Below are 55,001 nucleotides of genomic sequence, written 5' to 3' on the forward strand. Positions count from 1 at the left end.
TTGCTGAGGGTCAGCCAATGCGTAAAGGATGCGAGCATTGGCGAGAGTCTTGCCACAACCAGTGGAAGCCATGTTGACGATGAAGGCGCCATGTTCACGTGCCAACTCGCGTAATGCCGTAGCGGCATCAGCAGCTTTGTCCTGCCATTTGAAGCGGTCAATCTTGCTGCGCTTACGCAGGCCGCGGTGGTTGGCCAGTCTTGGTAAGTAGCGCTCGAAACCAGGCAGAGCCTTGGCCATCAAACCTGCCGTGTGCGTCACGCCAAGCAAGTGCTCGCTCAACGATTGATTCAGTACGGTAAAGTCATTCTGGTTTCGTGCAGTGTTGGCCATCAACGATGTCTCGGAATTCAAGAACCGCTTACGCTCCTCAACAGGCTTATCGTTTTTGTCAAAGCCCAGCCCTGAATAATAGTGATCAGCCAGCATGACGCTGAGCCGGGCCAGATGCATAACATATGAGTTACCAAGCCACTCATCATTGCGCCGCTGCTTCAATGCCAAAAGATGTTTGGCTAACCGCGCGGCCATCTCCTGCCATCTTGTTCCATTTAGCGGTAGCGGGCCGGCGAAGCGCCAGTAATGTTCCACCTGGGCACGTTCAGCAGGTTGTCGGGTTTCATTCCAATCGTGAGAAACCAGTGAAAGAGGCTCTTCCAACCAAAGCGGGTTGTAACTGAGCGAGCGCTTTCCAAGCCACTCTTGAGCCCCATCATCACTATAGACTGGTACTACCGGCAACCTGTGGTGGCTAACAATCAACCAAGCAACGGCGGCAGCCAGCGGAGGCAGGCCACGGAAAGGATACTTGTTTTCAGCATCTAGCCCATCGCATTGATAACGTCCAGGAGCGATCCATTCCCTCTCATCGAAACCTTTTCGATCTGCTAGCCGCTGCAACCAACCTTTGTCGTCGTCACTACCGACGAAGGCTACAAACAAGCGTAGCGAGACCCATTCATGGCGGTATAGATTGCGTCCTTCGAGCTTTCCTACCAAGCGTTTTTGGAAGGCCTCACTCGCCTTGCCCAAGTCATGCAGTAACGCAGCCAACTGTGCTAGCAGACGAATATCCTCGGCTGTATGCCAATCGTTTTCATCCTCGGCACGCAGGATATTACGCCGCGTGGTATTAGTAGGGGTGGCACCGCGCATATTAAACCGCGACGCATCCCCCACCACCCACATCAATTCGCTATGGTCGTGGCCACGAATCCAATGGCAGGCAACGGCGGTGTTCTTACGCGCTTTCTTACGCAGCAATTTGCGCAGCGTATCCAACCCGGCCTGGGTGATGGGTGTTTGCCAAGTGCGATCGCCCCGGCGTTCGGCAAACTGGTCGAGGATGCGACGCGTCTCTTTCAGGGCGTTTTTGTTGCACTGGGAAATCAGCAGCACGTTCATGCTTCGCCACTCCCCAGCGCTTGGGCGACGTCCTTGAGGGTATCAATCATAAAATCGAGGGATTCGGTGCGGGTTAAGCGCTCGATGCAGGCTTGGCGAAACTCCTGCTCTTCATCGCCGCGCATGGCGGATATAAACGCTTGGGGCAGAATCACTGCGTCTTTGACCAAGTCCGCCACGTCGAAGACTAGCCCGCCCCGGCGGGTTTTACCGTGGAGCACCGCAAGCCCATGGGGTATTCCCAACACCCAAGTGGCGGTCGCCGCCAGACCATAGGCAAGATAGTTGCCGTGATCGAGAAAGCGGTTGGCAGGGTCGGTGCCGGTACCGCGCTTGGCGCGGGTGAAGCCACCGTAATCAACGGCATTCACCGCCAGTTTGAACAGCGTTTTGGTTAAACGTGCTTCTAGGGTCAGCAGGTCGATGGTGCTGGGTGCCTTGCTGATCGCTTCGCGGTGGTGGTTGAGCGCGCTATGCAGGTGATCGGTGGAAATACTAAAGCCTGCGTCTTTCATCACGCGGCTGGTCCACAGCGCTTCGATACGGGCAAGTCGCGCCTGCTGAAACGCCCGGGCGGCATCCAGGCGCTTTACATCATCGAACCAAAAGCGCACCCAGTATTGCAGGTACTCCGTGGGCCGGTATTCGCTTTGCGGGGTCAGCCAGGCGACATCCACATCAACCTCATTGGCAGCAAATAACGGCGTACCGCCCCCACCACAAAACCCCACCAGCACCCCAGCTTTCGCCAATTCGCGCATAGCCGCTTGGGTAATCGAGGTGCCAGTACCCAACAGTATCGAGGTGGTGTTGGCAATGGGAATATTCCAGTATCGGGATTTACTGCCCTCATCGGTGACATACTCCACTCGGCCACCGTTCACCAACACCCGACAATGCTGCAGGTAATAGAGGTTGGCACGCTTGGAATGAAGAATGGTTTTTAGGTCACTGGGCGAAAAGTCATCCATGCGGTGCTCCTGATTATCGTCTTCCCCCATCTAACCATCCTTCACCCCGCAGCACCATTGACCTTAGTCATACTTCGCCACCCCTGAATCCCCCCACGTCTCATTTGTTTTGCGTGCTACGCTTAGCGCGACTGCTCCCCCTATATAGGCACTTCACCATGCATGCTTTTCGTCTTTTTGCCGCGCTGGTTACCACCTTGGTGATCACTCTGCCTGTCTCTTTACACGTCCAGGCTCAAACCGAGGGACAGTGGAGTGAGTACGATGATGTGTTTGAGGACGGCGCACGCCACGCTAATATTTGGCAGTGGGGTTGGACGGGCATTTACGCCACCAGCCTGGCGGTAAACGCTTACCAATCCAGCGAGGCGAGCGATCCGGATGACCGCTTTGATGCACGGGTGGGTGTGGTGAAATCAGCGCTGGCCTTGGGTGGTATGCTGACCGACCGCCAGCCGCACCCCGAGGCACTGGCCGAATATGAGCGTTTGAAAGCCAGTGGCGATTTAAGCGGCGTACAGGCGCTAGGCTTGCAGCTCGCCCAGGCAGAGCGTGAGCGGCGCGGCTGGGGTGCCCAGATAAGTTCGCTAGTGGTGAATGGCGTGGCGGGTGCAGTGATTGCCGCCGATGGCAGAAAAAGTGATGGTGCTATCAACTTTGCTACCGGCATGCTGGTCAATGAGCTACAAATTTGGACACAGCCGAATCAGGCGTCTTCTGCGATTAATCGCTTCCAACCCGCCAATCTCTCGCTGGGGCCGATCACTATCCCCGGTGAATACGCGCTGCATGTAGCGCCGCAGCAGTTGGGTGCTACCTGGCGCTATTGATACACCCTACGGTTATTCCTTTAAAGCGCTGGCGACGGTTTTCCGCTAGCGCTTTATCGTTGCTAGCGCGGCGTGAACGAGTAAAATACTCAGCAATTTTTTGGCTTTGCCAAACGTTATGTTATAACCTATTTGAAATTATACGAGGCCGCTTGATGAGTGAGCATACGCACCGCCATAACAAGGAGGGCCCTTGTCACTTCTCCTTGATGTCGCTATCGGCTGTTAAACGGCTGCTGTTTGTTGCCGTGCCGCTATTGGCGTTGTGGGGCTTGGTGGTTTGGGCTAGCGGGTGGTTAGGATGAATCAGCGCTCTTTGTCACGCTTACAGCTGCACAACCTGCACTTGGCCCAGGCACGCCGCACGGTGCTGGAACATATCGAGGGCGACTTTAAGCCGGGTGCGATTACCGCGCTGATCGGCGCTAACGGCGCCGGTAAAAGCACGCTGATTCAGGCCATTATGGGTGAACTTCGGCCTATTAGCGGCGAGGTGGTCTGCACCGTCGCGAAAGAGCGCCGGGCGTGGCTGCCACAGCAGTTGGCGCTGGATCTCACCTTCCCGATGAGCGTGGAAGAGTTAGTCATGACCGGCAGTTGGCCCAGCCACGGCGCGTTAACCGGCTACTGTGCGGGGCACTACCGTAAAGGCCGCGAGATTATGGCGCGGCTGGGTATTTCGCACTTGGCCCACCGCCCGCTGGGCGAACTTTCCGGAGGCCAGCGCCAGCGTGCACTGATTGGCCGTACGCTGATGCAGGAAGCCGAGCTACTGCTGCTCGATGAGCCATTTGCCAACGTGGATAGCGAAACCGTGGATATTTTGATCCGCATCCTGCGCCAAATGGCGGACGACGGCGCGACGATCATTGTCGTGCTGCACGATATGGATCACCTGCGCCGCCTGGCCGATGAAGTACTGATGCTAAACGGCGGCCATGGCCGTTGGGTGGCGCCCAGTGCGCTGACGCATCAACACGCACCCGCTCAGGTAGTGCCGTTTACCATGGGAGGACGCCATGCTGGATCTGCTTAATGCGTGGTTTGTCAGCCCGTTCGATTACGGCTTTATGCGCCGCGCGGTGGTGGGTGGTTTGGCGCTTTCGTTGGCTGCACCGCCGCTGGGAGTGTTTTTGGTGCTGCGCGGCATGAGCCTGATTGGCGATGCCATGGCCCACGCGATTCTGCCCGGCGTCGCGCTGGGGTTCCTGCTGGCAGGTTTTTCGCTGCCGATTATGAGTATTGGCGGGGTGTTGTTTGGGTTAATGGTGGCGCTGCTGGCGGGGGCGGTCTCGAAAATGGGCGGCCAGCGCGAAGATGCCGCCATGGCGAGCTTTTTTATTATCTCGCTGGCCGCAGGCGTGATGCTGATTTCGCTGGGCGGTAGCAGCGTTGACCTTACCCATGTGCTGTTCGGCTCGATTCTGGCGATCAACTCCACCGCGCTGTTGCTAATCGCGGGTATCAGTACGCTGATTGTGCTGACCCTGGCAGTGGTGTTTCGCGCCCTGGTAGTGGAGTGTTTGGACCCGCTGTTTTTACGTGGCCAAAGCCGCCGCAGCGGTTGGGTACACAGCGTTTTCCTGGGCCTGCTGGTGCTGAACCTAACCGCCGGCTTTCAAACCCTGGGTACGCTAATGGCGGTGGGACTGATGATGCTGCCCGCCACCTCGGCGCGCTTTTGGAGCAAACGCCTGGAGGGCTTGATCGGCATCGCGATTGTGCTGGCCATGGTAGCGAGCACCGGTGGCCTGCTGTTCTCTTTTCATCTGGATATCCCCTCTGGCCCGAGCATTATTCTGCTGGCGGGGTTCGGTTATCTCTTTTCGGCCCTGTTTGGTCGCTACCACAGCTTGGCAGCCAAGCTGCGGCGTAAAACAACGCCGCTTGAAGTGGAGCAAGGGGCTTAATTATCAGTCTTCATGCTTATCGTAAGGAGTGTTGTATGTCGCTTGCCTATTTATCATCTCGGCCTTCGCGCTGGTTAGTCGGTGTTTCCGCGCTGCTGGCTCTGCCTGCTGCCATGGCTAATGAGCGCGTGCAGGTGGTGACCAGTTTCTCTATCCTGGCGGATATGGTCGAAAACGTAGGCGGCGAGCATGTCGAGGTGACCCCGCTGGTGGCTGCCGATGGCGATGCCCACGTTTACTCCCCCAGCCCCGGCGATGCACGCTCCCTGGCCAATGCCGATTTAGTCGTTTTCAACGGCCTGCTGTTTGAGGGCTGGATGGAGCGCCTGATTAGCGCCAGCGACTACAACGGGCCGATGGTCACCGCGACCGATGGTATTGAACCGCTCTCTTTCGCTGCACATGAAGAGCACGGCCATGATGATCATGACGAGCACGACCATGGGCACGACGACCATGACCACGAAGAGCATGCCGATGAGCACGCGGGGCATGACCATGGCAATCGAGACCCTCACGCTTGGCAGGATATGCATCAAGCCGAGGTGTATATCGCCAATATCCGCGATGGCTTAATCGCCGCCGACGCCGATAACGCTGATGCCTACCGCACCAATGCGGAGCAGTATTTACAGGAAATGGCCGAAGTAGACGACGAGATTCGTGCGCTGATTGACGAGATCCCGGCCTCCACCAGCGTGATTACCGGCCACGACTCCTTTGGCTACTTCTCAAGCGCCTACGGGGTGACCTTCCTCTCTCCGGTAGGGCTTTCCACGGAAGCCGACCCCAGTGGCGCCAGCATGGCGGCGCTAGTGGATGTGATTGAGCAGGAGAACGTGAAGGCGCTGTTCCACGAGAACATGACCAACCAATCGATCATCACCCAGCTCGCCGAAGAGACCGGCCTGCCCATTGCGGGCACCCTCTACGCCGATGCGCTGGCAGCAGAGGGTGAAGCGAGCACTTATCTGGGTATGATGCGCCACAATGCCCATGTGCTGCACGACGCGTTGGCCCAACCGGGTCATAACGACCACGACCACGACCACGACCACGACCACGACCACGACCACGATGATCATGGTCACAGCCACTAAGCAGTTAACGTCAATAGTGCTGCTCAGGCATTAATGGCCGTGAGCAGCCATTCCCGGAAGGACGCCATGGCGTGGGTTTCGGGGCGTGTCTGCAGGCGAGTCAGCCAGTAACCGCCCAGACTGACAACGGTGTCGAAAGGCTGTACCAGTGCGCCGCTGTTTAGTTGGCGGGGAAACATCAGCGGTGGCGCCAGCGCCACGCCTGCCCCTTGTAGGGCTGCTTCCACCATGGCGATGGAAGAGTCAAACACAATGCTGTTGGTCATCGGAAAGCTGCGTGGTAGCCCTGCCGCCAATAGCCACTCTGTCCATTCATCGGCGCGATAAGAGCGCAGCCAGGTTTCCCCCAGCACATCGGCTGGGGTGTTAAGCCGCGCGGCGATATCGGGTATGCACATTACCGAGAGGGACGCCGGTAGTAGCGGCTGCGCCGCGGTGCCATGCCAGGCCCCTGTGCCAAAGCGGATCGCAAAATCCAGCCCTTCGCCGGCAATATCCGCGCGGTTGTTATGGGTGGAGAGCCGTAAATCGACGTAAGGGTACTGGCGCTGAAAATCTCCCAGCCTCGGCAGCAACCAGCCGACGGCAAAAGTCCCCACCACGCCGACGTTTAATACCTCCCGATAGCTGCTCTCGCCCACCCGCTCCAGCGTGTGGGCTATCTGGTCGAATGAACTCTTCAATACCGGCAGCAGCAGCTCGCCCTCCTGGGTAAGCATTAGCCCCCTGGGCAAACGCTTGAACAGCGGCACCTTCAACAGCGTTTCGAGCAGCTTTACCTGGTGGCTTACCGCCGCCTGGGTCACATGAAGCTCTTCTGCCGCGCGAGTAAAGCTTAAATGCCTGGCCGACGCCTCAAACGCGCGCAGCGCCTTCAACGGCAAGTAGGGACGCACCAACTTGACCCCCAAATTTTTCTAATGGCTTATGCAAAATATCGCTGTTTGTGAATTGCCGCAGCGCGCCGTAAGTTAACCCCTGTCACAGGCTTTGCGTCTGGAAATAACTCTCCGCCCTCTCTTGGTATTAATCACAACAGGATTTTGGTATGCGTAAGATGTTAGCAGCAAACTGCGGCCTTATCATGACAGGTTCGCTTCTACTCAACGGCACTGCATGGGCTTCCGGCACGCCTGAAAGCGCCGATATTGAGGCCCTGGTGAACGATACTATCGCGCCTTTGATGGCCAGCACCGTATCCCCGGCATGGCGATTGCGCTGAGCATTAACGGCCAGCAGCACTACTTTAATTATGGCCTCGCTAATCAAGAAGCGGGGATTCCGGTCACTGATGAGACGCTGTTCGAACTCGGCTCTATCAGCAAGATTTTCACGGCTGCACTCACTGGCTATGCCCAGGCTAGCGGCGCCCTCTCGCTTTCCGACCCGGCCAGCCACTACCTGACTGAACTTGAAGGCAGCGCCTTCGATGAGATCACGCTGCTGGAACTGGGCACTTACACGGCGGGCGAGCTGCCGCTACAGTTCCCTGAGTCGGTCCAAAGTGAAGAGACGATGATCGACTACTACCGCCAGTGGCAGCCTGAATCCGCCCCTGGCAGCCATCGGCTCTACTCCAACCCGAGCCTGGGCCTGTTCGGTTATCTCGCCGCACAAAGCCTTGGTCAGCCCTTCGAGATGGCGATGGAGGAGGCGCTGTTTCCCCCGTTAGGGCTTGAGCATAGCTACTTTCAGGTGCCTGAAGCGCAGCAGGCGAACTATGCCTACGGTTACTCTAAAGAGGATGAACCCATTCGGGTGAACCCAGGCATGCTGGATGCCCAAGCCTACGGATTGAAATCGACTGCCGCAGACGTACTAACGCTGGTGGAAGCCAATATGAGTGGTGCTGAGCTTAATGAGCCACTAAGCCAAGCCTTGGCCGCTACGCGCACGGGGTACTTTGAGGTCGGCGATATGACCCAAGGACTGGGGTGGGAAAGCTATGCCTACCCGGTGGCGCTCGATCAGTTACTGGCAGGCAACTCGCTTGAGATGATTTTGCAGCCCAACCCTGCCAACCGCTTAACCCCACCGCTAGCCCCCAGGCAGGAAGCGCTCTATAACAAAACCGGCGCTACCAACGGCTTTGGCGGCTACGTGGCTTTTGTACCCAGCGAGCAAATCGGCATTGTGCTGCTGGCTAACCGCAACTACCCCAATCAGGCGCGCATCGAAGCTGCACATCATATTCTTACCAAACTGACTGAAGCGCCCTAAGCAAGCAGCCAGACAACCTGATGCCGCCTTCGTGAACTGCACCCCAATCGTTGGATATTCGTCCAATGGTTGGGGTGTTTTTTATGGCGATATAACGAAGATCAAACAACCGAAAGTTGCATTTTTTGCTGTCGATAAGGAGACTAGCACCCTCCCCCGTCACTTACCTTCACTGCGAAGAGCCCTTTCCCATGCGTCTAAACGCCGATTTTAGCCACTTTGCCTGTGTTACCCCGGAAGAGTATCAGTGGGTCGATTCCCCCAGCGCGGGGGTAGAGCGCATGATGTTTGACCGGATTGGTGATGAAGTTGCTCGCGCTACCAGCCTTGTGCGCTACGCCCCCAATACAAAGTTTGAGCGGCATACCCACGGCGGCGGCGAAGAGATTCTGGTATTGGAAGGCGTGTTCGCCGATGAGCATGGGCGCTACGCGGCGGGCAGCTACTTAAGAAACCCCATTGGCACCGGCCATACCCCGCAAATTGGCGAGGAAGGCGCGCTGATATTTGTCAAACTGCACCAGTTTGACCCCAACGACACGCTACAGTTGGCAGTGCCAGCGCATCGGCTGCCCTGGCAGCCTGATCGACGCCCGCGCATTGCCTATAAAATGCTGCACACCTACAAGCAGGAGCGCACCAGCCTGGAGCGCTGGTCGGCGGGCACCTCCATTACCTACCCCACGCTGCTGGGCGGGCTGGAGTTTTTGATTCTGGAAGGCACACTGAGCGATAGCGAACAGAGTTACACGGCAGGCACCTGGTGCCGCTACCCCAGCGGTTCTGCTCCGGCACTTACCGCCGGTGATGATGGCGTCATGATGTACCTCAAACGCGGCCATCTGCCAGCCGCTTAGCTTCGCGACATACCCAGGAACGGCAGCAGCGTAAGGGCGGCAATAAGCCCCACTGCTAGCAGTACTAACACGACCTGCACCGGGTGAGCGGCCAAACGACGCCACAGCGTCTCCGCGTCACCCCGCTCAACCGCCGCCTGATGCTCGCGTTGGGCGCGCTCAAGGCGCTCCGCCTGGTAGGCCTCTAACGCCGCGATGGCAGCGTCGTGCTGATGTGGATTGCGCAGCCAAATCGCGTCAACGCCCAGGCGGAAAAAGCCCGCCTGGGTTTCATAGGTATCAAAGCCATGGGCAGCGAGCAGGTCACGCACCTCCATGGCCTCTTCGTCGGTCACATGGCGCAGCCGGAACAGTAGTTCAGCCATTGGCGTGCCTCAAGAGTCGCTCTTCCCCACCATCAGGTCTGCCTGAATCACTTCGATCCAGTAGCCATCCGGGTCTTTAACGAAGATAACATCTTTCATCTTACCCTGATCGGAGCGTTTGACGAAGGTGACGTCATGCTCGTCGAACCACGCCTGGGCCGCTGCCAAATCCGGTACGTTGAAGCAGATATGCCCAAAGCCCTGGGGTTCGGCATTGCCATCGTGATAGGCGAAATCTTCCTGGTCTTCAGTCCCCCAGTTGTGGGTCAGCTCCAGCAGCCCTTTCTGGCTAAACGTCCAGGCGGTACGCGCTTGTGCATCGTCCGGAACGCTGTCGCTGGGTTCCAGGTTGGCCAGGAAGTAGAGCGAGAACTGCATCTCTTCGAAATCCAGCCGCCGCATCACCTGCATACCAAACACTTTTGAGTAGAACGCCAATGCCTGCTCAGGGTCTTTCACCCGCAGCATGGTGTGGTTTAAACGAAACCCTTGAGTTTGGGGCGGCGTAGCCACGACGCCGGGATGCTGCTCGCCTTGAAAACTCATTTTGCTCTCCTATCGCTGATGTTGATCATTGAATCCATTGAGCTTCACGTACCGCTTACCATGGGGGCTTTATGACCATAATAACAGCCCTTACAAGCACGTAGGCAGTGTCGTATCGAGGTGCCGATAAGCGCACTGGCAATACTAAACAAAAACCCTACACTTATTCTTCATAAGCTTTACAAAAAGCAGTTCCCGCAACATGAGTGATGCCCCACCTTTGAGGCGTCCACAGGAGTTTTCCATGAGTGCGATCGATATGACGCTGGGTGACCACCTGACGCTAAAACAGCTTTCCAATGCGCTTCACAACGGTTTTTCGCCGATTGTTGAAGTCGAGTCGATGGATGGAATCTACAAAGTGCGTTTTCACCATGCTAACGGCGTGTCTGAGCTGAGCGATAACAAGGGCCACGTCAGTACTTTTCTGGGCACGGGCGAAATCCGCGATACCCTGGGCCAACTGGGCTTGACCCACGGCGTGCTAACCTTCGCCGACCAGTGTGGTGACGAGATGATTGGGGTCGAGGGTAAAGCGATGACACCTGATGAAATGCTTACCTACGGTACGCGTATTTCGTTTCGTTAGATTGCTATCGTCCGCATCCGGGGCTTTACAGGGCTACTTCAGGCAAGGATAGTAATCCCTCGACAGGGGCGCCCTCCGTTACGGTTGGGCTGAGAAGCACCCTTTGAACCTGAACCGGATAACACCGGCGTAGGGAGTCGTGGTAACGCTTACCACCTCCCTGCCGGGAGGATGCTATGACCCTACGCCCGCTTGGCGATTACCTTGAGACGCTGCGCTCATTGACACCGCTGGTTCACTGCATGACCAACTATGTGGCCATGAACAGCACTGCCAACCTGCTGTTAGCCACCGGCGCGTCGCTCGCCATGCTGCATGCGCCTGAAGAAGTGGCTGAATTCACGGCTATCTCCGCGGGGCTTTCGATTAATATCGGCACGATCTCTGCCCACTGGGCTGACGCTATGCTCACCGCCACAGCGACTGCCGATCAGCATGCCATTCCCTGGGTATTAGATCCCGTGGCCGTTGGCGCCACGCGCTATCGCCAAACGTTGTGCGCAAAGCTGCTAGCCGCTAAACCCAGCGTAATTCGTGGCAATGCGTCTGAAATTCTTGCCCTTAACGGTTTAGCCAGCCAAGGCCGCGGCGTGGACGCCACAGCCGCCACCGACCAAGCCGTGGACGCCGCGATAGCATTAGCGCAGCAGCACAGCTGTATTGTCGCGATGACCGGTGAAAGCGACTGGGTGACGGACGGCACACAGCACTACCGCATTAACGGTGGCCACTCTTTGATGCCCCGCGTAACAACGCTTGGCTGTGGGCTGAGCGCGCTAGTGGCAGGCTTTGTGGCTGCCAACCGCGATGCCCCACTGGGTGCAACGGTAGCCACACTGGCCTGCTTTGCGGTCACAGGGGAGCGTGCGGGAAGCCACGCCAACGGGCCTGGTAGTTTTCAAGTGGCGCTACTGGATGCGCTGTATCAACTCACCCCTGACGACCTCACTACTTATGCCCAACTGGAGGCAATCCATGCCGCTTGATCTATCGCTCTACTTGGTCACCGATGCCACGCTCTGCCGAGAGCATGGTTTGGAACAAACGGTTGAGGCAGCGGTAAAAGGCGGAGTCACCACCGTGCAGTTGCGTGACAAGCATGCCAGCGATGAACAGATGATTGCCCAAGCCAAACGGTTAAAAGCGCTTCTGGCAGGCACCGGAGTCCCGCTGATCATTAACGATCGTTTGCAGGTGGCACTAGAAAGCCAGGCAGATGGCCTGCATGTCGGTCAGAGCGACGCTGCCGTTCAGCAAGCGCGTCGGGTACTAGGTGAGCAAGCGATTATCGGCCTGTCGATCAATACTATCGCCCAGCTGCAAGTCTCTCCGTTTGAGCTACTCGATTATGTCGGGATTGGCCCCGTGTTTGCCACCGAGAGCAAACAGGATCACGCCCAGCCCATCGGCTTTGGTGGTTTAGCGGCGCTGGTCAAGGCGTGCCCACTGCCCAGCGTGGCCATTGGTGGGCTGAAAGCGGATCATGCGATTAGCGTACAGCGCGCGGGAGCGAACGGTTTAGCGGTGATATCGGCCATTTGTGGCCAACCCGACCCCTACCAGGCAGCACGGACATTTCAGGTTTTCCAAGCTGTTTCGGCGTCATGAACCAGTTAGAGCACATCGTCGCTTTTGTGCGGGTAGCCGAGCTGGGTAGCTATACCCGGGCTGCCGAAGCGCTGGATATTTCGCGCACCCGCGTATCCCGCCAGGTCATGGCGCTGGAAGAGACACTGGGTGCGCGACTGATACAACGCACTACGCGACGGCTGCATCTCACGGAAGCCGGGGAGCGCTATTTAGCCCGCGCCCAAGGGGTGCTGCAAGCGCTCGATGAAGCCGCCGCCGAAGTAGGCCAAGGCACCAGCGACGTGCGTGGACGGCTACGCGTGAATGGGCCAATGAGTTTTGGCACCCGCTACCTGGCGCCTCTCGTTGCCCAATTTATGCAGGCCCATCCAGCGCTTGAAGTGCGATTGGACCTGAACGACCGCCGCGTTGATCTGTTGGAAGAGGGGTATGATGTCGCCATTCGTATCGGCAGCTTGCCTGATTCAAGTTTAGTGGCACGCCGCCTAACCCGTTGCCGCCTGCTGTTTTGCGCATCACCTGAATACCTTGCCATCCACGGTGAACCCCGCAGCGTTAAGGCCCTTGCCGACCACCACTGCCTACGCTATCGCAGCGGCCAGCACAGCGCTGACTGGCAGATTGCCACACAGTCATTGACGGTCAGTGGCCCGCTGGAAAGCAATAACGGCGATGTACTCACCCACGCCGCAGAAGCAGGCTTAGGCATCGCTCAGCAGCCCAGCTTTCTGGTCACGGAGAGTATCGCCAGCGGGCGTTTAGTGCCCATTTTGACCCATGAGCCAACGGTGCGGCTCGATGTTCACGCGCTCTACCCCGCCCGGCGCTACCTGCCTGCCAAGGTGGAGCGCTTTATTGACCTGCTCACCGAGGCGTGGGGCGATCCACCGGTTTGGGAGCACAACATCGGATTGTCGCCAATTACGCAACAGTGATGTGCATAACACGCTGATTATCTCACCTTAGCCCGGCTGTAAAGTAGCGTCATCAATCACCCGATGGAAGCTACTCTTATGACAACCCTTACTCACTCCACTCCTTCTCTACAGCCCCATGCCATCTCGCTACTGCGTATTGCACTAGGAGTAATGGCCCTCGCTCACGGTTTGCTCAAGGTATTTGTGTTTACCCTGCCGGGCACCGTCGGCTATTTTGAATCACTGGGTTTACCTGGATTTCTGGCCTACTTGACCATTGCTGCCGAAGTCGGCGGCGGCATCGCCTTGCTGCTTGGCGTATATACCCGCTGGGTGAGCCTGGCGCTGGTGCCAGTGCTGCTTGGCGCTGCGTGGGTGCATCTTGGCAACGGCTGGATGTTTTCAAATGCCGGCGGCGGTTGGGAATTCCCGGTGTTCTGGGCGCTGGCGTTAATCGTGCAAGCGGGCCTGGGCAGCGGCCCCTGGGTGTTAAGCCGCCGCTTCGCCTAACACCTAACACCTAACACCTAACACCTAACACCTAACACCTAACACCCAATCCTATCGCCAGCGCTTGCCTCACCGCCAGCGCTGGCAATGCTGCTGAGGAGACTCACCCATGTTACCTAGCCTGTTTATTTCCCATGGTTCGCCCATGCTGGCCCTCAATAAAACCCCGGCTCATGCCTTTCTACGTGAACTGGGCAGGCAGCTTGCGCCCAAGGCGGTGGTAGTGGTCTCAGCGCACTGGGAGAGCCTGGCGCTCAAGGTCAGCATCAGCGCCAAGCCAGAAACCATTCACGACTTTGGCGGCTTCCCACAGGCGCTTTTCGAGTGCCAGTATCCTGCCCCGGGTGAGCCGGAACTGGCTGAACGGCTGGCCGTGTTACTGGGCGCAGAGCGGGTAGAGCGCGGCCTGGATCACGGCGCCTGGGTGCCCCTTTCACTGATGTTTCCTGACGCCAATGTGCCGGTTGTCTCGCTGTCGCTTCCGGTGCGCTGGAGCAATGCGGAGCTGGCCACGCTGGGCGAGCGCCTATCGGCTCTGCGGGAAGAGGGGATTTTGGTGATCGGCTCGGGCAGCCTGACCCATAACCTGTATGAAATCATGCCCCAGGAGAGCCCTGTGCCCGCCTGGGTTGATGAATTTGCCACTTGGGTAAGCGAGCGCCTTATCGCCAATGATCGTGAAGCGCTGCTTAGCTGGGAGCGCGCACCCTATGCGCAGGAGAACCACCCGACCCCTGAACACTTTCAGCCATTGCTGGTGGCCATGGGGGCAGGAGGCGACGCAAAACAGCTGCACCACAGCGTAGAGCACGGTGTGCTTGCGATGGACGTTTATGCGTTTAGCTGATCGCTACCCCTAACGATTCAGGTTGTGCTGCTCTGGAAGGCTTGAGATCACGCATTAACAGCGCAAACTCAAGCTGTTCAGGGGTAATGCTGACCTTGGGAACGGGGATTCGCACGCGATGCCCAGAACCAGGTGCTGCGCTCTGCGCTTCACCTCGCAAGTTCTCGATATGCTCAAGCACGAAGCGGTGATTACCACCTGGCAGCATCAGCTCCATGCCATCCCCCACTTCAAAGCGATTTTTAACCTCGACTTCCAACCTGCCACGAGCCGGATCGAAACCCAACACTTCACCGACGAACTGTTGGTGAACGCCGATCGAGTTCCCCTGCTCATAGCTTTGGAACTCACCGTGCACATGGCGTTGATAGAAACCTTCGGTGTACCCTCTATTCGCCAGGTTCTCAAGTTCATCCATTAGCCGTTTGTTAAAGGGGCGCCCAGCGACGGCGTCATCAATGGCTTGTCGATAAACTTGCGCTGTACGCGCGACGTAGTAATGGGACTTGGTGCGTCCTTCAATCTTTAGTGACGCCACGCCCATTTGCGTCAGTCGAGCCACGTGCTGCACCGCGCGCAGATCCTTGGAGTTCATGATGTAGGTGCCGTGTTCATCTTCATGCACAGGCATCAGCTTGCCAGGGCGGGAAACGTCTTCAATCAGCGCCGAAAGCTCGTCTGGGCTGCCGGCCGCAGCGCTACCACTTCCTTGGGCGGCTATTAAGTCGCCCGTGTCATCGTGGGTTGCCGCTATGGTGTTGTATTTCCAGCGACACGCGTTGGTGCAGGTGCCTTGATTAGGGTCGCGATGATTGAAATAACCCGACAGCAGGCAACGCCCTGAATAGGCGATACACAGTGCGCCGTGAACAAAGGTTTCGATCTCTAAGCCTGGGCACTGTTCGCGTATTTCGCCGATCTCTTCCAGTGATAGCTCCCTAGACAAAATGATGCGGCTGATACCCTGCCGCTGCCAGAATTGGGCGGCAGCCCAGTTGACGACGTTCGATTGCACTGAGAGGTGGATAGGTTGATCCGGCCAGCGGTCACGAACCATCATAATCAAACCGGGATCCGACATAATCAGCGCATCGGGCCCTGCCTCGATCACCGGCGCCATATCCTGAAGGTAGGTTTTCAGTTTGCTGTTGTGAGGGGCAATGTTGGAGGCAACGTAAAACTGCTTGCCTCGGGCATGGGCATACTCGATACCACGATGTAAGTTATCAATTTTAAAATCGTTGTTGCGCACTCTGAGAGAATAGCGTGGCTGCCCTGCGTAGACCGCATCGGCCCCATAGGCAAAGGCGTAACGCATGTTCTTGAAGGTGCCCGCAGGGGAAAGTAGTTCGGGAGCTTGCTTCAGTCGTTCGGGGGCTTGCATAGACAGTCACCGTGATCAGGACGATGGCTCGCAGCGGACTGCGATGAAAGGCCAGGATTATAACCAGCCCAAATCCGCCGTTTTGGCAAGCTCACCGCTTCCGTGACCTAGATCAAAAAGTGGCGGTAGAGTGACGTCAGTTAAGCGGTAGGACGACGTTTAAGGGTTGTCCTACGGTCGTGATACGCCACCGCTAACCCGCTGCCCATTATCAAGGCGCTGCCTACCCAGACCCAGAGATCCGGCATTTCACCCCAGAACCACCAGCCCAGCAGTACCGCCCAGAGCATAGCGGTGTAATCAAACGGCGCGGCGATGGCCGCAGGAGCAAACCGAAAGGCCAAGGTGATGAAAGCGGTGGCCGCAACGCCCAATACTCCCGAGGCGAAAAAGCCTACCCAGTGCCACGGCTGGGGTGTCTGCCACACCCAGGGCAGCGTTAGCGCGGTCACCACCAGCGGCACACAGGTCATGTAAAACAGCATTGCCCAGAGGTGTTCGCGGGCGCCGTAGCGCCGGGCGGTAATCATCATCAGCGCATAGAATAGCGCCGCCCCCACCAATACCAGCGCGCCCATCTGAAACGCATCGCCGTTGGGCCGCACCACGATCAGCACCCCCGCAAACCCCACCAAGGATGCGATCAGCACCGGTGGATCAATGCGCTCACCCAACAATGGCACCGAAAGCAGGGTCACAAATAGCGGCGCCACAAAGGCAATCGCCGTGGCCTCCGCCAGGGGGAGCAGCGTTAGCCCCCATACGAAACAGACCATGGTGGCGGTATAAATCAATCCGCGCAGCAAATGGACGCCCGGCCGTTTCGTACGCAGCTTACGTAACCCACCGGCAAAATGGGCAAGCAGCGCAATCAGCGGTAGCGATACCAAGGCACGGAAGAAAATAATCTGCAGTGGCGAGTGCACTTCACCTAACCACTTGGAAACAGCGTCGCCTAGGGCGAGGAAAAGAACGCCCAAACACATGCAGAGTATGCCTTTCAGCGAGGTTGTCACCGCGATCTCCCTGTTCACTGGTCAATACAAAGTGCCAAAAAAGAAAAACCCCGCCAATTAGCCATTGGCGGGGTGATGACGGCCCACCCCCTTACAAGCTGGCGTTAACGACCATACAGTCCATACCTTGGGAGTGCAGCTCACGGCACGCTTGGCGAGCTCGCTGCTCGTCCAATGCCATTAGCCGGGCGCGATAAACCGGGTTTTGGCCCTCTACCGTGTCTACAGCAATGCGTCCGCCTAAAGTCTGAGCAATCCGCTGAGCCGCCTGCTGCGCCAATTGCCGTGCCTGGGCTTCACGACTGAAAGCACCCACTTGCACCCCCCAGCCGCCGCCCGTTTCATTGACAGAAGCCATCTTGCGTTCACGCTCAATGAACGCTTGAAGTGGGTCGGGCTGTGGATCGTCGCTTGCCGGCGTTGGGCGCTGAATGGTGACGATATCGGCTAGCTGTTCTTCAAGATCGACCACCGGCGTTGAGGGGGTAGAGTTGGCTGATGGTGACAACGTTGACGTTTCGACCACCGCCAGCAGGGGTTGGCGTGGCGCTGGCTGCTGTGGTGCCACCGGCTGAGCAGGGGGGGCAAAGGCCATAAATTCCCGCGAGAAGCTGGTGTCACCCATCCAGCTTTGCTGGTCGCGTAGGGACGCACGCAAGAAGCTACGATCCAGCAGATTGGCCATATGGGTATCCCGGGACTGGGATGAAAAACCACCCATGACGACGCCCACCAGCCGCCGATCACCGCGCACTGCGGTAGTGGCCACGTTAAAGCCAGAGGCGCGAATGAACCCCGTTTTTAGGCCATCGGCACCTGGGTAGTCACGCACCAATCGATTGTGGCTGGTGTGCCGGGTGCCGCGGTAGGTAAACTCTTGCAGGCCGAAGTAGTGGTAGTACTGGGGGAAGTCCTGCATCACGCGTACCGAAAGCGTGAGCATATCCCGCGCGGTGGTGATTTGGCCGTCATCCGGCAAGCCAGAGGCATTGCGAAAGGTGGTGGCATGCATGCCCAGCTCGCGTGCCTTGGTGGTCATCATTTGGGCAAAGTGGGCTTCGCTACCGCCCAGGGCTTCGGCAACCACTGCGGCAACATCATTGGCAGAGCGAACCGCGAGTGCGCGAATAGCGGTATCCACCGGAATTGAGCTGCCCGCCGCCAGCCACAGTTTGACAGCAGGCTTGGCGGCAGCGTAATGGGAAACCGGCAAGGGTTGGTCCAAGCGCAGCGTACCCTCTTCTAACGCTTCAAAGGTTAGATAGAGCGTCATCATTTTGGTAAGCGACGCAGGATAGCGCTGATCGTCAATATTCTCGGCGTAAAGCACTTCGCCATTGTCCAGATCAACGACAATACCCGCATAGCGCGGGTTGTCGGCATGCGCAGTAGTGACCATCGCAAGTATGAGCAGCATTAGCATACTCAAAAACCCTATCGCCGACGCTCCCCCGGCAGCGCTTTTTATCCTCGCATACATACCTGCCCCTTGCTTGTTATCAATGCGCTAGTTCGAATCGCTGTTTAACCAACCTGCCGCTGCTTAACTACCATGCCACACTCAAGCTACAACACAAGGCTTGCCCAAGCGGCACGCGACGCTTACTCAATTTAATAATAGGCCGAGTATAGGGTATTAGTACGAAGAATAGACGACGTTAAGTGTAGAAAACAGAAGATAAATGCGCCCATAAAAAAACCGACCACTGAGGGTCGGTTTTCATTCGCTACCAAAGAGGCCTGGCGCAGAGGATTACTCTTCTGCAGCGGCTTCTTCAACAACCGGACGGTCAACTAGTTCAACGAACGCCATAGGCGCGTTGTCGCCGGTGCGGAAACCGCACTTGAGAATACGGACGTAACCGCCCGGACGCTCGGCATAACGCGGACCCAATTCGTTGAACAGTTTGCCGACGGCTTCTTTAGAGCGCGTGCGGGCAAACGCCAAACGACGGTTTGCAACGCTATCCTGCTTAGACAAGGTGATCAGCGGCTCGATTACGCGACGCAGCTCCTTGGCTTTCGGCAGGGTTGTCTTAATGACTTCATGTTCGACCAGCGAGACAGACATGTTCTTGAACATGGCCTGACGATGCGAGCTGGTGCGATTCAGATGACGACCACTCTTACGATGACGCATGGTTGTAATTCCTTACCAAACTGGGACTCAAGTCGACGCTCACGCGGAGGCTTTGTCGTCCTTCAGGCTTGCCGGTGGCCAATTTTCCAACCGCATGCCAAGGGACAAGCCGCGAGCCGCCAATACATCTTTGATTTCATTCAAAGACTTTTTACCGAGGTTCGGTGTCTTCAACAGCTCAACTTCTGTGCGCTGGATAAGATCACCGATGTAGTAAATATTCTCGGCTTTTAGGCAGTTCGCGCTACGAACGGTCAACTCAAGATCGTCTACGGGGCGCAATAGAATTGGATCGACATGATCCTCTTCCTCTTCGACTTCCTGTTCTTTATCAGCTTCCAGGTCGACGAAGGCGGCCAGCTGCTCTTGCAGGATGGTCGCACTGCGACGGATAGCCTCTTCCGGATCCAGGGTACCGTCGGTTTCCAGATCGATAATTAGCTTATCGAGGTCGGTGCGCTGCTCGACACGAGCGGCCTCAACCGAGTAGGAAACACGGCGGACAGGGCTGAAGGTGGCATCCAGCTGCAGGCGGCCAATGGCACGTGACTCTTCATCAGAGCCGCGCGCGTCAGCCGGTTCGTAGCCACGACCCAGCGCTACCTTAAGCTGAATTTTCAGCTCGGCACCTTCATTGACATGAGCAATGACGTGGTCCGGGTTGACGATTTCGACGCTATGATCAAGCGCAATGTCGCCAGCGGTGACGACGGCTGGGCCCTGCTTGTTCAGCGTGAGCACCGCCTCATCGCGGCTGTGCATCTTGATCGCAACATCTTTCAAGTTCAGGAGGATTTCAATGACATCTTCCTGCACCCCTTCAAGCGCACTGTATTCATGCTCGACGCCGGCGATTTCAGCCTCTACCACGGCACAGCCGGGCATGGACGAAAGCAGAATGCGACGTAGTGCATTCCCCAGGGTGTGACCAAAGCCACGCTCGAACGGTTCGAGCACGATTTTGGCGTGATGTGCGCTGATTTCTTCGACCTTGATGTCGCGAGGACGGAGAAACTCTGTCACTGAACGCTGCATATGAACACCTTTCAGGCTGCCAAACGGATACTTGGTACTCGGTAAGATCTGGCGCGGGCGTTAAACCGGCACCAGATTGACAAGAAACAGAAAACTGCTTACTTGGAGTACAGCTCGACGATCAGGTTTTCGTTGATGTCGGCAGACAGGTCACCGCGTTCAGGCAGAGCCTTGAAAGTGCCTTCCATCTTCTTGGCGTCGATTTCGATCCAAGCGATATCGCCACGGTTGGCCGCAATGGACAACGCGCTTTGAATACGTGCTTGGTTTTTCGCCTTTTCGCGAATGGAAACAACGTCACCCGGCTTCACTTGATAGGAAGCAACGTTAACGGTGCGGCCGTTCACGGAAATCGCTTTGTGGCTGACCAGCTGACGCGCTTCAGAGCGAGTCGAGCCGAAGCCCATGCGGTAGACGACATTATCCAGTCGGGATTCGAGCAACTGCAACAATACTTCACCGGTCGCACCTTTCAGGCGAGCGGCTTCTTTGTAGTAGTTACGGAACTGTTTTTCGAGTACGCCATACATGCGACGTACTTTTTGCTTCTCGCGAAGCTGCAAGCCGTAGTCTGAAAGACGCTGACGACGCTGGCCGTGTACACCCGGGATCTGCTCGGATTTACACTTTTTCTCGAAGGGAGTAACACCACTCTTCAAAAAGAGGTCGGTGCCTTCACGACGAGACAGTTTGCACTTCGGTCCAATATAACGAGCCATGAATCTGTCTCCTTAAACGCGGCGTTTCTTAGGCGGACGGCAGCCATTATGGGGAATGGGCGTCGCGTCTACGATGCTTTGCACGCGGAAGCCGGCGGCATTCAGTGCGCGCACGGCGGATTCACGACCGGGACCTGGGCCTTTAACCAGTACATCTACGTTTTTCACACCATACTCGGCTGCAGCAGTTGCTGCACGTTCGCTTGCCACTTGAGCAGCGAACGGGGTGCTCTTGCGAGAACCACGAAAACCCGAACCACCGGCAGTCGCCCAAGAAAGAGCGTTGCCCTGGCGGTCTGTGATCGTCACGATCGTGTTGTTAAAAGAGGCATGGATATGCGCAATCGCATCCACTACCTGCTTTTTAACCTTTTTACGGTTACTACGCGGGTTAGCCATGTTGATGTCTATTCCTGTCTTTACGCCAGAACGTGCGTGTTATTTGCGGATCGGCTTACGCGGGCCCTTACGGGTGCGCGCGTTAGTCTTAGTCCGCTGACCACGCAGCGGAAGACTACGACGATGACGCAGACCACGGTAGCAGCCTAAGTCCATGAGACGCTTAATGTTAAGCGTGACATCACGACGAAGGTCGCCTTCTACGGTGTACTTGCCAACTTCAGAACGCAGGGTGTCGACTTCTTCAGAAGACAGATCCTGGATCTTGGCAGTAGGCGCGATACCGGCTGCAGCACAGATGTGCTCAGCACGGGTACGGCCAATCCCGAAGATATAGGTCAGCGAGATCGCCGCATGCTTGTTGTCCGGGATATTGACGCCTGCAATACGGGCCATCAGCTTACTCCGAAATTTGAGCGGCTTGCTCGTTTATTCATCTACAAAAGGCGCAACAGCATACCCCATCATTTGCCCTAAGGCAAGGGGTATGCTGGCACCCGCTTAATACAACCCAGGCTATTAACCCTGGCGTTGTTTGTGCCGTGGCTCGCTGCAGATGACGCGGACAGCGCCATTGCGACGAATGATCTTGCAGTTACGGCACATTTTCTTTACGGAAGCTCGAACTTTCATCGATCTTTCTCCAAAAACCGGCTCGCGGCGCGCCCTCTCTAACTAAATAGGGGTGGACGGCGCCTCAGCGCATGATACCGCCGCTACCGTAGCCTTTCAGGTTGGACTTCTTCATCACTGAGTCATACTGATGCGACATGAGATGCGACTGCACCTGGGCCATGAAGTCCATGATGACCACGACTACGATTAACAACGAGGTACCGCCGAAGAAAAACGGCACGTTCCACGCCACAATCAAGAACTGGGGCATCAAGGAAACCGCAGTGATATACAAGGCACCGAACAGGGTCAAACGTGTCATGACCTTGTCGATATAGCGAGCGGTCTGCTCGCCGGGGCGAATGCCCGGCAGGAAAGCGCCTGACTTTTTAAGATTGTCAGCCACATCCTTGGGGTTGAAGACCAGCGCTGTGTAAAAGAAGCAGAAGAATACCACTGCCGCCGCGAAAAGCAAGATGTAAAGCGGTTGACCTGGGCCTAATGCCTGAGATGCACGCTGCAACCACTCCATACCTTCACCGGCACCCACCCACTGACCAATAGAGGCCGGGAAAAGCAGGATACTGGAGGCAAAAATCGCCGGAATAACACCGGCCATGTTGACCTTCAAAGGCAGGTAGCTACTTTGCCCTGCATACATCTTATTGCCCACTTGTCGCCGAGGGTAATTAACTTTGAGACGGCGTTGGCCGCGCTCAATGAAAACCACAAAGGCGACAGTCGCAATACCTAACACTGACAGCGCTAACAGCGGCAGAACATTCCAGGCCCCTTCATTACGGGCAAGCTCGAAGGCTTGGCCCACGGCACTGGGCAGTCCAGCGACAATACCGGCGAAGATCAGCAGCGAAATACCGTTGCCGATGCCCTTCTCGGTAATCTGCTCACCTAGCCACATCATAAACACCGCGCCCGATACAAACGTAATCACGGCGGTGAAATAGAAGCTGAAGTCAGCACTGTACGCGATGCCTTGGCTAGCCAGACCGACGGACATGCCGGTAGCCTGGACAAACGCCAGTATCACCGTGCCGTAGCGGGTGTACTGGCTAATCTTGCGGCGGCCAGCCTCACCCTCTTTCTTGAGCTGCTCAAGATGAGGGGAGACCGCAGTCATGAGCTGCATGATAATCGACGCCGATATATAGGGCATGATACCCAGGGCGAGAACACTCATGCGCTCCAGGGCGCCACCCGAGAACATGTTAAACATGCCCAGAATGGTGCCCTGTTGCTCCCTAAACAAGGCAGCAAGCTGGTCAGGATTGATACCGGGAACGGGAATGTGGGCACCAATACGGTACACCACGATGGCGAGGAGCACGAAGCGCAAACGCGCCCACAGTTCACTCAGACCGCTGCCCATCGCCGGCATTTTTCCTGACTTGGCCATTTAGTCCTCTACCTTGCCGCCAGCGGCTTCGATCGCTTCACGGGCACCTTTGGTGACCTTGATTCCGCGAACGGTAACCGCCGTTTTCAGTTCGCCAGAAAGGATGATCTTCGCGTGTAGCGTAGAGTCCTTTAGCACGTTGGCTTCTTTCAAAGATGCCAGGGTGACTTCGCCACCGGCAACTTTAGCAAGCTCAGCCAGGCGTACTTCTTCAGAGACCAGAGATTTTGCAGACGTAAAGCCGAATTTCGGCAAACGACGCTGCAAAGGCATCTGACCGCCTTCGAAACCGGGCTTAACACTGCCGCCACTACGTGACTTCTGACCTTTGTGACCACGGCCACCGGTCTTACCAAGACCGGAACCGATGCCACGACCAACGCGCTTTGCAGCGTGTTTGGAGCCCGGAGCCGGGCTTAGGTTATTGAGTTTCATGGATTACTCTCCCTCAACGCGCACAAGGTAGTTCACCTTGTGGATCATGCCGCGTACGGCAGGGGTGTCTTCCAGTTCAACCGTATGACCGATGCGACGCAGGCCCAAGCCTTTCATAGTAGCCTTGTGCTTGGGCATAATGCCGATGGTGCTGCGGATCTGGGTAACCTTGATCGTTGCTGCCATGGTGCCTTACCCCGTGATCGCTTCGACAGACAGACCGCGCTTGGCGGCCACGTCTTCCGGTGCTTGCATGGAGGAGAGACCTTTAACAGTCGCTCGTACCACGTTAACCGGGTTGGTGGAACCGTAGCACTTGGCCAGTACGTCGTGGACACCGGCGAGCTCTAATACAGAGCGCATGGCGCCACCGGCGATGATACCGGTACCTTCGGAAGCCGGCTGCATGTACACCTTGGAAGCACCGTGACGGGCTTTGACCGGGTACTGCAGCGTATGGCCAGCAAGGTTCACCTTGACCATGTTGCGACGAGCTTGATCCATCGCTTTCTGGATTGCGACAGGCACTTCACGCGCCTTGCCACGACCGAAACCGACACGACCTTTACCATCACCAACGACGGTCAGTGCGGTGAAGCCGAAAATACGACCACCCTTGACCACCTTGGCGACGCGGTTGACCTGCACTAACTTCTCTTGCAGATCACCGCTTTGCTGTTCGTTCTTCGCCATCGTAAAACCCTTTAGAATTCCAGGCCGCCTTCACGTGCGGCGTCGGCCAGCGCCTTGACGCGGCCGTGATACTTAAAGCCAGCACGGTCGAAGGCCACCTGGGTGATGCCTGCTTCTTTAGCGCGTTCAGCAATCAGAGCACCCACTTTAGAGGCCGCATCTGAGTTGCCGGTCGCACCCTCGCGCAGTACTTTGTCCAGCGTAGAAGCACTGGCCAGTACTTTGCCACCATCCGGCGAGATAATCTGCGCATAGATGTGACGCGGGGTACGGTTGACGCACAGGCGATACACGCCCAGCTCGCGGATCTTTGCGCGAGCGCGGCGGGCACGACGGAGACGAGATTCTTTCTTCGCGTTCATAACCCTGCCTTACTTCTTCTTGGCTTCTTTGCGACGCACCTGCTCGTCGGCGTACCGAACACCCTTGCCTTTATACGGCTCGGGGGGACGGAAGGCGCGGATTTCCGCGGCGCACTGGCCGAGCATCTGCTTATCCGCGCTTTTCAGCACGATAACGGTGTTCTTCGGCGTTTCCGCTGAGACACCTTTAGGCAGTTCATAGTCGACCGGGTGCGAGAAGCCCAGTGAAAGATTGAGCGTCTGGCCCTTAGCTTGGGCACGATAACCGACGCCAACAATTTCGAGAGTTCTTGTGAAACCCTCGGATACGCCCGTTACCAGGTTCTGAACTAAGGCGCGGGTAGTACCGGCCATGGCCCAGCTCTTGGCAGACTCACTCGGGGCGAAGGTCAGCTGGCCATCTTCTTGACCGACCACTACATCAGAGTGGATGGTCATAGATAGCGTGCCCTGGCCGCCTTTGGCGGTCAGCTGGTCAGCATTGATTTTAATCTCAACGCCGGCAGGCACTTTAACCGGATATTTCGCTATGCGGGACATTCCAGCCTCCTAGAATACGGTGCAGATGACTTCGCCACCGACACCCGCTTGGCGCGCGGCACGATCGGTCATGACACCATTGGATGTGGTGACAATCGCGATACCCAGGCCATCGGCAACCTTAGGCAAGTTATCCTTGCCCATGTAGCGGCGCAGGGACGGCTTGGAAACCCGCTGAATGTGCTCAATGACCGGCTTACCCTCAAAGTACTTGAGAGTTACGGTTAGCTCGGGCTTAGCGCCCTCCGCTACCGCAAAGTCGGCAATGTAGCCTTCTTCCTTTAGCACTCGGGCCACTTGCACTTTCAACTTGGAGGACGGCATGGTAGCCGTCTCCTTGGTGGCCATCTGCGCATTGCGGATACGTGTAAACATATCCGCCAGAGTGTCTTGCATGCTCATTTAATGTGCGCTCCTGATAATTCTACGTGGCGTTACCAACTGGATTTTTTCAACCCAGGAACGTCGCCACGCATGGCGGCTTCACGCAGCTTGTTACGGCCAAGGCCGAACTTGTTGTAAAAACCGTGCGGACGACCGGTGATACGGCAGCGGTTACGCTGACGCACCGGGCTTGAGTCGCGCGGCAGTTGCTGCAGCTTCAGCGTCGCCTCGAAGCGGTCTTCCTCAGACGTGTTCACGTCTGAGATGATCTTCTTGAGTTCAGCGCGCTTGGTCGCATACTTCGCGACCAGCTGAGTACGCTTAAGCTCACGCTCTACCATACTTTTCTTAGCCATGATCTCGCCCCTATTTCTTGAACGGGAAGTTCAGCGCGGTTAGTAGCGCACGACCTTCCTCGTCGGTTTTGGCGGTCGTAGTGATAGTGACGTCCAACCCCCGGATGCGATCGATTTTATCATACTCGATCTCCGGGAAGATGATCTGCTCACGCACACCCATGGAGTAGTTACCACGACCGTCGAAAGACTTCGGGTTGAGACCACGGAAGTCACGCACGCGGGGAATCGCGATGTAAACCAAACGGTCCAAGAAGTCCCACATACGCTCAGCGCGCAGAGTTACCTTGATGCCGATTGGCCAACCTTCGCGCACCTTGAAGCCCGCGATGGACTTACGTGCCTTGGTCACCAACGGTTTTTGACCAGAGAGTTTCTCTAGATCGCCGATGGCATTGTCAATCAACTTTTTATCGTTGACTGCTTCGCCGATACCCATGTTCAGAGTCACTTTCGTGATCCGGGGTACCTGCATAACGTTGGCATAGCTGAACTCTTCTTTGAGTTGAGCTGCTACCTCGTTTTGATAACGTTCTTTCAAGTTCGCCATTGTGCTACCCGACTCGCGTTAGGCGTCGATCTGCGTCTGCGTCGACTTGTAGATACGTACCTTGGTACCGTCTTCCTTCACTTGGAAGCCGACGCGATCCGCCTTACCGGTCTCCGAATTGAAGATGGCTACGTTGGACGCGTGAATCGGAGCCTCACGCTCGACGATACCGCCCTGATTACCCGCCATGGGATTTGGCTTGGTGTGACGTTTAATCATGTTCACACCGGACACCAAAAAGCGGTTTTCTAATACCCGCTTAACGGTGCCACGCTTGCCTTTATCCTTCCCGGCGATGACGATGACTTCATCGTCACGTTTGATCTTTTGCATATCCGCCTCGCTCCTTACAGCACTTCAGGCGCTAAGGAAATGATCTTCATGAACTTTTCATTACGAAGTTCACGAGTCACCGGCCCAAAAATACGGGTACCGATGGGCTGTTCGTTGGTGTTATTCAACAAAACTGCCGCATTTCCATCGAAACGGATGAGCGAACCGTCGGGACGACGGACGCCACTACGGGTCCGGACCACGACCGCTTTTAGCACCTGGCCTTTTTTGACCTTGCCACGCGGAATCGCTTCCTTAACCGTGACCTTGATGATATCACCAACGCGAGCGTAACGACGATGTGAACCGCCTAACACCTTGATGCACTGCACCCGGCGCGCTCCGCTGTTGTCGGCGACATCCAGCATTGTCTGAGTCTGAATCATCGGTTTTCTCCAAACCTAATCTGACTGCACTGATTGACAAGCCAGGGGTTAACCCTTGGCGTGTTCAACCACCTCGACCAGCGTCCAAGCTTTTTTCTTGGAAAGCGGACGGCACTCCTGAATGGAAACCGTATCGCCTGCCTTAGCCTGGTTCGCCTCATCATGGGCGTGCAGCTTGGTGGAGCGCTTAACGTATTTTCCGTAGATCGGGTGACGCTCGCGCCGCTCGATCATGACGACGATGGACTTGTCCATCTTATCGCTCACCACTTTACCGGTGAGCGTACGCTTTGTGTTTTCTTCGGCCATCTCAATCACCTGCCTTCTCGTTGAGCAAAGTCTTAACGCGGGCGATATCCCGGCGGACCTGCTTGAGCAGATGAGTCTGGCTCAGTTGGCCAGTGGCCTTCTGCATGCGCAGGTTAAACTGCTCGCGGAGGAGTTCGAGGAGTTGCTCCTGGAGCTCTCCTACGGACTTTTCACGAATTTCCTGGGCTTTCATCACATCACCGTCCGTTTCGCAAAGGTGGTGGATAAGGGCATTTTCTGTGCGGCAAGCTCAAACGCTTCACGAGCGAGCTCTTCCGACACGCCTTCAATTTCATACAGGACCCGACCCGGTTGGATCTGGGCAACCCAGTACTCAACAGAACCTTTACCTTTACCCATACGAACTTCGAGCGGCTTCTTGGAGATCGGCTTATCAGGGAAAACGCGGATCCAGATTTTACCGCCACGCTTTACGTGACGCGTGATCGCACGACGGCCTGCTTCGATCTGACGCGCAGTGATGCGGCCGCGACCAGTAGCTTTAAGGCCGTATTCCCCGAAGCTGATCTTGCTTCCGCGATGCGCCAGGCCACGGTTGCGGCCTTTCATCATCTTGCGGAATTTCATACGCTTGGGCTGTAACATCGACTCGCTCTCCCCTTACCTGGAACCTTTCTTCTTGGGCGCGTTGCCGGCAGGCTGTTGTTTAGCCTTGGCACGTACTTCCTCGATACCGCCGAGGATTTCACCCTTGAAGATCCACACTTTGACGCCGATAACGCCATAGGTGGTGTGAGCTTCGTAAGTGGCGTAGTCGATATCCGCACGCAACGTGTGCAGCGGAACGCGACCTTCGCGGTACCATTCGGTACGTGCGATTTCAGCGCCACCAAGACGACCTGACAGCTGAATCTTGATGCCACCAGCGCCAAGACGCATTGCGTTCTGTACCGCGCGCTTCATAGCACGACGGAACATGACGCGACGCTCAAGCTGACCCGCTACGTTAGCAGCGACTAGCTTGGCATCCAGCTCCGGCTTGCGAACTTCTTCGATGTTCACATGCACGGGAACGCCCATCATCTGGGTGAGATCGCGACGCAGACGGTCGACATCTTCACCTTTCTTACCAATCACGATACCCGGGCGGGCAGTGTGAATGGTGATGCGGGCATTGTTCGCCGGACGCTCGATGTGGATGCGGCTAACAGAGGCGCTTTTAAGACGCTCTTCCAGGAAGCTACGCACTTCGAGATCGTTATTGAGCTTATCGGCGTAAGCGCCGCGCTCAGCATACCAGACAGAAGCATGGTCTTTGACGATGCCCAGTCGAATGCCTGTTGGATTGACTTTCTGACCCATCGGTCGACTCCTACTTCTCGGCTACCTTGACGGTGATGTGGCACGTGCGCTTCAAGATACGATCCGCACGCCCCTTGGCACGCGGCTTGATACGCTTGAGCGTCATGCCCTCATCGACGCAGATGGTCGAGACACGCAGCTCGTCAATATCCATGCCGTTATTTTCTTCCGCGTTTGCAATCGCGGATTGCAGCACCTTCTTAACCAGCTTGGCAGCCTTCTTCGGTGAGAAGGTCAGCAGGTCGAGTGCCTCGGCGACAGGTTTACCGCGCACCTGGTCAGCCACCAAACGGGCCTTCTGGGCGGATAAACGAGCGCCAAGCAGCTTAGCTGTGACTTCCATCTCTCAATCCTCTCTGGCTTACCGTTTGGCTTTTTTATCCGCCGCATGCCCGCGATAAGTGCGAGTAGCAGCGAATTCGCCCAATTTGTGGCCAACCATTTCCTCGGAGACGTGCACCGGGACGTGTTGGCGACCGTTATGGACCGCGATAGTGAGGCCTACCATATTGGGCAGGATCATAGAACGACGCGACCAAGTCTTGATCGGTTTGCGATCGTTCTTCTCCACTGCAACCTCTACCTTCTTCAAAAGATGAAGGTCAATGAAGGGACCTTTCTTTAGTGAACGTGGCACAGCCGTTACCTCTTAATGTCTTGGCAATGTAGATCAACGCGTCTTATTACGACGACGAATGATCAGCTTGTCGGTGCGCTTGTTCTTACGCGTCTTATGACCCTTAGTCGGCACACCCCATGGGGATACCGGGTGACGACCACCACTGGTGCGGCCTTCGCCACCACCGTGCGGGTGATCGACTGGGTTCATCGCGACACCGCGAACAGTCGGACGCACACCTCTCCAGCGCTTCGCACCGGCCTTGCCAAGTTGACGCAGGCTGTGCTCTGAGTTGCTCACTTCACCCAAGGTCGCGCGGCACTCGGCCAACACTTTACGCATTTCGCCAGAGCGAAGACGCAGGGTGGCATAGTTACCTTCACGAGCAACCAGCTGGGCGCTTGTACCGGCACTGCGAGCAATCTGCGCGCCTTTACCCGGCTTGAGTTCGATGCAGTGCACCGTAGAACCCAACGGGACGTTGCGCAGCGGCAAGGCATTGCCTTTCTTGATTGACGCGTTAACACCAGATTCCAGCACGTCACCCGCGCTGACACCTTTCGGTGCAATGATGTAACGACGCTCACCATCGGCATACTTCAGCAGCGCAATGTGCGCACTGCGGTTGGGATCGTGCTCAAGACGCTCAACGGTGGCAGGAATGCCATCCTTGGTGCGTTTGAAATCGATCAACCGATAGTGGTGACGATGACCACCGCCCACGTGGCGGGTGGTGATACGACCGTAGTTGTTACGGCCGCCGGACTTGGACTGTTTTTCTAAAAGCGGTGCATAGGCACGGCCTTTAAACAGTTCCTCGCCAACGATCTTGACGACGTGGCGACGACCGGCGGAAGTGGGTTTGGTCTTGACGATTGCCATTATCCGTACTCCTGCCCTTATTCGGCGCCAGAGAAGTCTTCGAGCGTTTCACCCGCAGCCAGGGTCACATACGCTTTGCGGTAACCCTTACGCAGGCCAACGCCGTTCGCAGTACGTTTTGTTTTACCCTTCATGTTCAGTACCTGAACACTGCCGACCTTTTTGCCGAAGAGTGCTTCAACGGCCTTTTTGATCTCGGGCTTGGTAGCATCAGATGCCACCTTGAAAACGTACTGGTTGCGCTCGGCTGCCATTGCGGCCTTTTCGGTCACGTGCGGCCCAAGCAGAACCTTAAATACGCGTTCCTGGTTCATGCCAGCTTCTCCTCGAATTTACGCAGGGCGGAGACGGTAATCAGCACCTTATCAAAGGCTACCAGGCTTACCGGGTCAGCTGCCGCGACATCCACCACGTCAACGTGGGGAAGGTTGCGTGCGGCCAAATAGAGCTTTTCGTCAACTTCTTCAGTGACGATCAACACTTTTTCAAGGTTGAGCTCTTTTAGCTTGGCAGCTACCTGCTTGGTCTTAGGCGCATCGACGACGAACTCTTCAATCGCGACTAAACGCTCTTGACGTACCAGCTCTGACAAGATGGAGCGCATCGCTGCACGGTACATCTTGCGGTTAACCTTCTGGGTGTAGTCTTGCGGACGCGCCGCGAAGGTTACGCCACCACTACGCCATAGCGGAGAGCGGATGGTACCGGCACGTGCACGACCGGTGCCTTTCTGACGCCACGGCTTTTTACCACCGCCACGAACGTCGGAACGACTCTTTTGTGCGCGGGTTCCCTGACGACCAGCCGCCAAATAGGCAGTGACAACCTGGTGAACGAGCGCTTCGTTGAATTCTTTGCCAAAAGTGGCGTCGGCTACTTCAACGGTACCCGCGCCTGCAGCAAGATTCAGATTCATTGGTAATTATCCCCTTCAGCCTGCTTTCACGGCGCTGCGAACGATAACGTCACTACCGGGAGCACCCGGTACGGCGCCTTTAATCAGCAGCAGGTTACGCTCGGCGTCAACACGGACGATCTCAAGGCTCTGCACGGTGCAACGGGCGTTACCCATTTGACCGGCCATCTTTTTGCCTTTGAAAACGCGACCCGGAGTCTGACACATGCCGATAGAGCCCGGCGCGCGATGCGACAGAGAGTTACCGTGAGTCATATCTTGGGTACGGAAATTCCAGCGCTTAACAGCACCCTGGAAGCCTTTACCCTTAGAGGTGCCAGTCACGTCAACCATTTGACCAGCTTCGAAGAGGGATACGGTGAGTTCGCCGCCTACTTCAGGAATCTCTTCGCCTTCTGCAAGACGAAACTCCATCAGTGCACGACCAGCTTCAACACCCGCCTTGGCAAACTGACCCGCTTGCGCTTTGGTGAGGTGCTTAGCTTTACGAGAGCCAGATGTGACCTGAATCGCTGCGTAACCGTCAGACTCGACAGATTTAACGCGTGTAACACGATTAGGATCAACTTCAATAACGGTTACGGGCACAGACGCGCCGTCTTCGGTAAAGACACGGGTCATCCCGGCCTTTTTACCGACTAAACCGATAGTCATACTCAGTCTCCTATAGTGTACGGGGCTATCACCCGCTATGGCTGCCCTTTCCAGAGCATTCCACTAGCACATTGTATGGCGCCTCACGGCGCGGCGGCTGCTGCTCATGCTAGCTCTTTACAAAGAACGATGAGCGCTGGGCCGCAAGTGACTAGTGTAATTAGTTGAGTTTGATTTGCACGTCAACGCCTGCGGCGAGATCAAGCTTCATCAAAGCATCAACAGTTTTTTCGGTCGGCTCAACAATGTCGAGCACACGCTTGTGCGTACGAATCTCATACTGGTCACGCGCATCTTTGTTGACGTGCGGTGAGATCAGAATGGTGTAACGCTCGCGGTTGGTCGGCAGCGGAATCGGACCACGAACCTGAGCACCAGTACGTTTAGCGGTTTCAACAATCTCCGCTGTAGACTGGTCGATCAGGCGATGGTCGAAAGCTTTCAACCGAATGCGAATCTTTTGGTTCTGCATTTGCCCTAAACTCCAATGGATGTCGACGGCGCGAGCCGTCTACCCACGCATTCAAAGGATGCGCATTATAGGCACGCCAAAAGCCCATGTCAAACATTTGCTGTTGGTGCGCAGAAAAGGGGGCTCATCAGAGCCCCCTTCATCATTCAAGCATGCTGCTTACTTGACGATTTTGGCCACAACGCCAGCACCGACAGTACGGCCGCCTTCACGAATAGCGAAGCGCAAGCCTTCGTCCATTGCGATCGGGGCGATCAAGGTAACAACCATCTGAACGTTGTCACCCGGCATGACCATTTCAACGCCTTCCGGCAGTTCACAGGTACCCGTTACGTCGGTGGTACGGAAGTAGAACTGCGGACGGTAGCCCTTGAAGAAAGGCGTGTGACGACCACCCTCTTCTTTGGACAGTACGTAAACTTCTGCTTCGAAGGTAGTGTGCGGGTTGATGGTGCCCGGCTTGGCCAGTACTTGGCCACGCTCGACGTCATCACGCTTAGTACCACGCAGCAGGGCGCCAACGTTCTCACCAGCACGACCTTCGTCGAGCAGTTTACGGAACATTTCAACACCGGTAACGATCGTTTTGGTGGTATCGCGGATACCCACGATTTCCACTTCTTCGCCCGCTTTGACGATACCGCGCTCTACACGACCGGTAACAACAGTACCGCGGCCAGAGATAGAGAACACGTCTTCGATCGGCATCAGGAACGGCTGGTCGATGGCACGCTCCGGCTCAGGGATGTAAGCATCCAGAGCTTTGATCAAATTAGCGACGGCAGTCGTACCCATGCCCTTGTCATCTTCACCGTTCAGCGCCATCAGCGCAGAGCCAGTGATGATCGGCGTGTCGTCACCCGGGAAGTCGTACTGGTCTAGAAGTTCGCGAACTTCCATTTCTACCAGCTCGAGCAGCTCTTCATCATCGACCATGTCCGCTTTGTTCAGGAACACAACGATGAACGGTACGCCAACCTGACGAGACAGCAGGATGTGCTCGCGAGTTTGCGGCATCGGGCCGTCTGCGGCAGAACATACCAGGATAGCGCCGTCCATCTGCGCAGCACCGGTGATCATGTTCTTGACGTAGTCAGCGTGTCCCGGGCAGTCAACGTGCGCGTAGTGGCGATCTTCAGACTGGTATTCCACGTGGGAAGTAGCGATTGTGATACCGCGCTCACGCTCTTCAGGAGCGTTATCGATGGTATCAAACTCACGCCAGTCGCCGCCGAAAACCTCAGCAGACACGCGGGTCAGGGCCGCCGTCAGAGTCGTTTTACCGTGGTCGACGTGACCAATGGTGCCGACGTTGACGTGCGGTTTGGAACGTTCAAATTTTTCCTTAGCCACTGCTATAACCTCTTTACGTTAGCTAACGGTTAACCGTTTTGATTGATGACGGCTTCAACGACGCTGGAGGGCGCCTCGTCGTACTTCGAGAACTCCATAGAGTAGCTCGCACGGCCCTGGGTTTGTGAGCGCAGATCGGTTGCATAACCGAACATCTCGCCCAGTGGCACCGTCGCACGAATGACTTTACCAGAAGAGGAGTCATCCATACCCTGCACCAGGCCGCGACGACGGCTCAGGTCACCCATGACGTCACCCATAAATTCTTCGGGGGTCACGATTTCGACCTTCATCACCGGCTCCAGCAGCACGGCCTTGGCCTTCCTGGCACCTTCTTTTACTGCCATAGAAGAAGCAATCTTAAACGCAGTCTCGTTGGAGTCTACGTCGTGGAAGGAGCCATCAAACAGCGTTACTTTAACGTCGATCATCGGGTAACCCGCGATGACGCCGTTTTTGAGCTGCTCAAAAGCACCCTTCTCAACCGCGGGAACGTATTCCTTGGGAACCGCACCACCCACGATCTCAGAGTTGAACTTGAAGAACAGTTCGTCTTCGCCTTCACCCTTCTCTTCTGCTGTCAGCGGCTCGATACGCAGCCATACGTGACCATACTGACCACGACCACCGGACTGACGTACGAACTTGCCTTCTTGCTCAATGCTGCCGCGAATCGTTTCGCGATAGGCAACCTGAGGCTTACCGATATTGGCTTCAACCTTAAACTCGCGACGCATACGGTCAACGAGGATATCCAGGTGAAGCTCACCCATGCCAGAAATAATCGTCTGGCCGGTTTCTTCGTCGGTTTTGACCTGGAAGGAAGGGTCTTCTTGAGCAAGCTTGCCCAACGCAACACCCATCTTCTCTTGGTCTGCCTTAGATTTAGGCTCTACAGCAACCGAGATAACCGGATCCGGGAACTCCATGCGCTCGAGAACAATCTTGTTATCAATGTCGCACAGGGTATCACCCGTGGTGACGTCTTTCAGACCGATACAAGCAGCGATGTCGCCCGCCAGAACTTCTTTGATCTCTTCACGGGAATTGGCGTGCATCTGAACGATACGGCCAACGCGCTCTTTCTTCTGCTTAACGGAGTTATAGACACCGTCACCAGATTTAAGAACACCCGAGTAGACGCGAATAAAGGTCAGCGTACCAACGAAGGGGTCAGTGGCGATCTTAAACGCCAGGGCCGCAAACGGCGCACTGTCATCAGCTTCACGGGTATCAACGGTGCCGTCTTTATCGTCGAGCTCACCTTCGATCGCCTTAACTTCCGTCGGCGAAGGCATGTATTCGATAACGCCATCCAGCACTGCTTGAACGCCTTTGTTCTTAAAGGCAGAACCACAGGTAACCAGAACGATATCGTTAGCCAGGGTGCGCGCACGCAGACCGGCCTTGATCTCTTCAACCGATAGCTCACCGCCTTCAAGGTACTTTTCCATCAGCTCGTCAGAGCCTTCGGCAGCAGCTTCGACCATCTCTTCGCGGTACTTTTCTGCTGTTTCTTGTAGCTCAGCAGGAATGTCCGCGAGGTCATAATTCATACCCAGGCTTTCCTCGTCCCACAGGATAGCCTTCATCTGAATCAGATCAATAACGCCTTTAAAGTCCTCTTCCGTGCCCCAGTTAATCTGGATTGGCACAGCTTTGGCACCCAAACGCTCTTTCAACTGCTCGACAACCATGAAGAAGTCAGCGCCGGTACGGTCCATCTTATTGACGAAAACCATGCGCGGAACTTCGTACTTGTTGGCTTGGCGCCATACTGTTTCGGTCTGCGGCTGAACGCCGGAAGAACCACACAGCACAACAACCGCACCATCGAGTACGCGCAGAGAACGTTCAACTTCAATAGTGAAGTCAACGTGCCCCGGGGTGTCGATAATATTGATACGGTGCTCAGGGAACTGCTTGTTCATGCCCTGCCAGAAACAGGTAGTTGCAGCTGAGGTGATAGTGATACCACGCTCCTGCTCCTGCTCCATCCAGTCCATGGTCGCAGCACCGTCGTGTACTTCGCCCACTTTGTGGGAGAGGCCGGTGTAGAACAGTACACGCTCAGTCGTCGTGGTTTTACCCGCGTCGACGTGAGCGACGATACCGATATTACGGTAGCGATTTAGTGGAGTCTTGCGTGCCACGGTGAAACTCCCGTTTGTTGGCGATGCTCGTTAATTTAGCGGCGTATGCAAGCGAGGTTTATGCGGCCGCCGCTACCACTGCGTCATGGTAGCGGCTGAGTGTTGCAACTTTTGAATTGCAACAACGCGACTCAGCAAACATTCCACCATGCTGAACAACGTGCATATATAAACCAGAAAGCCATACTTAAAAACGCCGACCTTAAAAACGGTAGTGCGAGAAGGCCTTGTTGGCTTCTGCCATGCGATGCACGTCTTCGCGCTTCTTAACGGCAGAACCTTTACCTTCAGCGGCATCCAGCATTTCACCCGCCAGACGCTGAACCATGGTTTTCTCACCGCGACGACGCGCCGCGTCTACCAGCCAGCGCATTGCCAGCGCTTGACGGCGAGACGGACGTACTTCAACCGGCACCTGATAGGTCGCACCACCAACGCGGCGCGACTTCACTTCGACCATCGGCTGGATGGCTTCCAGCGCTTTGTCGAAGATCTCCAGCGGATCTTCTTTACTACGCTCGGCAACCTTGTCCAACGCACCGTAGACGATACGCTCAGCTATGGACTTCTTGCCGCTGACCATCAGGTGGTTCATGAACTTCGCCAGACGCTCACTTCCGAACTTAGGATCCGGCAGAATCTCGCGTTTAGCTACTACTCTTCTTCTAGGCATGATAAGCCCTCAATTAAGGATCTTTCAGGTAAACCCGGAACTCATGCAACCTGTGTACGCTATTCAAGTACCACAAGTGCAGCCCGACCTTACTCTTATCAGACCGTCAAATTCGTGAAAATCGTTACTCAGCATGCCCTTTTGACGGGGCGACGCTGCACAGCTGACCTAGGACTTAAAACTTAGGACTTAGGACGCTTAGTACCGTATTTAGAACGACCCTGACGACGATTTTGAACGCCAGAGGTGTCAAGGGCGCCACGAACGGTGTGATAACGCACACCTGGCAAATCCTTTACACGACCGCCGCGAATCAAAACGACAGAGTGTTCTTGAAGGTTGTGACCTTCACCACCGATATAAGAAGACACTTCAAAGCCGTTGGTAAGGCGCACACGGCAAACCTTACGCAGAGCCGAGTTAGGCTTCTTCGGGGTGGTGGTGTAAACGCGCGTACAAACGCCGCGTTTTTGCGGACAGGCCTGCAGCGCTGGCACGTCACTTTTTGTGACGGGGCGCTTGCGCGGCTTGCGCACTAGCTGATTAATCGTTGCCATGGTGTTTAGCTGACTCCAATGGTTGCCTTGCCTTTTAACAAATGCGGGCAGCGGATGCGGGCGCACCCACCCCACTGTTAAAGGCTGCGCATTCTAAAGGCTGACCCTAGGTCGCGTCAAGCCTTGCCGGCGGCTTTACCGGCAAGGTGACACTTTTTCAGGTCAGCTATTCGTTTTACTTACTCATGTTACCTACTGCTTTAGGCGCCAAATCTACAGCTCGTCGTCAGAATCGAGAGCGGTCAACTGTGCACCCAGCTCCTGTTCGACTTCGGTAGCCGAAGGATTGAACAGTTGCTCAACGTCTTCGCGCTTGCGACGACGTTCTGCGTGGTGAGTCAAGCCTGTACCAGCTGGTATCAGGCGACCAACCACCACGTTTTCTTTCAGGCCACGCAGGTAATCACGCTTGCCAGTCACCGCTGCTTCGGTCAGTACGCGGGTTGTCTCCTGGAAGGAGGCCGCGGAAATGAACGACTCGGTGGCCAAGCTGGCCTTGGTGATACCCAGCAGCATACGCTGATACTTGGCCGGGAATTTCTTCTCTTTTTCAAGGCGTTCGTTCTGTTCCAGCACGCGAACCAGTTCAGCCTGGTCGCCCGTGATGAAGTCAGAATCGCCCGAATCAGTAATCTCTACCTTACGCAGCATCTGACGCACAATGACTTCGATGTGCTTGTCGTTGATGCCTACGCCCTGCAGACGATAAACGTCCTGTACTTCGGCAGTGATGTACTTGGCGAGCTCCTCAACACCCAGCAAGCGCAGGATATCGTGCGGATTGCTCGGCCCATCGGAAATCACCTCGCCCTTCTCGACGGTTTCGCCTTCGAAGACGGCAATTTGACGCCATTTCGGAATCAGCGCTTCAAACGGATCGCCAGATTCCGGGGTAATGGTCAGACGACGCTTACCTTTGGTCTCTTTACCGAAGCTGATCACACCGCTGATCTCGGCCAGGATCGAGGACTCTTTCGGCTTACGCGCTTCGAACAAGTCAGCAACCCGCGGCAGACCACCGGTGATGTCTTTGTTCGCCGAGGCTTCTACCGGGATACGGGCAACCACTTCACCCACCCCGATCGTCACACCATCGTCGACCGAAATAATCGAGTTGCCCGGAAGCAGGTACTGAACCGGGGTGTTGGAGCCCGATACAGAGACGTACTCGCCCGAGCTGTCTTGCAGCATGACCATCGGGCGCTTGTCACGACCGGCCATGGGACGTGCTGCAGACTCGATCACCTCGATAGAGGAGAGGCCGGTCATCTCATCGACGCTGCGGTGCATGGTGACACCCTCGTCGAGATCAATGAACTGCGCCTTACCTTCTACTTCGGCAACGATCGGGTGGGTGTGCGGATCCCATTTGGCCACTGTCGCACCAGCGTCGACCACGTCGCCGTCGCGTACAGAAAGCTCAGCACCGTAAGGAAGCTTATAGTACTCACGCTCACGGCCATGGTCGTCAGCAACGGCCAGGGCGCTAGAACGAGATACCACCACCAGCTTACCGTCGGCACGCTCTACATGCTTGATGTTGTGCAGACGAACCTTACCGCCGTGCTTCACTTGTACGCTATCCACAGCAGACGAACGCGATGCCGCACCACCAATGTGGAAGGTACGCATGGTCAGCTGGGTACCCGGCTCACCGATGGACTGTGCGGCGATAACGCCGACGGCTTCACCGATGTTGACCTGATGGCCACGGGCCAAGTCACGGCCGTAACAGGAGGCACACACGCCGTGTGCGGTCTCACAGGTAATCGTAGAGCGAACGATGATCTCGTCGACACCCATGGTGTCGAGCTCGGCACACCATTTCTCGTCGAGCAAGGTACCTTTCGCGATCAAGACTTCACCGCTGCCTGGGTGAACCACATCCTGGGCGACTACACGACCAAGCACGCGCTGGGAAAGCGGTACGATAATGTCGCCGCCTTCGATGATCGGGTGCAGGGTCAAGCCATTTTCGGTACCACAGTCGACTTCGGTGATGACCAGGTCTTGCGCTACGTCTACCAAGCGACGCGTCAGGTAACCGGAGTTGGCGGTTTTCAACGCCGTATCCGCAAGACCTTTACGTGCACCGTGGGTCGAGATGAAGTACTGCAGTACGTTCAGACCTTCACGGAAGTTGGCGACGATCGGCGTTTCGATGATCGAGCCATCCGGCTTGGCCATCAGACCACGCATACCCGCCAACTGACGGATCTGGGCAGCACTACCACGGGCACCGGAGTCGGCCATGATGAAGACGCTGTTGAACGAGTCCTGCTCAACTTCGTTGCCATCACGATCGATGACGGTCTCTTTAGAGATACCCACCATCATCGCCTTGGCGACTTTATCGTTGGCCTTGGACCAGATATCGATAACCTTGTTGTACTTCTCGCCCGCTGTTACCAGGCCAGAAGAGAACTGGTCTTCGATCTCTTTAACTTCGGCTTCCGCTGCATCAACGATTTCAGTTTTTGCTTCGGGAATAACGAAGTCGTTAACACCGATTGAGGCGCCGGACCAGGTCGCGAGACGGAAACCGGTATACATCAGCTGGTCAGCGAAAATGACGGTCGGCTTGAGGCCGGCACGACGATAAACTTCGTTGATCAGGCTGGAGATCGCCTTCTTCTTCATCGGCTGGTCGATCAGCTCGAAGGGCACACCTTCGGGCAGAATGCGGAACAGCAGTGCACGGCCTACCGTCGTATCGTAAATACGGCGGTGGAAGCTACGCTCGCCGCTCTCTTCTTCGATATCGATTTCGTCCAGACGCACTTTGACCCGGGCGTGCAGCGATACTGACTGGGTACCGAAAGCGCGCTCTACCTCGTTGAGGTCAGAGAACACCATACCCTCGCCTTTGGCGTTGATCTTTTCGCGGGTCATGTAGTAAAGACCCAGTACAACGTCCTGGGACGGCACGATGATCGGCTCGCCGTTAGCGGGCGAAAGCACGTTGTTGGTGGCCATCATCAGCGCACGCGCTTCGAGCTGGGCTTCCAGGGTCAGCGGCACGTGTACCGCCATCTGGTCACCGTCAAAGTCGGCGTTGTAGGCGGCACATACCAGCGGGTGCAGCTGAATCGCTTTACCTTCGATCAGCAGCGGCTCAAACGCCTGGATACCCAGACGGTGAAGCGTGGGGGCGCGGTTAAGCAGTACCGGGTGCTCGCGGATAACATCGGCAAGGATGTCCCACACTTCCGGCAGCTCGCGCTCGACCATCTTCTTGGCGGCTTTGATCGTGGAGGCATAGCCCAGCGACTGCAGCTTGGAGTAGATAAACGGCTTGAACAGCTCAAGCGCCATTTTCTTGGGCAGACCACACTGGTGCAGACGCAGGGTCGGACCAACGGTAATTACCGAGCGGCCCGAGTAGTCGACGCGCTTACCCAGCAGGTTCTGACGGAAACGACCCTGCTTACCTTTGATCATGTCGGCGAGCGATTTCAGCGGGCGCTTGTTAGAGCCCGTGATCGCGCGGCCACGACGACCATTGTCGAGCAGTGCATCGACGGCTTCCTGCAGCATACGCTTCTCGTTGCGCACAATAATGTCCGGCGCATTGAGATCGAGCAGACGCTTCAGGCGGTTGTTACGGTTGATCACACGACGGTAAAGGTCGTTGAGATCGGAGGTCGCGAAACGGCCACCGTCCAGCGGTACCAGCGGACGCAGATCCGGTGGCAGCACGGGCAGCACTTCCATGACCATCCACGCCGGCGCGTTACCGGAGTGGTAGAAGGCTTCAAGCAGCTTGAGGCGCTTGGAGAGCTTCTTGATCTTGGTTTCGGAGTTAGTCTGCGGAATCTCTTCGCGCAGGTGGTTAATCTCTTCTTCCAGATCGATATCTTTGAGCAGCTCCTGAACGGCTTCGGCACCCATGCGGGCATCGAAGTCATCACCGAACTCTTCCAGTGCTTCAAAGTACTGCTCGTCGTTCATCAGCTGACCACGCTCCAGCGTGGTCATACCTGGATCGATAACGACAAAGCTTTCGAAATACAGCACGCGCTCGATATCACGCAGGGTCATATCGAGGAACATGCCGATACGCGACGGCAGTGACTTCAAAAACCAAATGTGTGCCACCGGCGAAGCGAGCTCGATGTGCCCCATGCGCTCACGGCGCACGGCGGCTTTGGTCACTTCTACGCCACACTTTTCGCAGATGATACCGCGGTGCTTCATGCGCTTATACTTGCCGCACAGGCACTCGTAATCCTTAACCGGGCCAAAAATCTTGGCGCAGAACAGGCCATCCCGCTCCGGTTTAAAGGTACGGTAGTTGATGGTCTCAGGCTTCTTCACCTCGCCAAACGACCAGGAGCGAATCATGTCCGGCGACGCCAGGGTAATCTTGATCGCGTCAAACTCTTCGGACTGAGACTGCGATTTGAGTACTTTCACCAAATCTTTCATGGGACGGCTCCTAGCTCTCTAACTCGATATCGATGCCCAGCGAGCGGATTTCCTTCACGAGTACGTTGAAGGATTCCGGCATGCCTGCCTGCATGGTGTGGTCGCCATCCACGATGTTTTTGTACATCTTGGTGCGGCCTTCGACGTCGTCCGACTTGACGGTGAGCATCTCTTGTAGCGTGTATGCAGCGCCGTAAGCTTCCAGCGCCCACACTTCCATCTCACCGAAGCGCTGACCACCGAATTGCGCCTTACCACCCAAGGGCTGCTGGGTAACCAGCGAGTAAGAACCAGTAGAACGCGCATGCATCTTGTCGTCTACCAAGTGGTTAAGCTTCAGCATGTACATGTAGCCAACGGTGACCGGACGGTCAAAAGCATCACCGGTACGGCCATCGAACAGGGCCATCTGACCCGACTCGGGGATGTTCGCCAGCTTCAGCAGGTGCTTGATTTCGTGCTCTTTGGCACCGTCAAACACCGGCGTGGCCATAGGCACACCACCTTTGAGGTTCTTCGCCAGGGCGATGATCTCGTCATCCGTCAGGGAGTCGAGATCTTCAACGCGCGTACCTTGCGTATTGTAGATCTGACCCAGGAAATCACGGATCTCGGCCACTTGCTGTCCACGTGCGTCGCGCAGCATGGCTTCGATCTTGACGCCCAAGCCACGTGCCGCCATACCCAGGTGGGTTTCCAAAATCTGACCGACGTTCATACGCGACGGTACGCCCAGCGGGTTCAGCACCACGTCGACCGGCTCGCCCTTTTCATCAAACGGCATGTCTTCGATGGGCATAATCGCCGAGATAACACCTTTGTTACCGTGACGACCGGCCATCTTGTCACCCGGCTGGATGCGACGCTTAACCGCCATATAGACTTTGACGATTTTTAGCACGCCCGGTGCGAGATCGTCGCCCTGGGTCAGCTTGCGCTTCTTATCTTCAAAGCGCTCGTCCATCTCTTTACGACGGGTTTCCAGCTGTTCGTCGGCCTGTGCCAGCAGCTCGTTGTAGGACTCATCCTGCATGCGCAGTTTGAACCACTGCTGACGCGGCAATTCATCCAGGTATGCCTCGTCGAGCACGTCACCTTTCTTGAGGTTCGGGCCGCCGTTAACAGCCTGACCGTCAAGGGTACGCTTTAGACGCTCAAAAGTGGCGTCTTCGGCGATACGGTAAGTCTCTTGGAGATCCTTACGAACTTCGTCAAGCTGAGTGCGCTCGATCGACAGGGCGCGTGAATCTTTCTCAACGCCGTCACGAGTAAACACCTGAACGTCGATGACCGTACCTTTCATGCCGGTGGGGGCACGCAGGGAAGTGTCTTTAACGTCAGACGCTTTCTCACCGAAGATGGCACGTAGCAGCTTCTCTTCAGGCGTCAGCTGGGTTTCACCCTTCGGCGTTACTTTACCGACCAGAATATCGCCCGGGCCGACTTCGGCACCGATGTAGACAACGCCCGCTTCATCCAGCTTGGAGAGCGCAGACTCGCCCACGTTAGGGATATCGGAGGTAATTTCTTCCGAGCCCAACTTGGTGTCGCGGGACACACAGGTCAGTTCCTGAATGTGGATCGTGGTGAAACGGTCTTCTTGAACGACCCGCTCGGAAAGCAGGATGGAGTCCTCGAAGTTGTAACCGTTCCAGGGCATAAACGCGATGCGCATGTTCTGGCCCAGCGCCAGGTCGCCCATATCCACCGACGGGCCGTCAGCGAGAATATCGCCACGTGCCACGCTGTCGCCAGGCCGCACGATGGGGCGCTGGTTCATACAGGTGTTCTGGTTCGAGCGGGTGTACTTGGTCAGGTTGTAGATATCAACGCCGGCTTCACCGCCGATGATTTCATCTTCATTAACCCGTACCACGACACGACGCGCATCGACGGAATCAATCACGCCGCCGCGATTGGCCACCGCACAGACGCCGGAGTCACGGGCAACAAAGCGCTCCATGCCCGTACCTACCAGCGGCTTATCGGCACGCAGGGTCGGTACCGCCTGACGCTGCATGTTGGAACCCATCAAGGCGCGGTTGGCGTCATCGTGCTCCAGGAACGGAATCAATGCCGCTGCGACTGATACAACCTGACGTGGCGACACGTCCATTAGCGTCACTTGTTCAGGACGCATAAAGGTCGTTTCACCGCGGTGACGAACCTGAACCAGGTCATCACTTAACTTGTTGGACTCATCTACCGCTGCTGATGCCTGGGCGATAACGAAATCGCCCTCTTCGATCGCCGAGAGGTGAACGATGTCGTCGGTCAACTGACGATCAACCACTTTACGGTACGGCGTTTCGAGGAAACCGTAGCTGTTAGTGTGGCTGTAAGTGGCCAGCGAGTTAATCAGACCGATGTTCGGGCCTTCTGGCGTTTCGATCGGGCATAGACGCCCGTAGTGCGTGGCGTGAACGTCACGTACTTCGAAGCCAGCACGCTCACGGGTCAAACCACCGGGGCCGAGTGCCGACACACGACGCTTGTGGGTAACCTCAGAAAGCGGGTTGTTCTGATCCATAAACTGCGAAAGCTGGCTGGAACCGAAGAACTCCTTCACCGCCGCCGCGACCGGCTTGGCGTTGATCAAGTCTTGGGGCATCAGGCCTTCGCTTTCCGCCATGGAAAGACGCTCTTTCACGGCGCGCTCTACACGCACCAGGCCTACGCGGAACTGGTTCTCTGCCATCTCGCCCACACAGCGAATACGGCGGTTACCCAGGTGATCGATATCGTCAACGTCACCGAAGCCGTTACGGATACTGATCAGCTCGCGCAGCACATCAAGAATGTCTTTGCGATCCAGTACGCCGGAGCCCGTGTCAGTATCACGACGCAGGCGACGGTTGAACTTCATGCGGCCAACGCCAGACAGGTCGTAGCGGTCCTCAGAGAAGAACAGGTTGTTAAACAGCGTCTCGGCAGACTCTTTGGTGGGCGGTTCGCCGGGACGCATCATGCGGTAAATTTCGACTAACGCTTCAAGCGCGGAATTAGTAGCATCCAGCTTCAAGGTGTCGGAAATGAATGAACCGCAGTCGAGATCATTGGTGTAGAGCGTTTCCACCAAGGTAATGCCACCCTGGGCCATGCGCTCAAGCACCTCGGGAGTGATCTCGGTATTACACGGGCAGATCAGCTCGCCTGTTTTGGAGTCGATTTGATCTTTAGCCAGCGTTTTGCCGAACAGGTACTCCATCGGCACGTCCAGACGCTCAAGGCCGGCTTTTTCAAGCTGACGAATGTGCTTCTGGGTAATCCGACGCCCCTCTTCAACGATCACATTGCCTTCGCCATCCTTGATGTCGAAAGTAGCTGTCTCGCCGCGCAGGCGCGACGGAACCAACTCAACATAGAAACCGGATTTCTCAATGTGGAAGACGCTGGTTTCAAAGAACTCGGCCAGGATCTCTTCGGTGTTCATCCCCAGCGCACGCATCAGTACCGAGGCCGGCAGCTTGCGGCGACGGTCAATACGTACGAAAACGTTATCCTTGGGGTCAAACTCGAAGTCTAACCAGGAGCCACGATAAGGAATCACGCGAGCTGAATAGAGCAGCTTGCCGGAAGAGTGGCTCTTACCTTTGTCGTGATCGAAGAACACACCGGGCGAGCGGTGGAGCTGGGAGACGATAACCCGCTCAGTACCGTTGATAACAAAGGTACCGTTCTCAGTCATCAGGGGGATTTCCCCCATGTAGACTTCTTGCTCTTTAATATCTTTAATTGCTTTGTTCGAGGAGTCGCGATCATAGATGATCAAGCGAACCTTGACGCGCAGCGGGGCGGAGTAAGTCACGCCGCGCAGCTGGCACTCCTTAACATCGAACGCCGGCGTGCCAAAGCGGTAGCTGACATACTCAAGCGCTGCATTGCCGGAGAAGCTCTCAATCGGAAACACGGACTTGAATGCCGCGTGCAGACCGACCTCGTGACGCTCGTCGGGCGAACGATCTTGCTGGAGGAAGTCGTAATAGGAATCAAGCTGGATCGCCAGCAAGTAAGGCACATCCATCACTTGGGGCAGTTTGCCGAAATCCTTGCGGATGCGTTTTTTCTCAGTATATGAGTAAGCCATCTGTATTCCCCAGCTTGTTCACCATGGGTGACCGATGCGTGGTCATCTGCCCTTCGAGCTTCGTCAGACACAGACAGCAAGCTCCTCAATCGGTAGCTCGCCGTCGAAAATCTAGTTCGATAACTCAGTCGTCGATAACACTGTAGTCGATAACACTATCTTCAATAACGCCATCTTCAATAACGCTTTTACGTTTCTGTCGTGGCTACTCTCAATGAGCAGTACTGCTGTCGTTCAATATCACCGAGTGTTCGACACCAGCTACAACAGAAAAAGGCCGGCAGCGGGAAATCCCGCCGCCAGCCGTGGAAGCTTACGCAGCGCGTAAAGCCGTCCGCACAAGGCTTACTTGAGCTCGACGGTTGCGCCCGCTTCTTCCAGCTTGGCTTTAGCTGCTTCAGCGTCGTCTTTAGACAGACCTTCTTTGATGGTCGCCGGAGCGCCGTCAACAGCACCTTTAGCTTCTTTCAAGCCAAGGCCAGTGATCTCACGTACTGCTTTGATCACGTTAACTTTCTTGTCGCCAGCAGCGGTCAGAACTACGTCAAACTCAGTCTGTTCTTCAGCTACTTCGCCGCCAGCAGCCGGACCAGCCATTACGGCAGCGGCAGCAGAAACGCCGAATTTCTCTTCCATTGCTTCGATCAGCTCGACAACTTCCATTACGGTCATGTCGGCTACAGCATTGATGATATCGTCTTTAGACAGTGCCATTGTTTCATTCCTAACTTTGCGGGAGTCTCGGTCAGCCGAGGACTCAGGATTCATTGCTCGGTTCAGGCAGCGCCCTGGTTAGACCGTTTACGCCACCTGCAAGAAGAACTGCTTATGCAGCTTCTTGCTTCTGGTCGCGCAGAGCGGCCAGAGTACGAACCAGCTTGCCAGCGGAGGCTTCTTTCATTACCGACATCAACTTGGCAATTGCTTCGTCGTGAGTCGGTAGGGTTGCCAGACGGTCGATGTCAGCAGCCGGAATCAGCTCACCTTCGTAGGCCAACGCTTTTACTTCGAAGTTCTTGTCCGCTTTAGCAAACTCTTTGAACAGACGAGCGGCAGCGCCCGGATGATCAGTAGAGAAGGCCAACAACGTAGGACCAACGAAGCTATCGTTCAAGCACTCCCACTGAGTGCCCTCGAGAGCGCGGCGAGCCAGCGTATTACGTACAACACGCAGCTCTACACCATTCTCACGCGCCTGCTTGCGCAGATCGGTCATTTTACCAACCGTAACGCCGCGAGAATCAGCAACTACGACGGAGAGTGCGCCCTTGGCCGCTTCACTGACCTCGGCAACAATCGCTTTCTTGCCTTCAAGTGCTAGTGGCACAGTGATCACTCCTTCGTGCCGGAACCCAGGAAGGTTCCGGTGGTTACCATCTCTCCCCACTCTGCTGTGCTAAAAGCGCTGCAAAGCGGGAAGCCTTGGGGATGGTGCTCACCAGAAAGCCGTCTTAAGCTTAACCAACTGGCGGCCACACCATCTGCGCAGGCGCTTATAGGGCAATTAAGCCGCCCTTGTAAGTACTTGCGTACTTATCAAGCGCGGCACCTGCGGTCTTTGACGATGCCCCGGCCAGTGATAGCCACCAAACGGGGGACCGCAAAGTTCTTGCTCGGTTCCTACAAAAAAACCAACGATGACTCGCTTACGCGAAAGCAGAGTGATCGATTGTCAAACCCGGGCCCATGGTAGTAGACAGGGTCATTTTTTTGAAGTAAATGCCTTTAGACGAGCTCGGCTTGAGGCGCTTCAGGTCAGCAACCAGTGCCTCCAGGTTGCCGTTAATCGCTGAGGCGTCAAAATCCACTTTACCCAGGGTAGTGTGGATGATGCCGTTCTTGTCAGTACGGAAACGCACCTGACCCGCTTTGGCATTTTTAACCGCCGTCGCCACGTCGGGCGTTACGGTGCCAACTTTCGGGTTAGGCATTAGGCCACGCGGGCCTAGAATTTGACCTAGTTGACCTACAACGCGCATAGCATCGGGCGAAGCGATAACGACGTCAAAATCCATCACGCCTTTTTTCACTTGCTCAGCCAAGTCGTCCATACCCACGATGTCGGCGCCGGCTTCTTTAGCGGCATCGGCATTAGCACCTTGGGTGAAGACTGCAACGCGTACGTCTTTACCGGTACCGTTAGGCATGACGGTAGCGCCACGCACAACCTGGTCGGATTTGCGTGGATCAACGCCCAGGTTGATGGCGACATCAACAGACTCTTTGAATTTAACAGTAGACAGCTCAGAGAGCAGCGCAACCGCTTCTTCAATAGAGTAGGCTTTAGTAGTGTCTACTTTTTCGCGAATGATTTTCGCACGCTTAGACAGTTTAGCCATGATCAGAGACCCTCCACGTTTAGGCCCATGCTGCGAGCGCTGCCAGCAATGGTGCGTACAGCGGCATCGAGATTCGCAGCCGTCAAATCAGGCTCTTTAGTCTTGGCGATCTCTTCAAGCTGTTCACGCGTTACGGTGCCGACCTTCTTCTTGTTCGGCTCACCAGAACCGGACTTGATGCCAGCGGCTTTTTTCAGCAGCACGGCAGCAGGCGGCGTCTTGGTGACGAACGTGAAGCTACGGTCAGAGTAGACGGTGATCACGACTGGCGTCGGCAGGCCCGGCTCAATTTCTTGAGTCGCGGCGTTGAACGCCTTACAGAATTCCATGATGTTCACGCCGTGCTGACCCAGCGCAGGGCCTACCGGCGGACTTGGATTGGCTTTACCTGCAGCAACCTGCAGCTTGATATAAGCCTGTACTTTCTTGGCCATCTTTAACACTCCAGTTGGGTAATAGCGCCCGAAGGCTCCCCGGTACCAGTGAAACAGCTGACTAGCCATTTCACACGAATTAACACTTACCGCTTACTTACCATTCACTAGCTACTACTAACTATTCACTAGTTACTCTTTCTCGACCTGAGAGAACTCTAACTCAACAGGTGTAGAGCGCCCGAAGATCAGCACGCTGACATGCAGACGACTCTTTTCATAATTAACTTCTTCGACAACACCGTTGAAATCGGCAAACGGCCCATCGATAACGCGCACTGACTGGCCCGGTTCAAACATCGTTTTAGGCCGCGGCTTGTCAGTACCGTCTTTAACGCGCAGCAAAATTGCGTCTGCTTCACGAGAAGTAATTGGCGCTGGCTTCTCTTTTGTTCCACCGATAAAGCCCATAACACGCGGCGTCTCATTGACGAGGTGCCATGTTTCGTCGGCCATTTCCATCTCGACTAGTACGTAGCCGGGATAAAATTTGCGCTCGCTCTTGCGACGCTTGCCGTCACGCATTTCGACAACTTCTTCGGTCGGCACCAGAATTTCGCCAAAGCGATCTTCCATACCGTACATCTTCACACGCTCAATCAATGAGCGCATGACATGCTTTTCAAAGCCAGAATAAGCGTGAACGACGTACCAACGTTTGGACATGAAAGCTCCTAACCAATGACGCCGGACATCGCCCAGCCAAGAAGAGTGTCGATCAACCACAGCATTAGCCCCACCACCAAGACGGCCACTAGCACAATGGCCGTGGTCTGAATGGTTTCGGGACGGGTCGGCCATACAACGCGCTGAATCTCTTTCTTGGCGCTTCTGGCAAGCTCTACTAAATCACGACCTTTGGTAGTGGTTAGCGCGATCAAACCCGCAATCACACACAACACCACCACACCAAGCACGCGGTAGAGCAGGCCAATATCGGCGAAATAGGTATTACCAACAACAGCAACGACAAGCAGCGCTACGACCGCCGCCCACTTGAGCCCGTCATGGCGCGTCTGTTGCACCTCGGCGCCATGTTTTACAGAACCAGGCTTCATAAAAACGAGACTCCTCAGGGTGCGGCGAACGATAAAAGAATTTTGGAAAAAGACATACCAACCTGGGGAAGGTTGGCAGGCCAGGAGGGAATCGAACCCCCAACCTGCGGTTTTGGAGACCGCTGCTCTGCCAATTGAGCTACTGGCCTGTATCGTCGTACTGACTTTCTATCTTCGTACTTTCTAGACTTTCTAACGTCTATCTACTTTTTGCTTCTTACTTCTGTTAACAAGCGTCTTTTCGACCGCCTATACAACAGCGGGCGCCATGGTAGCGGAGAATCCCACACCTGACAACCCCTTCTTTACGCTCAAGCGTCACAAAAACCCACCCAAACGCAGAGACAAAAAAAGCGAGCTTCGCTCGCTTGATCTGCAATATGGAGCTCATGGACGGAATTGAACCGTCGACCTCACCCTTACCAAGGGTGTGCTCTACCCCTGAGCTACATGAGCTAAACACATCAACTGGAGCGGGCGGCGGGAATCGAACCCGCACCATCAGCTTGGAAGGCTGAGGTTCTACCATTGAACTACGCCCGCCGAACTTGCCTATAGAATGACAATCCGCTGCACGAGAAACAGTAGCTAACGCCCGCTTACCGGCTTTTCATTCCCAAACACTGAACAGTTCAGCACCTGATAAACTTGGTGGAGAGGGAAGGATTCGAACCTTCGAAGCTTTCGCGGCAGATTTACAGTCTGCTCCCTTTGGCCACTCGGGAACCTCTCCAACTGTGGCGGCACATTATGCCAGCCTCCAAAACAGTGTCAAGCTAGATATTTACTTAATTTATCGTAGCTTGCGATGCCAGTGCATCTTCTGCCTGCCTTGGAACGCGCTGCATTCTGTCAAAGCAGCATGGAGAATGCAAGTGCCGCGCGAATCTTTTCTAGCGCTACCGGCTCAGGCACCCGCGGCGCACCCGACATTTTGCCCGCACGCTCGGCGAAAGTCATCGGAAAGCACGCCTCTAAGCCGCCATAAACCATATCCGGCCACACCGCATGAGGCACCTGCACTCCCCGTGAGACAACGCGCGCATCCCCCCCCGTCAACAGCATTGGCAGCGCCACACCCTCTTGATCGCACACTTCGCTATAAATGCGGTTAATGGCACTGACGGCGGCCATATAAATACCATGATTAACCGCATCAACGGTGCGTCGTCCTGGCTCCAGCAACTCATCGGCCTCACTTTCAGGGTCGATGGCCACATTGCGAGTACCCAGCTTCAGGCTCTCTTTCATCAGGCGAAGACCGGGGATAATAAAGCCGCCCAGGTGCTGGCCGCCTGGCAGCACAAAGTCGATAGTAATCGCGCTGCCACAATCCACCGCACAGCAACCGCCTGCTAGCTGATAGCCCGCCAGCGCCCCCATCCAACGATCGACGCCTAAACGCCCCGGCTCTTCGTAGCCATTAACCACGCCTAGTGCCTCATGGGTTGAGTGCGCCACGTGCACATGACGCACCCGGCGGCGCAACAAGGCGACCGTCTCTTCCAGCACGGCTGCCCTGGCAACGCTTGATATACGCACCGCCTCGACCACGTCCAGGTCGGGAATATCAGCCCCTGGGCGCCACTCCTCCCGGGTCCACACAGCCCCGCGGGAACGTATCTCGCTACTCTCGGCATCCTTGAGCCGCCATTTAGACAGCGTGTTGCCGATATCCAGATCCAGAATCATAAACGCCTGCGCACGCTGATCTCACCGCCGGCTAGGCGTCGCGAGTGACCATTTTCGGCAACCCAGAGGTTACCACTCTCATCCACTTCTCCGGCGATCGCATCGCTGGTCTGCTGTCCTTGAATCACTCTAATCGGCAGCCCCGCATAGGCGTGACGCTGATTCCACGCATCCCGCCAGGCGGCAAAGCCATGTTGTTCAAAGTTAGCCAGCATCGCCAGCAGGCCCGACACTACGTCTGAGGCCAACTGATTACGCGAGATATCCGGCAGTCGCTCGAAAAGCGCCGCAACAGGTTGGTCGATCGCTGCCCGCTGGGCAGCGGGCAGCCAAAGATTCATGCCCATACCAATGACGACTTCGCAGGGGCCTGCGGCATCCCCGGTCACTTCGATAAGAATACCGGCCAGCTTGCCTAACTCGTCGCCTGGGCCATCACCCTGCTCGGAGAGCAGGATATCGTTAGGCCACTTAAGCTTCGGCGCCACACCATGCTGCTCAAGCACTTGGGCAACCACAACGCCTACCGCCAAGCTCAAGCCCTCCAGCACCGCAATACCCGACTCAAAGCGCCAGCCCAGCGATAGCATTAAGCTCTGACCCCAGGGCGTCGACCAGACACGACCACGGCGCCCACGTCCCGCCGTTTGCAGCTCAACCAGGCACACTTCGCCATGCCCGGCGCCCTGCTCAAAGCGTTGGCGCAGATACTCATTGCTGGAGGGTAACTGGTCCTCAACAAACAGGCGCGCAAGGTGGTGGCGCGCCTGTGCGGGCAGCCGCTCCACGATTTTAGCGCCCTCCAAGGGCTCCAGGCGCTGCGAGAGCTGGTAGCCACGGCCTTTCACCGCCACTACCTCCACCCCTAGTGCTTCCAGTTTTTTTAACTGTTTCCACACCGCCGCACGAGAAATACCCAGCGCTTCACCCAGCTGCTCGCCAGAGTGAACCTCGCCATCGCTTAACAAACGCATCAGGTTGCCGATGGTCATGCTCCTGCCCCAGTGGGAAAAGCGCTAGTCTAGCGGATGGAGGTTCATGGCGAAAACATTCCTAGACCAAGGTTGATATGAGAGGCAGTAATATCAGCGAAGCCTTCGACATGGTAGAATGGCTATTGGACGCAAGCCCTGAGCCAAGATGGTCGGCAAATTGCCAGCCCTTGCGACCCGCATTTTCCGACCCGTGGACGAACGGGTGTTCACAAGAGTTCTCTCTCAGCATGCAAAACCAGCAAAACTCCAGCGCGGTTAATAACCTGCGCAACGTCGCGATCATAGCCCACGTTGACCATGGTAAAACCACACTGGTCGACAAGCTCCTGAGCCAGTCCGGCACCCTTGACCGTAAAGCAGAAGGTCAAGAGCGCATCATGGACTCAAACGATCAGGAAAAAGAGCGTGGCATTACCATTCTGGCCAAAAATACGGCCATTCAATGGCAAGACAGCCAAGGTAACGGCTACCACATCAACATCGTGGATACGCCTGGGCACGCCGATTTCGGCGGCGAGGTTGAGCGCGTCATGTCAATGGTCGATTCGGTGCTACTGCTAGTAGACGCCGTTGATGGCCCGATGCCGCAAACCCGCTTTGTGACCCAGAAAGCATTCGCCCAAGGCCTGAAGCCGATCGTGGTGGTCAACAAAATTGACCGTCCCGGCGCACGCCCTGACTGGGTTATCGACCAGATTTTTGACCTGTTCGACAACCTCGGTGCGTCTGACGAACAGCTCGATTTCCCAATCATCTACTGCTCTGCCCTAAACGGCATTGCCGGTATGGATCCTGAAGAGCTGGCGGACAACATGGATCCCATGTTCCAGGCCATCGTCGATATCGTCGAGCCGCCGAAGGTTGAGCTTGACGGCCCCTTCCAGATGCAGATCTCTGCGCTGGATTACAACAGCTATGTAGGCGTTATCGGCCTGGGTCGCATCAAGCGTGGCGCGGTGAAACCGAACCAGCAGGTGTCGATCATCGGCGTTGACGGCAATGTGCGTAAGGGCAAAATCGGTCAGGTCATGACCCATATGGGCCTTGAGCGCGTGCAGACCAACGAAGCCACCGCGGGCGACATCGTCTGTGTTACCGGCATCGACGATCTGTCGATTTCGGATACGCTATGCGATCCGGCCAAGGTCGAAGCGCTGCCGCCACTGTCCGTCGACGAACCGACCGTTTCAATGACCTTCCAGGTCAACGATTCACCGTTCGCCGGTAAAGACGGTAAGTTTGTGACCAGCCGCAACATCAAGGATCGCCTTGATCAAGAGCTGATTCACAACGTGGCCCTGCGCGTTGAGCAGGGCGAAACCCCTGAGAAGTTCAAGGTTTCTGGCCGTGGCGAGCTGCACCTCTCGGTGCTGATCGAAACCATGCGCCGTGAAGGCTTTGAGCTGGCCGTAGGCCGCCCCGAAGTCATCATCAAAGAGATCGACGGTGAGAAGCAGGAGCCCTACGAAGAGGTCATCATCGACTGTGAAGAGCAGCACCAAGGCTCGATCATGGAAGAGCTGGGCTACCGTAAAGGTGAGATGACCAACATGCTGCCGGACGGTAAAGGACGGGTTCGCCTGGACTTCATCATTCCTGCCCGCGGTTTGATCGGTTTCCGTGGCCAGTTCCTGACCCTGACCTCAGGCACCGGCATCCTGACCAGCCGCTTTGATCACTACGGCCCGCTGAAGCCTGAAGCCTCTATTGAGCGTCGTAACGGCGTGCTGGTTTCGATGGTCGACGGTAAAGCCCTTGCCTATGCGCTGTATGCGCTGCAAGAGCGCGGCAAGCTGATTATCGATCACGCCACGGAAGTTTACGAAGGCATGCTGATCGGTATCAACAACCGCGCTAACGACATGGTGGTTAACCCCACCAAAGGCAAGAAGCTCGACAACATGCGCTCCACCGGTAACGATGAAAACATCGTCTTAACCCCGCCGGTTAAGTTCTCCCTGGAGCAGGCCATCGAGTTCCTCGACTCTGACGAGCTCGTCGAAGTCACGCCGGCGCACATCCGCCTGCGCAAAAAGCTGCTGAAAGAGACCGAGCGTAAGCGTTACAGCAAGAAGTAATCCGCTCCAAGCAGTCAGTACCCAAAAACCCGCGAAAGCGGGTTTTTTTATGCCTCATTGCCACACTTCATGACCGCTCAATAGCTGCCAAGATACTTCCCTAAACGCAGCCTAAACGCTAATACGCTGGAAAGGCGGCGCGTTCTATCGCACAGTAACGCTAAATTCAGCGCGTCCAAGGCACGCTGACATCGCCACATTCATACAGGTGTTTGGATACCACCCCATTCTGACGCCCAACCACGGACACTCTTACCCATGAGCGGTCATAACGTCTGGACGCATAAAGGCACTTTTCTTCTCGCCGCCGTTGGCTCCGCCGTCGGCTTGGGCAATCTGTGGCGCTTCCCCTACCTCAGCGGTGAAAACGGTGGCGGTGCTTTTATACTGGTCTACGCATTGACGATCTTCGCCGTTGGCATACCGATTCTGATTGCCGAGATCATGCTGGGTCGCACCAGCCGCCAGAGCCCGATTATGGGTATGCGGCACCTGACCAAAACCCATGGCACCTCACGGGCCTGGGAAACGATCGGTTGGCTGGGCGCTGCCTCGGCGTTTT

Annotated in this window: 64 protein-coding genes, 4 tRNA genes, 1 pseudogene and 1 riboswitch (2 of these 70 only partly in view); of the genes and pseudogenes, 15 read left to right on the forward strand and 54 right to left on the reverse strand. The window is 56.0% G+C overall.

From position 1 onward, the window contains the following. Both cas3f and cas1f read right to left on the reverse strand, forming a co-directional pair. A protein-coding gene (gene cas3f / locus AC4EYZ_RS10480; RefSeq protein ID WP_474192098.1) for a type I-F CRISPR-associated helicase Cas3f crosses the window boundary here: on the reverse strand, positions 1-1,404 show its start. 2,022 nt of this gene lie to the left of the window's left edge; only the first 1,404 of its 3,426 coding nucleotides appear in the window; the start codon lies at positions 1,402-1,404; its stop codon lies beyond the left edge, outside the window. Continuing rightward, on the reverse strand, positions 1,401-2,405 hold the full coding sequence (gene cas1f / locus AC4EYZ_RS10485; protein WP_474192097.1) for a type I-F CRISPR-associated endonuclease Cas1f: 1,005 nt from the start codon (positions 2,403-2,405) through the stop codon (positions 1,401-1,403). Before cas1f ends, cas3f begins: the two co-directional genes overlap by 4 nt. Positions 2,406-2,533: 128 nt before the next feature. Here cas1f and AC4EYZ_RS10490 point away from each other — a divergent pair, with 128 nt between their 5' ends. From AC4EYZ_RS10490 to AC4EYZ_RS10510, 5 genes are all read left to right on the forward strand, one after another. Next, positions 2,534-3,205, forward strand: a complete 672-nt coding sequence (locus AC4EYZ_RS10490) for a hypothetical protein (protein WP_474192096.1) — start codon at positions 2,534-2,536, stop codon at positions 3,203-3,205. Positions 3,206-3,360: 155 nt separating this feature from the next. Beyond that, on the forward strand, positions 3,361-3,510 hold the full coding sequence (locus AC4EYZ_RS10495; protein WP_162836274.1) for a hypothetical protein: 150 nt from the start codon (positions 3,361-3,363) through the stop codon (positions 3,508-3,510). Continuing rightward, the gene (locus tag AC4EYZ_RS10500) at positions 3,507-4,241 is read left to right on the forward strand and encodes a metal ABC transporter ATP-binding protein (RefSeq protein WP_474192095.1); all 735 of its coding nucleotides are present in this window, start codon (positions 3,507-3,509) and stop codon (positions 4,239-4,241) included. The genes AC4EYZ_RS10495 and AC4EYZ_RS10500 overlap by 4 nt, the downstream gene beginning before the upstream one ends. After that, the gene (locus tag AC4EYZ_RS10505) at positions 4,225-5,115 is read left to right on the forward strand and encodes a metal ABC transporter permease (protein WP_490204258.1); all 891 of its coding nucleotides are present in this window, start codon (positions 4,225-4,227) and stop codon (positions 5,113-5,115) included. The genes AC4EYZ_RS10500 and AC4EYZ_RS10505 overlap by 17 nt, the downstream gene beginning before the upstream one ends. Positions 5,116-5,150: 35 nt before the next feature. After that, positions 5,151-6,215 (forward strand): metal ABC transporter solute-binding protein, Zn/Mn family, encoded by a 1,065-nt coding sequence (locus AC4EYZ_RS10510; protein WP_490204259.1) that lies wholly within the window; start codon positions 5,151-5,153, stop codon positions 6,213-6,215. Between the two features lie 23 nt (positions 6,216-6,238). Here AC4EYZ_RS10510 and AC4EYZ_RS10515 read toward each other — a convergent pair whose 3' ends face one another. Further along, on the reverse strand, positions 6,239-7,111 hold the full coding sequence (locus AC4EYZ_RS10515) for a LysR family transcriptional regulator (RefSeq protein ID WP_474192736.1): 873 nt from the start codon (positions 7,109-7,111) through the stop codon (positions 6,239-6,241). Positions 7,112-7,272: 161 nt separating this feature from the next. Here AC4EYZ_RS10515 and ampC point away from each other — a divergent pair. Then, positions 7,273-8,435 (forward strand): annotated as a pseudogene (gene ampC, locus AC4EYZ_RS10520) (class C beta-lactamase). 191 nt (positions 8,436-8,626) lie between these two features. After that, positions 8,627-9,292, forward strand: coding sequence for a cupin domain-containing protein (locus AC4EYZ_RS10525; RefSeq protein ID WP_022520852.1), 666 nt, complete (start codon positions 8,627-8,629; stop codon positions 9,290-9,292). Here AC4EYZ_RS10525 and AC4EYZ_RS10530 read toward each other — a convergent pair. Beyond that, positions 9,289-9,657 carry a DUF6164 family protein gene (locus AC4EYZ_RS10530; protein ID WP_022520853.1) on the reverse strand — a complete coding sequence of 123 codons (369 nt, stop codon included), beginning with the start codon at positions 9,655-9,657 and terminating at the stop codon, positions 9,289-9,291. The genes AC4EYZ_RS10525 and AC4EYZ_RS10530 overlap by 4 nt on opposite strands. 9 nt (positions 9,658-9,666) lie before the next feature. Beyond that, on the reverse strand, positions 9,667-10,203 hold the full coding sequence (gene gloA / locus AC4EYZ_RS10535) for a lactoylglutathione lyase (RefSeq protein ID WP_009288132.1): 537 nt from the start codon (positions 10,201-10,203) through the stop codon (positions 9,667-9,669). 244 nt (positions 10,204-10,447) lie between these two features. Here gloA and AC4EYZ_RS10540 point away from each other — a divergent pair, with 244 nt between their 5' ends. The 6 genes from AC4EYZ_RS10540 (at position 10,448) to AC4EYZ_RS10565 (ending at position 14,656) form a co-directional block, all read left to right on the forward strand. After that, entirely contained in the window at positions 10,448-10,792 is a 345-nt protein-coding gene (locus tag AC4EYZ_RS10540; RefSeq protein ID WP_022520854.1) for a hypothetical protein, read from the forward strand. Positions 10,793-10,846: 54 nt separating this feature from the next. Next, a riboswitch (TPP riboswitch) is annotated at positions 10,847-10,945 on the forward strand. Between the two features lie 23 nt (positions 10,946-10,968). Next, positions 10,969-11,778: a hydroxyethylthiazole kinase gene (thiM, locus tag AC4EYZ_RS10545; protein WP_474192735.1), complete on the forward strand. Its 810-nt coding sequence runs from the start codon at positions 10,969-10,971 to the stop codon at positions 11,776-11,778. After that, a complete protein-coding gene (gene thiE, locus AC4EYZ_RS10550) occupies positions 11,768-12,400 on the forward strand; it encodes a thiamine phosphate synthase (RefSeq protein WP_490204260.1) in 633 nt (210 codons plus the stop codon). The genes thiM and thiE overlap by 11 nt, the downstream gene beginning before the upstream one ends. Then, the gene (locus tag AC4EYZ_RS10555) at positions 12,397-13,317 is read left to right on the forward strand and encodes a LysR family transcriptional regulator (RefSeq protein WP_144813881.1); all 921 of its coding nucleotides are present in this window, start codon (positions 12,397-12,399) and stop codon (positions 13,315-13,317) included. Before thiE ends, AC4EYZ_RS10555 begins: the two co-directional genes overlap by 4 nt. A gap of 63 nt (positions 13,318-13,380) precedes the next feature. Continuing rightward, positions 13,381-13,809 carry a DoxX family protein gene (locus tag AC4EYZ_RS10560; protein ID WP_144813877.1) on the forward strand — a complete coding sequence of 143 codons (429 nt, stop codon included), beginning with the start codon at positions 13,381-13,383 and terminating at the stop codon, positions 13,807-13,809. A 109-nt stretch (positions 13,810-13,918) separates the two neighbouring features. Beyond that, complete coding sequence (locus AC4EYZ_RS10565) at positions 13,919-14,656, forward strand: DODA-type extradiol aromatic ring-opening family dioxygenase (protein ID WP_022520859.1); 738 nt, start codon at positions 13,919-13,921, stop codon at positions 14,654-14,656. Here the strand turns inward: AC4EYZ_RS10565 and trhP are convergent. From trhP to AC4EYZ_RS10810, 49 genes are all read right to left on the reverse strand, one after another. Further along, on the reverse strand, positions 14,649-16,040 hold the full coding sequence (gene trhP, locus AC4EYZ_RS10570; protein ID WP_474192394.1) for a prephenate-dependent tRNA uridine(34) hydroxylase TrhP: 1,392 nt from the start codon (positions 16,038-16,040) through the stop codon (positions 14,649-14,651). The two genes, AC4EYZ_RS10565 and trhP, sit on opposite strands and share 8 nt — an antisense overlap. Positions 16,041-16,180: 140 nt before the next feature. Then, the gene (locus AC4EYZ_RS10575) at positions 16,181-17,056 is read right to left on the reverse strand and encodes a DMT family transporter (protein ID WP_027958798.1); all 876 of its coding nucleotides are present in this window, start codon (positions 17,054-17,056) and stop codon (positions 16,181-16,183) included. A 91-nt stretch (positions 17,057-17,147) separates the two neighbouring features. Beyond that, positions 17,148-18,479 carry an SPOR domain-containing protein gene (locus AC4EYZ_RS10580; protein ID WP_474192393.1) on the reverse strand — a complete coding sequence of 444 codons (1,332 nt, stop codon included), beginning with the start codon at positions 18,477-18,479 and terminating at the stop codon, positions 17,148-17,150. Between the two features lie 330 nt (positions 18,480-18,809). Next, on the reverse strand, positions 18,810-19,196 hold the full coding sequence (gene rplQ / locus AC4EYZ_RS10585) for a 50S ribosomal protein L17 (RefSeq protein WP_008959150.1): 387 nt from the start codon (positions 19,194-19,196) through the stop codon (positions 18,810-18,812). A 39-nt stretch (positions 19,197-19,235) separates the two neighbouring features. Next, complete coding sequence (locus tag AC4EYZ_RS10590) at positions 19,236-20,231, reverse strand: DNA-directed RNA polymerase subunit alpha (protein WP_009288137.1); 996 nt, start codon at positions 20,229-20,231, stop codon at positions 19,236-19,238. 98 nt (positions 20,232-20,329) lie between these two features. Then, positions 20,330-20,950, reverse strand: coding sequence for a 30S ribosomal protein S4 (gene rpsD / locus AC4EYZ_RS10595; RefSeq protein WP_008959152.1), 621 nt, complete (start codon positions 20,948-20,950; stop codon positions 20,330-20,332). A 12-nt stretch (positions 20,951-20,962) separates the two neighbouring features. Then, positions 20,963-21,349, reverse strand: a complete 387-nt coding sequence (gene rpsK / locus AC4EYZ_RS10600) for a 30S ribosomal protein S11 (RefSeq protein WP_007111985.1) — start codon at positions 21,347-21,349, stop codon at positions 20,963-20,965. Positions 21,350-21,388: 39 nt separating this feature from the next. Next, positions 21,389-21,745 (reverse strand): 30S ribosomal protein S13, encoded by a 357-nt coding sequence (gene rpsM, locus AC4EYZ_RS10605; RefSeq protein ID WP_022520863.1) that lies wholly within the window; start codon positions 21,743-21,745, stop codon positions 21,389-21,391. Between the two features lie 123 nt (positions 21,746-21,868). Further along, positions 21,869-21,982: a 50S ribosomal protein L36 gene (rpmJ, locus tag AC4EYZ_RS10610; RefSeq protein ID WP_008959154.1), complete on the reverse strand. Its 114-nt coding sequence runs from the start codon at positions 21,980-21,982 to the stop codon at positions 21,869-21,871. A 64-nt stretch (positions 21,983-22,046) separates the two neighbouring features. After that, entirely contained in the window at positions 22,047-23,378 is a 1,332-nt protein-coding gene (secY, locus tag AC4EYZ_RS10615) for a preprotein translocase subunit SecY (protein WP_008959155.1), read from the reverse strand. Continuing rightward, positions 23,379-23,813, reverse strand: coding sequence for a 50S ribosomal protein L15 (gene rplO / locus AC4EYZ_RS10620; protein WP_009288138.1), 435 nt, complete (start codon positions 23,811-23,813; stop codon positions 23,379-23,381). A gap of 3 nt (positions 23,814-23,816) precedes the next feature. Next, positions 23,817-23,999, reverse strand: coding sequence for a 50S ribosomal protein L30 (gene rpmD, locus AC4EYZ_RS10625; RefSeq protein WP_022520864.1), 183 nt, complete (start codon positions 23,997-23,999; stop codon positions 23,817-23,819). A gap of 6 nt (positions 24,000-24,005) precedes the next feature. Continuing rightward, complete coding sequence (gene rpsE / locus AC4EYZ_RS10630) at positions 24,006-24,506, reverse strand: 30S ribosomal protein S5 (protein WP_007111990.1); 501 nt, start codon at positions 24,504-24,506, stop codon at positions 24,006-24,008. 11 nt (positions 24,507-24,517) lie between these two features. Beyond that, the gene (gene rplR, locus AC4EYZ_RS10635) at positions 24,518-24,868 is read right to left on the reverse strand and encodes a 50S ribosomal protein L18 (RefSeq protein ID WP_022520865.1); all 351 of its coding nucleotides are present in this window, start codon (positions 24,866-24,868) and stop codon (positions 24,518-24,520) included. Between the two features lie 9 nt (positions 24,869-24,877). Then, positions 24,878-25,408, reverse strand: a complete 531-nt coding sequence (rplF, locus tag AC4EYZ_RS10640; RefSeq protein ID WP_009288139.1) for a 50S ribosomal protein L6 — start codon at positions 25,406-25,408, stop codon at positions 24,878-24,880. A gap of 9 nt (positions 25,409-25,417) precedes the next feature. Next, a complete protein-coding gene (gene rpsH, locus AC4EYZ_RS10645) occupies positions 25,418-25,810 on the reverse strand; it encodes a 30S ribosomal protein S8 (protein ID WP_007111993.1) in 393 nt (130 codons plus the stop codon). 32 nt (positions 25,811-25,842) lie between these two features. Next, the gene (gene rpsN, locus AC4EYZ_RS10650; RefSeq protein ID WP_022520866.1) at positions 25,843-26,148 is read right to left on the reverse strand and encodes a 30S ribosomal protein S14; all 306 of its coding nucleotides are present in this window, start codon (positions 26,146-26,148) and stop codon (positions 25,843-25,845) included. 10 nt (positions 26,149-26,158) lie between these two features. Next, positions 26,159-26,698: a 50S ribosomal protein L5 gene (gene rplE / locus AC4EYZ_RS10655; RefSeq protein WP_007111995.1), complete on the reverse strand. Its 540-nt coding sequence runs from the start codon at positions 26,696-26,698 to the stop codon at positions 26,159-26,161. A gap of 18 nt (positions 26,699-26,716) precedes the next feature. After that, positions 26,717-27,031 carry a 50S ribosomal protein L24 gene (gene rplX / locus AC4EYZ_RS10660; protein WP_007111996.1) on the reverse strand — a complete coding sequence of 105 codons (315 nt, stop codon included), beginning with the start codon at positions 27,029-27,031 and terminating at the stop codon, positions 26,717-26,719. Between the two features lie 14 nt (positions 27,032-27,045). Next, positions 27,046-27,417, reverse strand: a complete 372-nt coding sequence (rplN, locus tag AC4EYZ_RS10665) for a 50S ribosomal protein L14 (protein WP_008959163.1) — start codon at positions 27,415-27,417, stop codon at positions 27,046-27,048. Between the two features lie 48 nt (positions 27,418-27,465). After that, on the reverse strand, positions 27,466-27,726 hold the full coding sequence (gene rpsQ / locus AC4EYZ_RS10670; protein WP_007111998.1) for a 30S ribosomal protein S17: 261 nt from the start codon (positions 27,724-27,726) through the stop codon (positions 27,466-27,468). Between the two features lies 1 nt (position 27,727). Further along, a complete protein-coding gene (rpmC, locus tag AC4EYZ_RS10675; protein ID WP_022520867.1) occupies positions 27,728-27,919 on the reverse strand; it encodes a 50S ribosomal protein L29 in 192 nt (63 codons plus the stop codon). Further along, positions 27,919-28,332, reverse strand: a complete 414-nt coding sequence (gene rplP, locus AC4EYZ_RS10680; RefSeq protein WP_007112000.1) for a 50S ribosomal protein L16 — start codon at positions 28,330-28,332, stop codon at positions 27,919-27,921. Before rplP ends, rpmC begins: the two co-directional genes overlap by 1 nt. A 15-nt stretch (positions 28,333-28,347) precedes the next feature. Beyond that, positions 28,348-29,049 carry a 30S ribosomal protein S3 gene (gene rpsC, locus AC4EYZ_RS10685; protein ID WP_009288141.1) on the reverse strand — a complete coding sequence of 234 codons (702 nt, stop codon included), beginning with the start codon at positions 29,047-29,049 and terminating at the stop codon, positions 28,348-28,350. Between the two features lie 10 nt (positions 29,050-29,059). Next, positions 29,060-29,392, reverse strand: coding sequence for a 50S ribosomal protein L22 (gene rplV / locus AC4EYZ_RS10690; protein WP_007112002.1), 333 nt, complete (start codon positions 29,390-29,392; stop codon positions 29,060-29,062). 18 nt (positions 29,393-29,410) lie between these two features. Beyond that, positions 29,411-29,686 carry a 30S ribosomal protein S19 gene (gene rpsS / locus AC4EYZ_RS10695; protein WP_013330996.1) on the reverse strand — a complete coding sequence of 92 codons (276 nt, stop codon included), beginning with the start codon at positions 29,684-29,686 and terminating at the stop codon, positions 29,411-29,413. A gap of 33 nt (positions 29,687-29,719) precedes the next feature. Beyond that, positions 29,720-30,550, reverse strand: a complete 831-nt coding sequence (gene rplB / locus AC4EYZ_RS10700; RefSeq protein ID WP_008959166.1) for a 50S ribosomal protein L2 — start codon at positions 30,548-30,550, stop codon at positions 29,720-29,722. 17 nt (positions 30,551-30,567) lie between these two features. Continuing rightward, the gene (gene rplW, locus AC4EYZ_RS10705; RefSeq protein ID WP_008959167.1) at positions 30,568-30,864 is read right to left on the reverse strand and encodes a 50S ribosomal protein L23; all 297 of its coding nucleotides are present in this window, start codon (positions 30,862-30,864) and stop codon (positions 30,568-30,570) included. Next, positions 30,861-31,466 carry a 50S ribosomal protein L4 gene (rplD, locus tag AC4EYZ_RS10710; protein ID WP_007112005.1) on the reverse strand — a complete coding sequence of 202 codons (606 nt, stop codon included), beginning with the start codon at positions 31,464-31,466 and terminating at the stop codon, positions 30,861-30,863. The genes rplW and rplD overlap by 4 nt, the downstream gene beginning before the upstream one ends. 15 nt (positions 31,467-31,481) lie before the next feature. Then, entirely contained in the window at positions 31,482-32,120 is a 639-nt protein-coding gene (rplC, locus tag AC4EYZ_RS10715; protein ID WP_009288142.1) for a 50S ribosomal protein L3, read from the reverse strand. Between the two features lie 160 nt (positions 32,121-32,280). After that, positions 32,281-32,592, reverse strand: a complete 312-nt coding sequence (gene rpsJ, locus AC4EYZ_RS10720) for a 30S ribosomal protein S10 (RefSeq protein WP_007112007.1) — start codon at positions 32,590-32,592, stop codon at positions 32,281-32,283. A 159-nt stretch (positions 32,593-32,751) separates the two neighbouring features. Then, positions 32,752-33,945: an elongation factor Tu gene (gene tuf / locus AC4EYZ_RS10725; protein WP_009288143.1), complete on the reverse strand. Its 1,194-nt coding sequence runs from the start codon at positions 33,943-33,945 to the stop codon at positions 32,752-32,754. Positions 33,946-33,974: 29 nt separating this feature from the next. Then, positions 33,975-36,098: an elongation factor G gene (gene fusA / locus AC4EYZ_RS10730; protein WP_009288144.1), complete on the reverse strand. Its 2,124-nt coding sequence runs from the start codon at positions 36,096-36,098 to the stop codon at positions 33,975-33,977. 202 nt (positions 36,099-36,300) lie between these two features. Beyond that, a complete protein-coding gene (gene rpsG / locus AC4EYZ_RS10735) occupies positions 36,301-36,771 on the reverse strand; it encodes a 30S ribosomal protein S7 (RefSeq protein ID WP_009288145.1) in 471 nt (156 codons plus the stop codon). Between the two features lie 182 nt (positions 36,772-36,953). After that, complete coding sequence (gene rpsL / locus AC4EYZ_RS10740; protein WP_008959173.1) at positions 36,954-37,328, reverse strand: 30S ribosomal protein S12; 375 nt, start codon at positions 37,326-37,328, stop codon at positions 36,954-36,956. Positions 37,329-37,541: 213 nt separating this feature from the next. Further along, positions 37,542-41,756 (reverse strand): DNA-directed RNA polymerase subunit beta', encoded by a 4,215-nt coding sequence (rpoC, locus tag AC4EYZ_RS10745; RefSeq protein ID WP_009288147.1) that lies wholly within the window; start codon positions 41,754-41,756, stop codon positions 37,542-37,544. Between the two features lie 10 nt (positions 41,757-41,766). Next, positions 41,767-45,843 carry a DNA-directed RNA polymerase subunit beta gene (gene rpoB, locus AC4EYZ_RS10750; protein ID WP_490204261.1) on the reverse strand — a complete coding sequence of 1,359 codons (4,077 nt, stop codon included), beginning with the start codon at positions 45,841-45,843 and terminating at the stop codon, positions 41,767-41,769. 345 nt (positions 45,844-46,188) lie between these two features. Next, positions 46,189-46,557 (reverse strand): 50S ribosomal protein L7/L12, encoded by a 369-nt coding sequence (gene rplL, locus AC4EYZ_RS10755; protein ID WP_022520870.1) that lies wholly within the window; start codon positions 46,555-46,557, stop codon positions 46,189-46,191. A gap of 112 nt (positions 46,558-46,669) precedes the next feature. Continuing rightward, a complete protein-coding gene (rplJ, locus tag AC4EYZ_RS10760; RefSeq protein ID WP_022520871.1) occupies positions 46,670-47,170 on the reverse strand; it encodes a 50S ribosomal protein L10 in 501 nt (166 codons plus the stop codon). Between the two features lie 319 nt (positions 47,171-47,489). Further along, on the reverse strand, positions 47,490-48,182 hold the full coding sequence (gene rplA, locus AC4EYZ_RS10765) for a 50S ribosomal protein L1 (RefSeq protein WP_022520872.1): 693 nt from the start codon (positions 48,180-48,182) through the stop codon (positions 47,490-47,492). A gap of 2 nt (positions 48,183-48,184) precedes the next feature. After that, positions 48,185-48,616, reverse strand: coding sequence for a 50S ribosomal protein L11 (gene rplK / locus AC4EYZ_RS10770; protein ID WP_007112017.1), 432 nt, complete (start codon positions 48,614-48,616; stop codon positions 48,185-48,187). Between the two features lie 132 nt (positions 48,617-48,748). After that, positions 48,749-49,282 (reverse strand): transcription termination/antitermination protein NusG, encoded by a 534-nt coding sequence (gene nusG / locus AC4EYZ_RS10775; protein WP_138800117.1) that lies wholly within the window; start codon positions 49,280-49,282, stop codon positions 48,749-48,751. Positions 49,283-49,290: 8 nt separating this feature from the next. Next, positions 49,291-49,674: a preprotein translocase subunit SecE gene (gene secE, locus AC4EYZ_RS10780; RefSeq protein WP_022520874.1), complete on the reverse strand. Its 384-nt coding sequence runs from the start codon at positions 49,672-49,674 to the stop codon at positions 49,291-49,293. A gap of 73 nt (positions 49,675-49,747) precedes the next feature. After that, positions 49,748-49,823 (reverse strand) — tRNA-Trp (locus AC4EYZ_RS10785). A 232-nt stretch (positions 49,824-50,055) separates the two neighbouring features. Continuing rightward, positions 50,056-50,130, reverse strand: a tRNA-Thr gene (locus AC4EYZ_RS10790). A gap of 13 nt (positions 50,131-50,143) precedes the next feature. Further along, a tRNA-Gly gene (locus AC4EYZ_RS10795) sits at positions 50,144-50,217 on the reverse strand. 106 nt (positions 50,218-50,323) lie between these two features. Beyond that, a tRNA-Tyr gene (locus tag AC4EYZ_RS10800) sits at positions 50,324-50,407 on the reverse strand. A gap of 119 nt (positions 50,408-50,526) precedes the next feature. Further along, positions 50,527-51,366 carry a type III pantothenate kinase gene (locus tag AC4EYZ_RS10805; RefSeq protein ID WP_009288152.1) on the reverse strand — a complete coding sequence of 280 codons (840 nt, stop codon included), beginning with the start codon at positions 51,364-51,366 and terminating at the stop codon, positions 50,527-50,529. Next, positions 51,363-52,358: a biotin--[acetyl-CoA-carboxylase] ligase gene (locus AC4EYZ_RS10810; RefSeq protein ID WP_009288153.1), complete on the reverse strand. Its 996-nt coding sequence runs from the start codon at positions 52,356-52,358 to the stop codon at positions 51,363-51,365. The genes AC4EYZ_RS10805 and AC4EYZ_RS10810 overlap by 4 nt, the downstream gene beginning before the upstream one ends. A gap of 230 nt (positions 52,359-52,588) precedes the next feature. On the opposite strand from AC4EYZ_RS10810, the gene typA reads away from it, so the two are divergent. Together typA and AC4EYZ_RS10820 are read left to right on the forward strand one after the other, a co-directional pair. Continuing rightward, the gene (typA, locus tag AC4EYZ_RS10815; RefSeq protein ID WP_053856923.1) at positions 52,589-54,439 is read left to right on the forward strand and encodes a translational GTPase TypA; all 1,851 of its coding nucleotides are present in this window, start codon (positions 52,589-52,591) and stop codon (positions 54,437-54,439) included. A gap of 258 nt (positions 54,440-54,697) precedes the next feature. Further along, positions 54,698-55,001 carry the beginning of a sodium-dependent transporter gene (locus AC4EYZ_RS10820; protein ID WP_474191284.1) on the forward strand. The gene runs 1,142 nt beyond the window's last position, so 304 of the gene's 1,446 nt are visible here — the first part of the coding sequence; it begins with the start codon at positions 54,698-54,700; the stop codon falls past the right edge of the window.

The sequence above is a fragment of the Vreelandella sp. 162(4c) genome, from assembly GCF_058152265.1.

What these genes read in the sequence shown, in the direction of transcription:
- cas1f (WP_474192097.1), bottom strand. Translation starts at nt 2,405, where the DNA reads ATGGGGGAAGACGATAATCAGGAGCACCGCATGGATGACTTTTCGCCC.
- AC4EYZ_RS10490 (WP_474192096.1), top strand. Translation starts at nt 2,534, where the DNA reads ATGCATGCTTTTCGTCTTTTTGCCGCGCTGGTTACCACCTTGGTGATC.
- AC4EYZ_RS10495 (WP_162836274.1), top strand. Translation starts at nt 3,361, where the DNA reads ATGAGTGAGCATACGCACCGCCATAACAAGGAGGGCCCTTGTCACTTC.
- AC4EYZ_RS10500 (WP_474192095.1), top strand. Translation starts at nt 3,507, where the DNA reads ATGAATCAGCGCTCTTTGTCACGCTTACAGCTGCACAACCTGCACTTG.
- AC4EYZ_RS10505 (WP_490204258.1), top strand. Translation starts at nt 4,225, where the DNA reads ATGCTGGATCTGCTTAATGCGTGGTTTGTCAGCCCGTTCGATTACGGC.
- AC4EYZ_RS10510 (WP_490204259.1), top strand. Translation starts at nt 5,151, where the DNA reads ATGTCGCTTGCCTATTTATCATCTCGGCCTTCGCGCTGGTTAGTCGGT.
- AC4EYZ_RS10525 (WP_022520852.1), top strand. Translation starts at nt 8,627, where the DNA reads ATGCGTCTAAACGCCGATTTTAGCCACTTTGCCTGTGTTACCCCGGAA.
- AC4EYZ_RS10530 (WP_022520853.1), bottom strand. Translation starts at nt 9,657, where the DNA reads ATGGCTGAACTACTGTTCCGGCTGCGCCATGTGACCGACGAAGAGGCC.
- gloA (WP_009288132.1), bottom strand. Translation starts at nt 10,203, where the DNA reads ATGAGTTTTCAAGGCGAGCAGCATCCCGGCGTCGTGGCTACGCCGCCC.
- AC4EYZ_RS10540 (WP_022520854.1), top strand. Translation starts at nt 10,448, where the DNA reads ATGAGTGCGATCGATATGACGCTGGGTGACCACCTGACGCTAAAACAG.
- thiM (WP_474192735.1), top strand. Translation starts at nt 10,969, where the DNA reads ATGACCCTACGCCCGCTTGGCGATTACCTTGAGACGCTGCGCTCATTG.
- thiE (WP_490204260.1), top strand. Translation starts at nt 11,768, where the DNA reads ATGCCGCTTGATCTATCGCTCTACTTGGTCACCGATGCCACGCTCTGC.
- AC4EYZ_RS10555 (WP_144813881.1), top strand. Translation starts at nt 12,397, where the DNA reads ATGAACCAGTTAGAGCACATCGTCGCTTTTGTGCGGGTAGCCGAGCTG.
- AC4EYZ_RS10560 (WP_144813877.1), top strand. Translation starts at nt 13,381, where the DNA reads ATGGAAGCTACTCTTATGACAACCCTTACTCACTCCACTCCTTCTCTA.
- AC4EYZ_RS10565 (WP_022520859.1), top strand. Translation starts at nt 13,919, where the DNA reads ATGTTACCTAGCCTGTTTATTTCCCATGGTTCGCCCATGCTGGCCCTC.
- trhP (WP_474192394.1), bottom strand. Translation starts at nt 16,040, where the DNA reads ATGCAAGCCCCCGAACGACTGAAGCAAGCTCCCGAACTACTTTCCCCT.
- AC4EYZ_RS10580 (WP_474192393.1), bottom strand. Translation starts at nt 18,479, where the DNA reads ATGCTAATGCTGCTCATACTTGCGATGGTCACTACTGCGCATGCCGAC.
- rplQ (WP_008959150.1), bottom strand. Translation starts at nt 19,196, where the DNA reads ATGCGTCATCGTAAGAGTGGTCGTCATCTGAATCGCACCAGCTCGCAT.
- AC4EYZ_RS10590 (WP_009288137.1), bottom strand. Translation starts at nt 20,231, where the DNA reads ATGCAGCGTTCAGTGACAGAGTTTCTCCGTCCTCGCGACATCAAGGTC.
- rpsD (WP_008959152.1), bottom strand. Translation starts at nt 20,950, where the DNA reads ATGGCTCGTTATATTGGACCGAAGTGCAAACTGTCTCGTCGTGAAGGC.
- rpsK (WP_007111985.1), bottom strand. Translation starts at nt 21,349, where the DNA reads ATGGCTAACCCGCGTAGTAACCGTAAAAAGGTTAAAAAGCAGGTAGTG.
- rpsM (WP_022520863.1), bottom strand. Translation starts at nt 21,745, where the DNA reads ATGGCCCGTATTGCAGGCGTCAATATCCCGGACAACAAGCATGCGGCG.
- rpmJ (WP_008959154.1), bottom strand. Translation starts at nt 21,982, where the DNA reads ATGAAAGTTCGAGCTTCCGTAAAGAAAATGTGCCGTAACTGCAAGATC.
- secY (WP_008959155.1), bottom strand. Translation starts at nt 23,378, where the DNA reads ATGGCCAAGTCAGGAAAAATGCCGGCGATGGGCAGCGGTCTGAGTGAA.
- rplO (WP_009288138.1), bottom strand. Translation starts at nt 23,813, where the DNA reads ATGAAACTCAATAACCTAAGCCCGGCTCCGGGCTCCAAACACGCTGCA.
- rpmD (WP_022520864.1), bottom strand. Translation starts at nt 23,999, where the DNA reads ATGGCAGCAACGATCAAGGTTACCCAGATCCGCAGCACCATCGGCATT.
- rpsE (WP_007111990.1), bottom strand. Translation starts at nt 24,506, where the DNA reads ATGGCGAAGAACGAACAGCAAAGCGGTGATCTGCAAGAGAAGTTAGTG.
- rplR (WP_022520865.1), bottom strand. Translation starts at nt 24,868, where the DNA reads ATGAACGCGAAGAAAGAATCTCGTCTCCGTCGTGCCCGCCGCGCTCGC.
- rplF (WP_009288139.1), bottom strand. Translation starts at nt 25,408, where the DNA reads ATGTCCCGCATAGCGAAATATCCGGTTAAAGTGCCTGCCGGCGTTGAG.
- rpsH (WP_007111993.1), bottom strand. Translation starts at nt 25,810, where the DNA reads ATGAGCATGCAAGACACTCTGGCGGATATGTTTACACGTATCCGCAAT.
- rpsN (WP_022520866.1), bottom strand. Translation starts at nt 26,148, where the DNA reads ATGGCTAAGAAAAGTATGGTAGAGCGTGAGCTTAAGCGTACTCAGCTG.
- rplE (WP_007111995.1), bottom strand. Translation starts at nt 26,698, where the DNA reads ATGGCGAACTTGAAAGAACGTTATCAAAACGAGGTAGCAGCTCAACTC.
- rplX (WP_007111996.1), bottom strand. Translation starts at nt 27,031, where the DNA reads ATGCAAAAGATCAAACGTGACGATGAAGTCATCGTCATCGCCGGGAAG.
- rplN (WP_008959163.1), bottom strand. Translation starts at nt 27,417, where the DNA reads ATGATTCAGACTCAGACAATGCTGGATGTCGCCGACAACAGCGGAGCG.
- rpsQ (WP_007111998.1), bottom strand. Translation starts at nt 27,726, where the DNA reads ATGGCCGAAGAAAACACAAAGCGTACGCTCACCGGTAAAGTGGTGAGC.
- rpmC (WP_022520867.1), bottom strand. Translation starts at nt 27,919, where the DNA reads ATGAAAGCCCAGGAAATTCGTGAAAAGTCCGTAGGAGAGCTCCAGGAG.
- rplP (WP_007112000.1), bottom strand. Translation starts at nt 28,332, where the DNA reads ATGTTACAGCCCAAGCGTATGAAATTCCGCAAGATGATGAAAGGCCGC.
- rpsC (WP_009288141.1), bottom strand. Translation starts at nt 29,049, where the DNA reads ATGGGTCAGAAAGTCAATCCAACAGGCATTCGACTGGGCATCGTCAAA.
- rplV (WP_007112002.1), bottom strand. Translation starts at nt 29,392, where the DNA reads ATGGAAGTCACAGCTAAGCTGCTTGGCGCTCGTTTATCCGCCCAGAAG.
- rplB (WP_008959166.1), bottom strand. Translation starts at nt 30,550, where the DNA reads ATGGCAATCGTCAAGACCAAACCCACTTCCGCCGGTCGTCGCCACGTC.
- rplW (WP_008959167.1), bottom strand. Translation starts at nt 30,864, where the DNA reads ATGAACCAGGAACGCGTATTTAAGGTTCTGCTTGGGCCGCACGTGACC.
- rplD (WP_007112005.1), bottom strand. Translation starts at nt 31,466, where the DNA reads ATGAATCTGAATCTTGCTGCAGGCGCGGGTACCGTTGAAGTAGCCGAC.
- rplC (WP_009288142.1), bottom strand. Translation starts at nt 32,120, where the DNA reads ATGACTATCGGTTTAGTCGGTAAAAAGGCCGGGATGACCCGTGTCTTT.
- rpsJ (WP_007112007.1), bottom strand. Translation starts at nt 32,592, where the DNA reads ATGCAGAACCAAAAGATTCGCATTCGGTTGAAAGCTTTCGACCATCGC.
- rpsG (WP_009288145.1), bottom strand. Translation starts at nt 36,771, where the DNA reads ATGCCTAGAAGAAGAGTAGTAGCTAAACGCGAGATTCTGCCGGATCCT.
- rpsL (WP_008959173.1), bottom strand. Translation starts at nt 37,328, where the DNA reads ATGGCAACGATTAATCAGCTAGTGCGCAAGCCGCGCAAGCGCCCCGTC.
- rpoC (WP_009288147.1), bottom strand. Translation starts at nt 41,756, where the DNA reads ATGAAAGATTTGGTGAAAGTACTCAAATCGCAGTCTCAGTCCGAAGAG.
- rpoB (WP_490204261.1), bottom strand. Translation starts at nt 45,843, where the DNA reads ATGGCTTACTCATATACTGAGAAAAAACGCATCCGCAAGGATTTCGGC.
- rplL (WP_022520870.1), bottom strand. Translation starts at nt 46,557, where the DNA reads ATGGCACTGTCTAAAGACGATATCATCAATGCTGTAGCCGACATGACC.
- rplA (WP_022520872.1), bottom strand. Translation starts at nt 48,182, where the DNA reads ATGGCTAAACTGTCTAAGCGTGCGAAAATCATTCGCGAAAAAGTAGAC.
- rplK (WP_007112017.1), bottom strand. Translation starts at nt 48,616, where the DNA reads ATGGCCAAGAAAGTACAGGCTTATATCAAGCTGCAGGTTGCTGCAGGT.
- nusG (WP_138800117.1), bottom strand. Translation starts at nt 49,282, where the DNA reads ATGTCCAAACGTTGGTACGTCGTTCACGCTTATTCTGGCTTTGAAAAG.
- secE (WP_022520874.1), bottom strand. Translation starts at nt 49,674, where the DNA reads ATGAAGCCTGGTTCTGTAAAACATGGCGCCGAGGTGCAACAGACGCGC.
- AC4EYZ_RS10805 (WP_009288152.1), bottom strand. Translation starts at nt 51,366, where the DNA reads ATGATTCTGGATCTGGATATCGGCAACACGCTGTCTAAATGGCGGCTC.
- AC4EYZ_RS10810 (WP_009288153.1), bottom strand. Translation starts at nt 52,358, where the DNA reads ATGACCATCGGCAACCTGATGCGTTTGTTAAGCGATGGCGAGGTTCAC.
- typA (WP_053856923.1), top strand. Translation starts at nt 52,589, where the DNA reads ATGCAAAACCAGCAAAACTCCAGCGCGGTTAATAACCTGCGCAACGTC.